General features: G+C 65.6%; 53 protein-coding genes and 1 pseudogene (1 of these 54 cut by a window edge). 21 read left to right on the top strand and 33 right to left on the bottom strand.

The window, feature by feature from the left end; translation table 11 throughout:
* From uvrC to ACX80N_RS04820, 4 genes are all read right to left on the bottom strand, one after another.
* Positions 1–262: the beginning of an excinuclease ABC subunit UvrC gene (gene uvrC, locus ACX80N_RS04835; RefSeq protein WP_459338519.1), read on the bottom strand. It extends 1,790 nt beyond the left edge of the window; 262 of the gene's 2,052 nt are visible here — the first part of the coding sequence; the start codon lies at positions 260–262; its stop codon lies off the left edge, out of view.
* An 86-nt stretch (positions 263–348) separates the two neighbouring features.
* Positions 349–1,017 carry a lysophospholipid acyltransferase family protein gene (locus ACX80N_RS04830; protein WP_459338518.1) on the bottom strand — a complete coding sequence of 223 codons (669 nt, stop codon included), beginning with the start codon at positions 1,015–1,017 and terminating at the stop codon, positions 349–351.
* Positions 1,018–1,165: 148 nt separating this feature from the next.
* Positions 1,166–4,075: an excinuclease ABC subunit UvrA gene (uvrA, locus tag ACX80N_RS04825; protein ID WP_459338517.1), complete on the bottom strand. Its 2,910-nt coding sequence runs from the start codon at positions 4,073–4,075 to the stop codon at positions 1,166–1,168.
* An 85-nt stretch (positions 4,076–4,160) separates the two neighbouring features.
* Entirely contained in the window at positions 4,161–4,538 is a 378-nt protein-coding gene (locus ACX80N_RS04820) for a GntR family transcriptional regulator (RefSeq protein ID WP_459338516.1), read from the bottom strand.
* Between the two features lie 108 nt (positions 4,539–4,646).
* Here ACX80N_RS04820 and ACX80N_RS04815 point away from each other — a divergent pair, with 108 nt between their 5' ends.
* The gene (locus ACX80N_RS04815) at positions 4,647–5,297 is read left to right on the top strand and encodes an MBL fold metallo-hydrolase (protein WP_459338515.1); all 651 of its coding nucleotides are present in this window, start codon (positions 4,647–4,649) and stop codon (positions 5,295–5,297) included.
* An 8-nt stretch (positions 5,298–5,305) separates the two neighbouring features.
* On the opposite strand, the gene ACX80N_RS04810 is transcribed toward ACX80N_RS04815, so the two are convergent.
* Entirely contained in the window at positions 5,306–6,079 is a 774-nt protein-coding gene (locus tag ACX80N_RS04810) for a trans-aconitate 2-methyltransferase (RefSeq protein ID WP_459338514.1), read from the bottom strand.
* A 39-nt stretch (positions 6,080–6,118) separates the two neighbouring features.
* Between ACX80N_RS04810 and ACX80N_RS04805 the strand changes: the two genes are divergently transcribed.
* The 3 genes from ACX80N_RS04805 (at position 6,119) to ACX80N_RS04795 (ending at position 10,513) form a co-directional block, all read left to right on the top strand.
* Positions 6,119–8,662, top strand: a complete 2,544-nt coding sequence (locus ACX80N_RS04805) for a DEAD/DEAH box helicase (protein ID WP_459338513.1) — start codon at positions 6,119–6,121, stop codon at positions 8,660–8,662.
* Between the two features lie 40 nt (positions 8,663–8,702).
* Entirely contained in the window at positions 8,703–9,179 is a 477-nt protein-coding gene (locus tag ACX80N_RS04800) for a GNAT family N-acetyltransferase (protein WP_459338512.1), read from the top strand.
* A gap of 68 nt (positions 9,180–9,247) precedes the next feature.
* Entirely contained in the window at positions 9,248–10,513 is a 1,266-nt protein-coding gene (locus ACX80N_RS04795; protein WP_459338511.1) for an alpha/beta fold hydrolase, read from the top strand.
* A 92-nt stretch (positions 10,514–10,605) separates the two neighbouring features.
* Here the strand turns inward: ACX80N_RS04795 and ACX80N_RS04790 are convergent, their stop codons facing one another.
* From ACX80N_RS04790 to coaE, 3 genes are all read right to left on the bottom strand, one after another.
* Positions 10,606–11,688 carry a TerC family protein gene (locus ACX80N_RS04790; protein ID WP_105030704.1) on the bottom strand — a complete coding sequence of 361 codons (1,083 nt, stop codon included), beginning with the start codon at positions 11,686–11,688 and terminating at the stop codon, positions 10,606–10,608.
* A gap of 270 nt (positions 11,689–11,958) precedes the next feature.
* Positions 11,959–14,034, bottom strand: a complete 2,076-nt coding sequence (gene uvrB / locus ACX80N_RS04785) for an excinuclease ABC subunit UvrB (protein ID WP_459338510.1) — start codon at positions 14,032–14,034, stop codon at positions 11,959–11,961.
* Between the two features lie 82 nt (positions 14,035–14,116).
* Entirely contained in the window at positions 14,117–15,097 is a 981-nt protein-coding gene (coaE, locus tag ACX80N_RS04780) for a dephospho-CoA kinase (RefSeq protein ID WP_459338509.1), read from the bottom strand.
* Between the two features lie 121 nt (positions 15,098–15,218).
* Here coaE and ACX80N_RS04775 point away from each other — a divergent pair, with 121 nt between their 5' ends.
* Both ACX80N_RS04775 and ACX80N_RS04770 read left to right on the top strand, forming a co-directional pair.
* Positions 15,219–16,886, top strand: a complete 1,668-nt coding sequence (locus ACX80N_RS04775; RefSeq protein WP_459338508.1) for a RecQ family ATP-dependent DNA helicase — start codon at positions 15,219–15,221, stop codon at positions 16,884–16,886.
* 342 nt (positions 16,887–17,228) lie between these two features.
* Positions 17,229–18,377, top strand: a complete 1,149-nt coding sequence (locus ACX80N_RS04770) for a class I SAM-dependent methyltransferase (protein WP_459338507.1) — start codon at positions 17,229–17,231, stop codon at positions 18,375–18,377.
* A gap of 132 nt (positions 18,378–18,509) precedes the next feature.
* On the opposite strand, the gene rpsA is transcribed toward ACX80N_RS04770, so the two are convergent.
* The 3 genes from rpsA to polA all read right to left on the bottom strand — a co-directional run bounded on the left by rpsA (position 18,510) and on the right by polA (position 24,242).
* On the bottom strand, positions 18,510–19,982 hold the full coding sequence (gene rpsA, locus ACX80N_RS04765) for a 30S ribosomal protein S1 (protein ID WP_105030710.1): 1,473 nt from the start codon (positions 19,980–19,982) through the stop codon (positions 18,510–18,512).
* A 256-nt stretch (positions 19,983–20,238) separates the two neighbouring features.
* Complete coding sequence (locus ACX80N_RS04760) at positions 20,239–21,537, bottom strand: GNAT family N-acetyltransferase (protein ID WP_459338506.1); 1,299 nt, start codon at positions 21,535–21,537, stop codon at positions 20,239–20,241.
* 56 nt (positions 21,538–21,593) lie between these two features.
* Complete coding sequence (gene polA, locus ACX80N_RS04755) at positions 21,594–24,242, bottom strand: DNA polymerase I (RefSeq protein WP_459338750.1); 2,649 nt, start codon at positions 24,240–24,242, stop codon at positions 21,594–21,596.
* A gap of 154 nt (positions 24,243–24,396) precedes the next feature.
* On the opposite strand from polA, the gene ACX80N_RS04750 reads away from it, so the two are divergent.
* From ACX80N_RS04750 to ACX80N_RS04740, 3 genes are all read left to right on the top strand, one after another.
* Positions 24,397–24,885, top strand: coding sequence for a hotdog fold thioesterase (locus ACX80N_RS04750; protein WP_459338505.1), 489 nt, complete (start codon positions 24,397–24,399; stop codon positions 24,883–24,885).
* A 288-nt stretch (positions 24,886–25,173) separates the two neighbouring features.
* Positions 25,174–25,353: a hypothetical protein gene (locus tag ACX80N_RS04745; RefSeq protein WP_105030714.1), complete on the top strand. Its 180-nt coding sequence runs from the start codon at positions 25,174–25,176 to the stop codon at positions 25,351–25,353.
* On the top strand, positions 25,353–25,844 hold the full coding sequence (locus ACX80N_RS04740) for a hypothetical protein (protein WP_105030715.1): 492 nt from the start codon (positions 25,353–25,355) through the stop codon (positions 25,842–25,844). Before ACX80N_RS04745 ends, ACX80N_RS04740 begins: the two co-directional genes overlap by 1 nt.
* Before the next feature lie 24 nt (positions 25,845–25,868).
* Here the strand turns inward: ACX80N_RS04740 and ACX80N_RS04735 are convergent, their stop codons facing one another.
* From ACX80N_RS04735 to ACX80N_RS04720, 4 genes are all read right to left on the bottom strand, one after another.
* Positions 25,869–26,252: a response regulator gene (locus ACX80N_RS04735; protein ID WP_105030716.1), complete on the bottom strand. Its 384-nt coding sequence runs from the start codon at positions 26,250–26,252 to the stop codon at positions 25,869–25,871.
* Between the two features lie 47 nt (positions 26,253–26,299).
* Positions 26,300–26,920 (bottom strand): hypothetical protein, encoded by a 621-nt coding sequence (locus ACX80N_RS04730; RefSeq protein WP_459338504.1) that lies wholly within the window; start codon positions 26,918–26,920, stop codon positions 26,300–26,302.
* A 179-nt stretch (positions 26,921–27,099) separates the two neighbouring features.
* The gene (gene ligD / locus ACX80N_RS04725; protein ID WP_459338503.1) at positions 27,100–28,122 is read right to left on the bottom strand and encodes a non-homologous end-joining DNA ligase; all 1,023 of its coding nucleotides are present in this window, start codon (positions 28,120–28,122) and stop codon (positions 27,100–27,102) included.
* Positions 28,123–28,448: 326 nt separating this feature from the next.
* Positions 28,449–29,408, bottom strand: coding sequence for a DMT family transporter (locus tag ACX80N_RS04720; protein WP_459338502.1), 960 nt, complete (start codon positions 29,406–29,408; stop codon positions 28,449–28,451).
* A gap of 31 nt (positions 29,409–29,439) precedes the next feature.
* Between ACX80N_RS04720 and ACX80N_RS04715 the strand changes: the two genes are divergently transcribed.
* Positions 29,440–29,991, top strand: a complete 552-nt coding sequence (locus ACX80N_RS04715; protein ID WP_459338501.1) for a helix-turn-helix domain-containing protein — start codon at positions 29,440–29,442, stop codon at positions 29,989–29,991.
* Positions 29,992–30,428: 437 nt separating this feature from the next.
* Positions 30,429–30,818: an iron chaperone gene (locus tag ACX80N_RS04710; RefSeq protein WP_459338500.1), complete on the top strand. Its 390-nt coding sequence runs from the start codon at positions 30,429–30,431 to the stop codon at positions 30,816–30,818.
* A 198-nt stretch (positions 30,819–31,016) separates the two neighbouring features.
* Here the strand turns inward: ACX80N_RS04710 and ACX80N_RS04705 are convergent, their stop codons facing one another.
* Complete coding sequence (locus ACX80N_RS04705; RefSeq protein WP_459338499.1) at positions 31,017–31,943, bottom strand: DMT family transporter; 927 nt, start codon at positions 31,941–31,943, stop codon at positions 31,017–31,019.
* 144 nt (positions 31,944–32,087) lie between these two features.
* On the opposite strand from ACX80N_RS04705, the gene ACX80N_RS04700 reads away from it, so the two are divergent.
* Positions 32,088–32,990: a LysR family transcriptional regulator gene (locus tag ACX80N_RS04700; RefSeq protein WP_459338498.1), complete on the top strand. Its 903-nt coding sequence runs from the start codon at positions 32,088–32,090 to the stop codon at positions 32,988–32,990.
* Positions 32,991–33,139: 149 nt separating this feature from the next.
* Here the strand turns inward: ACX80N_RS04700 and ACX80N_RS04695 are convergent, their stop codons facing one another.
* From ACX80N_RS04695 to ACX80N_RS04685, 3 genes are all read right to left on the bottom strand, one after another.
* Positions 33,140–33,745: a hypothetical protein gene (locus ACX80N_RS04695; RefSeq protein ID WP_459338497.1), complete on the bottom strand. Its 606-nt coding sequence runs from the start codon at positions 33,743–33,745 to the stop codon at positions 33,140–33,142.
* Positions 33,746–34,351: 606 nt separating this feature from the next.
* Positions 34,352–34,789 carry a hypothetical protein gene (locus tag ACX80N_RS04690; protein ID WP_459338496.1) on the bottom strand — a complete coding sequence of 146 codons (438 nt, stop codon included), beginning with the start codon at positions 34,787–34,789 and terminating at the stop codon, positions 34,352–34,354.
* Positions 34,790–34,926: 137 nt separating this feature from the next.
* The gene (locus tag ACX80N_RS04685; protein ID WP_459338495.1) at positions 34,927–35,430 is read right to left on the bottom strand and encodes a hypothetical protein; all 504 of its coding nucleotides are present in this window, start codon (positions 35,428–35,430) and stop codon (positions 34,927–34,929) included.
* A gap of 258 nt (positions 35,431–35,688) precedes the next feature.
* Here ACX80N_RS04685 and ACX80N_RS04680 point away from each other — a divergent pair, with 258 nt between their 5' ends.
* The 3 genes from ACX80N_RS04680 to ACX80N_RS04670 all read left to right on the top strand — a co-directional run bounded on the left by ACX80N_RS04680 (position 35,689) and on the right by ACX80N_RS04670 (position 38,280).
* Positions 35,689–36,852: a glycoside hydrolase family 26 protein gene (locus ACX80N_RS04680; protein WP_459338494.1), complete on the top strand. Its 1,164-nt coding sequence runs from the start codon at positions 35,689–35,691 to the stop codon at positions 36,850–36,852.
* 486 nt (positions 36,853–37,338) lie between these two features.
* Positions 37,339–37,671 (top strand): hypothetical protein, encoded by a 333-nt coding sequence (locus ACX80N_RS04675; protein WP_459338493.1) that lies wholly within the window; start codon positions 37,339–37,341, stop codon positions 37,669–37,671.
* A 228-nt stretch (positions 37,672–37,899) separates the two neighbouring features.
* Positions 37,900–38,280, top strand: a complete 381-nt coding sequence (locus tag ACX80N_RS04670; RefSeq protein WP_459338492.1) for a hypothetical protein — start codon at positions 37,900–37,902, stop codon at positions 38,278–38,280.
* 213 nt (positions 38,281–38,493) lie between these two features.
* On the opposite strand, the gene ACX80N_RS04665 is transcribed toward ACX80N_RS04670, so the two are convergent.
* Positions 38,494–38,652, bottom strand: coding sequence for a hypothetical protein (locus ACX80N_RS04665; RefSeq protein WP_459338491.1), 159 nt, complete (start codon positions 38,650–38,652; stop codon positions 38,494–38,496).
* A gap of 202 nt (positions 38,653–38,854) precedes the next feature.
* Positions 38,855–39,055 carry a hypothetical protein gene (locus tag ACX80N_RS04660; RefSeq protein ID WP_459338490.1) on the bottom strand — a complete coding sequence of 67 codons (201 nt, stop codon included), beginning with the start codon at positions 39,053–39,055 and terminating at the stop codon, positions 38,855–38,857.
* Between the two features lie 100 nt (positions 39,056–39,155).
* Between ACX80N_RS04660 and ACX80N_RS04655 the strand changes: the two genes are divergently transcribed.
* Positions 39,156–39,776, top strand: a complete 621-nt coding sequence (locus ACX80N_RS04655; protein WP_459338489.1) for a hypothetical protein — start codon at positions 39,156–39,158, stop codon at positions 39,774–39,776.
* A gap of 50 nt (positions 39,777–39,826) precedes the next feature.
* Here the strand turns inward: ACX80N_RS04655 and ACX80N_RS04650 are convergent, their stop codons facing one another.
* Positions 39,827–40,096 carry a ribbon-helix-helix protein, CopG family gene (locus ACX80N_RS04650; protein WP_459338488.1) on the bottom strand — a complete coding sequence of 90 codons (270 nt, stop codon included), beginning with the start codon at positions 40,094–40,096 and terminating at the stop codon, positions 39,827–39,829.
* Positions 40,097–40,920: 824 nt separating this feature from the next.
* Here ACX80N_RS04650 and ACX80N_RS04645 point away from each other — a divergent pair.
* Positions 40,921–41,553: a hypothetical protein gene (locus ACX80N_RS04645; protein WP_459338487.1), complete on the top strand. Its 633-nt coding sequence runs from the start codon at positions 40,921–40,923 to the stop codon at positions 41,551–41,553.
* A 5-nt stretch (positions 41,554–41,558) separates the two neighbouring features.
* On the opposite strand, the gene ACX80N_RS04640 is transcribed toward ACX80N_RS04645, so the two are convergent.
* The 6 genes from ACX80N_RS04640 to ACX80N_RS04615 form a co-directional block, all read right to left on the bottom strand.
* Positions 41,559–42,011 carry a DUF488 domain-containing protein gene (locus tag ACX80N_RS04640; protein WP_459338486.1) on the bottom strand — a complete coding sequence of 151 codons (453 nt, stop codon included), beginning with the start codon at positions 42,009–42,011 and terminating at the stop codon, positions 41,559–41,561.
* Positions 42,012–42,064: 53 nt separating this feature from the next.
* Positions 42,065–42,628: a recombinase family protein gene (locus tag ACX80N_RS04635; protein WP_459338749.1), complete on the bottom strand. Its 564-nt coding sequence runs from the start codon at positions 42,626–42,628 to the stop codon at positions 42,065–42,067.
* Between the two features lie 200 nt (positions 42,629–42,828).
* Positions 42,829–43,605, bottom strand: coding sequence for a trehalose-phosphatase (otsB, locus tag ACX80N_RS04630; protein WP_459338485.1), 777 nt, complete (start codon positions 43,603–43,605; stop codon positions 42,829–42,831).
* A gap of 45 nt (positions 43,606–43,650) precedes the next feature.
* A complete protein-coding gene (locus ACX80N_RS04625) occupies positions 43,651–44,655 on the bottom strand; it encodes a M20/M25/M40 family metallo-hydrolase (RefSeq protein WP_459338748.1) in 1,005 nt (334 codons plus the stop codon).
* 146 nt (positions 44,656–44,801) lie between these two features.
* Positions 44,802–46,037 carry a diaminopropionate ammonia-lyase gene (locus tag ACX80N_RS04620; protein ID WP_459338484.1) on the bottom strand — a complete coding sequence of 412 codons (1,236 nt, stop codon included), beginning with the start codon at positions 46,035–46,037 and terminating at the stop codon, positions 44,802–44,804.
* Positions 46,034–47,365: a M20 family metallo-hydrolase gene (locus ACX80N_RS04615; protein WP_459338747.1), complete on the bottom strand. Its 1,332-nt coding sequence runs from the start codon at positions 47,363–47,365 to the stop codon at positions 46,034–46,036. Before ACX80N_RS04615 ends, ACX80N_RS04620 begins: the two co-directional genes overlap by 4 nt.
* A gap of 136 nt (positions 47,366–47,501) precedes the next feature.
* Here ACX80N_RS04615 and ACX80N_RS04610 point away from each other — a divergent pair, with 136 nt between their 5' ends.
* On the top strand, positions 47,502–48,407 hold the full coding sequence (locus tag ACX80N_RS04610; protein ID WP_459338483.1) for a LysR family transcriptional regulator: 906 nt from the start codon (positions 47,502–47,504) through the stop codon (positions 48,405–48,407).
* A 69-nt stretch (positions 48,408–48,476) separates the two neighbouring features.
* Here ACX80N_RS04610 and ACX80N_RS04605 read toward each other — a convergent pair.
* Positions 48,477–49,662 (bottom strand): annotated as a pseudogene (locus ACX80N_RS04605) (IS30 family transposase).
* A gap of 643 nt (positions 49,663–50,305) precedes the next feature.
* Here ACX80N_RS04605 and ACX80N_RS04600 point away from each other — a divergent pair.
* On the top strand, positions 50,306–50,839 hold the full coding sequence (locus ACX80N_RS04600; protein ID WP_459338482.1) for a hypothetical protein: 534 nt from the start codon (positions 50,306–50,308) through the stop codon (positions 50,837–50,839).
* Positions 50,840–50,872: 33 nt separating this feature from the next.
* Here ACX80N_RS04600 and ACX80N_RS04595 read toward each other — a convergent pair whose 3' ends face one another.
* The 3 genes from ACX80N_RS04595 to ACX80N_RS04585 all read right to left on the bottom strand — a co-directional run bounded on the left by ACX80N_RS04595 (position 50,873) and on the right by ACX80N_RS04585 (position 54,342).
* Positions 50,873–51,868 carry a hypothetical protein gene (locus ACX80N_RS04595; RefSeq protein WP_459338481.1) on the bottom strand — a complete coding sequence of 332 codons (996 nt, stop codon included), beginning with the start codon at positions 51,866–51,868 and terminating at the stop codon, positions 50,873–50,875.
* Positions 51,865–52,233, bottom strand: a complete 369-nt coding sequence (locus ACX80N_RS04590) for a GntR family transcriptional regulator (protein WP_459338480.1) — start codon at positions 52,231–52,233, stop codon at positions 51,865–51,867. The genes ACX80N_RS04595 and ACX80N_RS04590 overlap by 4 nt, the downstream gene beginning before the upstream one ends.
* 783 nt (positions 52,234–53,016) lie before the next feature.
* Positions 53,017–54,342, bottom strand: coding sequence for an IS110 family RNA-guided transposase (locus ACX80N_RS04585; RefSeq protein ID WP_459338479.1), 1,326 nt, complete (start codon positions 54,340–54,342; stop codon positions 53,017–53,019).
* Positions 54,343–54,709: 367 nt separating this feature from the next.
* Between ACX80N_RS04585 and ACX80N_RS04580 the strand changes: the two genes are divergently transcribed.
* Both ACX80N_RS04580 and ACX80N_RS04575 read left to right on the top strand, forming a co-directional pair.
* Positions 54,710–55,123: an ASCH domain-containing protein gene (locus tag ACX80N_RS04580; protein WP_459338478.1), complete on the top strand. Its 414-nt coding sequence runs from the start codon at positions 54,710–54,712 to the stop codon at positions 55,121–55,123.
* Positions 55,124–55,162: 39 nt separating this feature from the next.
* Positions 55,163–55,588, top strand: a complete 426-nt coding sequence (locus tag ACX80N_RS04575; protein ID WP_459338477.1) for an HAD family hydrolase — start codon at positions 55,163–55,165, stop codon at positions 55,586–55,588.
* Between the two features lie 482 nt (positions 55,589–56,070).
* Here ACX80N_RS04575 and ACX80N_RS04570 read toward each other — a convergent pair.
* Positions 56,071–56,911: NAD(P)H-binding protein (locus ACX80N_RS04570; protein ID WP_459338476.1), on the bottom strand; the 841-nt coding region annotated here is incomplete at its 5' end.

The raw sequence follows: 56,911 nt of genomic DNA, 5'->3' as shown, positions 1-56,911 counted from the left end.
CCTTGATCCACGTGTACTCGAGCTGCAGCGCCTCGAGCTCGCTGCCCACCACGGTCCATTCGACGCTCGCGGCGGTGAACACCATGCTGCGGGTCTTGGCGAGCAGGCCCTGCGGGTTCGCGAAGTAGGAGTTCAGGCGCGAGCGGAGGTTCTTCGCCTTGCCGACGTAGATCACCCGGCCGTGCTCGTCCCGGAACCGGTAGACCCCCGGGTCGAGCGGGATCTCGCCGGTCTTCGGCCGGTACGTTACTGGGTTCGCCACGCCCTCAATCCTAGGGCTGGGCGGTGACGGAGCCCGACGCCGGGCACCGCTTTCCGCTGACCGCTGACGGCGCCCGTGCGGCGGCGCTACTCGGCGGCGGGGCTCTGGTTGTAGGAGGGCACCCGTTCCTGGCCCGTGAGGGCCGCGATGCCGTCCATGATCGCGTCCGTGGCCTGACGCCGCGCCGGCAGCGGGTGCCCGGGGCCGGTCTTCTCGAAGACGAGGGGTTCGCCGATCCGCACCGTGAAGTGCTGCGGCCGGATGCCCTTCTTCCCCGCCGGCTGCAGTGCGTCGGTGCCGATGAGCCCCACCGGCACCACGGGCGCCCCGGTGGTGAGCGCGAGCCAGCCGACGCCGGTCCTGCCACGGTAGAGCCTGCCGTCGCGCGAGCGGGTGCCCTCCGGGTAGATGCCGACGCCGTCGCCCTGCTCCAGCAGGTCCAGGAGCGTCCGGAGGGCCTGTACGCTCGCGGCCTGCTGGCCCCGCTCCACGGGGATCGAGCCGACGCCCTCGAAGAACTGCTTCATGAGGGCGCCCTTGACGCCGGTGCCCGTGAAGTACTCGGCCTTCGCGAAGAAGGCGACCGGCCGGGGCATAAGGGCCTGCACGAGGACGCTGTCGAGGAAGGAGAGGTGGTTCGGCGCGACGATGAACGGGCCGTCCGCGGGCACGTTGTGCAGCCCCTCCACGGTCGGACGGCAGAGACCCGCGATGAGCCCGCGGGTCGTGCTGCGCGTCAGGTCATAGACGCCCACGGATCACACCTGCGGGGTCGACGCGCGTGCGGTCGGGCTGGAGGAGTATCGGCGAATGCATGGGGGACACCGAGCAAGCTTGCCATAGCACCGCGAGGGCATGCATCATGCATGCCCTCGCGGGTATATCCGGTCCGCTTCCGGCGGGCTACACGGCCTTGTCGAAGATCTCCTTCAGGAACGTGCCCGTGTAGCTCCCCTCGTTGCGGGCCACCTGCTCGGGCGTGCCCGTCGCGATGATCTGCCCGCCACCCGAACCGCCGTCCGGACCGAGGTCGATCACCCAGTCGGCGCTCTTGATGACGTCGAGGTTGTGCTCGATCGTGATCACGGTGTTGCCCTTGTCCACGAGGCCCTGCAGGACGAGCAGGAGCTTGCGGATGTCCTCGAAGTGCAGGCCGGTGGTCGGCTCGTCGAGCACGTAGATGCTGCGCCCGTTCGACCGCTTCTGCAGTTCACTCGCGAGCTTCACGCGCTGTGCCTCGCCGCCGGAGAGCGTGGTGGCGGGCTGCCCGAGGCGGACATAGCCCAGACCCACCTCGACGAGCGTGTTCAGGTGCCGGGCGATCGGGCTGAAGGCCGCGAAGAACTCGGCGCCCTCCTCGATCGGCATGTCCAGCACGTCGGCGATCGTCTTGCCCTTGTAGTGGACCTCCAGGGTCTCGCGGTTATACCGTGCCCCGTGGCACACCTCGCAGGGGACGTAGACGTCCGGCAGGAAGTTCATCTCGATCTTCAGCGTGCCGTCGCCGGAGCACGCCTCGCAGCGGCCGCCCTTGACGTTGAAGGAGAATCGGCCCGGGAGGTAGCCGCGGACCTTCGCCTCGGTGGTCTCCGCGAAGAGCTTGCGGATGTTGTCGAAGACGCCCGTGTAGGTGGCCGGGTTGGACCGCGGCGTGCGACCGATGGGGCTCTGGTCCACGTGGATCACCTTGTCGAGGTGCTCGAGGCCGTCGATCCGCTTGTGCCGTCCGGCGACCTGCTTCGCCCCGTTGAGCTTGTTCGCGAGGACCTTGTACAGGATGTCGTTGACGAGGGTGGACTTGCCGGAGCCGCTCACGCCGGTGACCGCGGTCAGCACCCCGAGGGGGATGGTCGCGTCGACGTTCACGAGGTTGTGTTCCCGCGCGCCGACGACCTTGAGTTGCCGGGACCGGTCGATCTTGCGGCGCTTCGCGGGGATCTCGATCCTGCGGCGCCCCGAGAGGTAGTCACCGGTGAGCGACTCCTCGTTGGTCAGCAGGTCCTCGAGGAGGCCCGAGTGCACCACCTGGCCGCCGTGCTCCCCCGCGCCCGGTCCGATGTCCACGATCCAGTCGGCCTCGGCGATGGTGTCCTCGTCGTGCTCGACGACAATCAGCGTGTTGCCGAGGTTGCGCAGGCGCGTGAGCGTCTCGATCAGGCGGCGGTTGTCGCGCTGGTGCAGTCCGATGGACGGCTCGTCGAGGACGTAGAGCACGCCCACGAGCCCCGAGCCGATCTGCGTGGCCAGGCGGATGCGCTGGGCCTCCCCGCCGGAGAGCGTGCCGGAGGCGCGCTCGAGGTTCAAGTACTCGAGGCCCACGTCGAGGAGGAATGTCAGGCGCGCCTGGATCTCCTTGAGGACCTGGTTGGCGATCTGGGCCTCTCGGCCGGTCAGCACGAGATTGTCGAGGAACTCGGCGCAGTCGCGCATCGGCATCGCGGAGACCTCGGCGATGGAGCGGCCGTTGATGAGCACCGAGAGCGACGCCGGGTTGAGCCGTGCGCCGCCGCAGGTGGGACACGGGATCTCCCGCATGTACTCCTCGTAGCGGTCGCGCGCGTTGTCGGACTCCGTCTCCGCGTGCTTGCGCTGGATGTACTGGATGGCTCCCTCGAAGCCGGTGCTGTACTTGCGCTCGCGACCGAAGCGGTTCTTGTACTGCACCACCACCTTGTGGTCCTTGCCGTACAGCGCGGCCTCGCGGGCACGGTCCGGCAGCTTCCGCCAGGGGGTGGTGATGTCGAACTTCAGCTCGGACGCGAGTCCCTCGAGCAGGCGCGTCCAGTACTCCAGCGTCGCCGTGCCGAGCGACCACGGGGCGATCGCACCCTCAGCGAGGCTCAGGTCCTGGTTGGGGACCACGAGCTCCTCGTCAACCTCGAGCTTGCTGCCGATCCCGGTGCAGGCCGGGCAGGCGCCGAACGGGTTGTTGAAGGAGAAGGACCGCGGCTCGATCTCGTCGATGGCCAGCGGGTGCTCGTTGGGGCAGGCGAGGTGCTCGGAGAAGGCGTGGAGGCGCTTGGCGTCGTCCTCGGGGAGGTCGACGAACTCGGCGAGCACGCGGCCGTCGGCGAGCTTGAGCGCGGTCTCGACGGAGTCGGTGAGGCGCTGCTGGATGCCGCCCTTCACCACGAGGCGGTCGATGATGACCTCGATGGTGTGCTTGTACTGCTTGCCGAGCTTTGGCGGGTCGCTGAGCTGGATGAGCTTACCGTCCACGCGGGCACGCGAGTAGCCCTTGGCCGTGAGTTCCTGGAAGAGGTCTACGAACTCGCCCTTGCGGGCGCGGACCACCGGGGCGAGGATCTGGAAGCGCGTGCCCTCGTCGAGCTCGAGGAGCTGGTCCACGATCTGCTGGGGTGTCTGCTTCGCGACGGGCTCGCCGCAGACGGGGCAGTGGGGGCGGCCCACGCGCGCCCAGAGCAGGCGCATGTAGTCGTAGATTTCGGTGATGGTGCCCACGGTGGAGCGCGGGTTCTTGCTCGTGGACTTCTGGTCGATCGAGACCGCGGGTGAGAGCCCCTCGATGAAGTCGACGTCGGGCTTGTCCACCTGGCCGAGGAACTGCCGGGCATAGGCCGAGAGCGACTCGACGTAGCGGCGCTGGCCCTCCGCGAAGATGGTGTCGAAGGCCAGCGACGACTTCCCCGAGCCCGAGAGGCCCGTGAAGACGATCATGGCGTCGCGCGGCAGGTCCAGGTCGACATTGCGCAGGTTGTGCTCACGCGCGCCCTTGACGATCAGCCGGGACAGGTCCTGGGGAGCCGGCTCCGGATTGTGGGCATGCTGCTCGAGGGAATTTGCTATAGACACTCATCCACTGTAGGGGAAAAGAGCTTCGAAGACATATTCGAATGACGCCTTTTCCGCGTGGTTTCCGCGCCCCGCGGCGCGTCGTTCACGCTCGGCGCAATGCCGCCTGTACGTAGGCCACGGCGTCGCGTTCGGACAGCCCGGAGGACCGGACGACGGCGGCGAACTCGTCGGCTGCGGCGGCGACGCGACGGCGGGCCTCGTCACCCCCGGCGGTGATGACTGTCCCGGCCCGACCCCTCGTCTCCACGACCCCTGCCTGCTCCAGTTCCTTGTAGGCGCGGGCGACCGTGTTGGCCGCGATCCCGAGGTGCGTCGCCAGTCCGCGGACCGGCGGCAGCCGCGTCCCGACGGCGGCCTTCCCCGAGGTCGAGGCCATCAGGACGGCCTGCTTGACCTGCTCGAACGGCGGAGCCGTGCTCTGCGGATCGAGCTTCAACCACCGCGGGATGTCCTGCTCCACGCCCTGTTCCTTCCGAAATCCGACGCCGGGACCGGCGGGTCGCGGCGTACACGAACCCTACCTGCCGGGTCCGAGTCCCCGTCGGGCGCGCACGCCTACACTGTGCTCATGACCAGCCCCCTGCACAGCCTCACCGAGATCACGATCCGCCGTATCTCCGTGTCCGAGATGGACAACAACGTATACGTGCTCACCTCGAAGTCGACCGGCGCGCAGGTCCTCGTCGACGCCGCTGACGACGCCCCGGCGATCCTCGCGCTGCTCGCCGACGCGCAGGAGGACACCGACGCCGAGGCCCGCGTGGCGCTGATCGTCACGACGCACTCGCACTGGGACCACGTGCGGGCGCTGGCCGAGGTGAAGGACGTTACGGGGGCGCGCACGGCCGCCGGGGCCGACGACGTCCCGGACATCGCGGTCGCCACGGACGTGCCGCTGCAGCACGGCGACACGGGCTCCTTCGAGGGCTTCGAGCTCAAGGCGATTCACCTGCGCGGGCACACCCCCGGCTCCGTCGCACTGCTCTACGAGGATCCTCACGGGCCGGCGCACCTGTTCACGGGCGACTCCCTGTTCCCCGGGGGCATCGGTAACACGCAGGGCGATCCGGCGCGTTTCGCCTCCCTGTACGACGACGTCGTGACACGCCTCTTCGATCGCCTGCCGGACGACACCGTGGTCCATCCGGGGCACGGGAAGGGCACGACGCTCGGCGCCGAACGGGGCTCCCTCGAGGAGTGGAAGCAGCGCGGCTGGTAGGGCGCCGGCTACGGTGACCGGTGGCCGACGGCGAAGATGCGCCGGAAGCCGAAGACGGTGCCGTGCCCGCCCCGGGGGTACGCCGTCCGCAGCAGCCCGCCGTACCCGGCCTCGAACTCGTCGGCCTCCTCCGCGGACAGCACCTCCAGGACCGGCCGCAGGGCCGTGCCGCGCACCCAGCCGAGGACGGCGTCCTCCCCCGGCAGCACCTGCTGGTACGTGGTCTCCCAGACGTCGGCCTCGAGCCCGGCGGACAGCAGCAGCTCGGCGTAGTCCGCCGGTTCGGCCACGGCGTCGTCGTGCCGCAGCATGCCGCGGAGCGTCTCCGCCCAGCGGGGGCTCGCCGCGTGCTCGCGCATCAGCGCGTGGGACGGCGCCGGGAAGTTGCCGGGCACCTGCAGGGCGAGCCACCCTCCCGCGGGCAGCGCTCTGGCCCATGCGGCCACGAGGTCCTGGTGCCCGGGGACCCACTGGAGCGCCGCGTTCGTGACGACGACGTCGTCGGAGCCGGGGCGGTAGGCGCGGAGGTCGCCCACCTCGAAGGCCAGGTTCGGCGGTGCGGGACGGCGCCGGGCGGCATCGATCATGTCCGTGCTGGAGTCGATGCCCCGCACCGTCGCCCCTGGCCATCGCAGCGCGAGCGCCTCCGTCAGCTCACCGGGTCCGCACCCGAGGTCGACGACCGTGCGCGGCGCGTCGTGGCCGACGCGTCCCACGAGGTCGAAGAACGGACGGCCGCGGTGACCGGCGTGACGGGCATAGAGTCCAGGGTCCCAGCGCATGATCCACCCTAAGGTCCCCACCGGTACGCTGGAAGGACCATGAGGATCCAAGAACACCTGCCCCGGTACGACGACGGCGAACTCCCCGCGGACGCGGTCTACGAAGCCTTCACGGGATGGGCGACGGCGCGCGGGCTGGCACTCTACCCGGCGCAGGACGAGGCCGCGATGGAGCTCGTCTCGGGCAACAACGTGATCCTCGCGACGCCCACCGGGTCCGGGAAGTCGCTGGTGGCCGTCGCGGCGCACCTGAAGTGCTTCGCCGAGGGCCGGACCAGCTACTACACCGCGCCGATCAAGGCGCTGGTATCCGAGAAGTTCTTCGCCCTGTGCGAGATCTTCGGCGCGGAGAACGTCGGCATGATCACGGGCGACTCCGGCGTGAACCAGGACGCGCCGATCATCTGCTGCACCGCCGAGATCCTCGCGAACCTCGCCCTGCGCGAGGGCGCGCAGGCCGACGTCGACACCGTGGTGATGGACGAGTTCCACTTCTACTCGGACCCGCAGCGCGGCTGGGCCTGGCAGGTGCCCCTGCTCGAACTGCCCCAGGCGCAGTTCCTGCTGATGTCCGCGACGCTCGGCGATGTGACGCGGTTCGAGAAGGACCTCACCGACCGCACCGGTCGCGCGACGGCGACGGTCACGTCCGTGGAACGGCCCATCCCGCTGCACTACTACTACGTCGAGACACCCGTACAGGAATCCCTCGAGGAACTGCTCTCCACCCGCCAGGCGCCCGTGTACGTGGTGCACTTCAGCCAGGCCGAGGCCATCGAACGGGCGCAGAACCTCATGAGCGTCAACGTCTGCACGCGTGAGGAGAAGGACAGGATCGCCGAGCTCATCGCGACGTTCCGGTTCTCCGCGGGCTTCGGCAAGACCCTCAACCGGCTCGTACGCCACGGCATCGGCGTGCACCACGCCGGCATGCTGCCCAAGTACCGCAGGCTCGTCGAGCAGCTCGCCCAGGCCGGCCTGCTGAAGGTCATCTGCGGCACCGACACGCTCGGCGTGGGCATCAACGTGCCCATCCGCACCGTGCTCCTCACCGCGCTGAGCAAGTACGACGGCGTGCGCACGCGGCTGCTCAACGCGCGGGAGTTCCACCAGATCTCCGGGCGCGCCGGGCGCGCCGGATACGACACCGCGGGCACCGTCGTCGTGCAGGCGCCCGACCACGTGGTCGAGAACACCAAGGCCATGGCGAAGGCGGTCTCCAAGTTCGGCGACGACCAGAAGAAACTGCGCCAGGTGGTGCGCAAGAAGCCGCCGCAGGGCTTCGTGTCCTGGGGCAAGCCCACGTACGAGCGGCTCGTCGAGAGCGTTCCGGACCCCCTGACGTCGTCGTTTTCCGTCAGCCACTCGATGCTGCTGAACCTCCTCGAGCGGCCCGGCGACCCGTTCACCGCGGTGAAGCGGCTGCTCACCGAGAACCACGAGACGCGGGCATCCCAGCTGCGGCTCATGCGCCGCGCCATCGGCATCTACCGCGAACTCGTCACGGCCGGGATCGTCGAGCGGCTGCCCGTCCCCGAGCCGGACGGGCGGCAGGTCCGGCTCCGCGTGCATCTGCAGGCCAACTTCGCCCTCAACCAGCCCCTCTCCCCCTTCGCCCTCGCGAGCCTGGAACTGTTGGACCCCGAGGCGCCGGGTTACGCGCTCGACGTCGTCTCGGTCATCGAGGCCACGCTCGAGAAGCCCCGGCAGGTCCTCAACGCGCAGGAGAAGAAGGCGCGCGGCGAGGCCGTGGCCGCCATGAAGGCCGAGGGGATCGACTACGACGCGCGGATGGCACGGCTCGAGGAGGTCACCTACCCGAAGCCGCTCGAGGAGCTGCTGCAGCAGGCCTTCGACGTGTACCGGGCATCAGCGCCATGGCTCGGTGACTTCGAGCTCGCCCCCAAGTCCGTGGTCCGCGACATGTACGAGCGAGCGATGAGCTTCGGCGAGTACGTGGCGTTCTACTCGCTCACGCGCTCCGAGGGCATCCTCCTGCGCTACCTCGCCGACTGCTACAAGGCGCTGCGCCACACGGTGCCGGTCGAGGCCCTCCGCGAAGACCTTAGCGACATCCTCGAATGGCTCGGCGAGCTCGTCCGGCAGGTGGACAGCAGTCTCCTCGACGAGTGGACCCAGCTGACCGCCGGGATCGTTCCGGGGGCGCCCGCGGATACCGTGGAACTCCCGGAGGAGCCGCCGTCCGTCACCTCCAACGAGCGCGCCTTCCGCGTGATGGTGCGCAACGAGATGTTCCAGCGCGTGAAGCTCTTCGCCGACGAGCGCGACGAGGCACTCGGCGCCCTGGACGCGGACTCCGGGTGGACCGCCGACCGCTGGGCGGAGGCCCTCGACGGGTACTTCGCGGACTACGAGGACATCGACGACGGCCCCGAGGCCCGCGGACCGGCGCTGCTGATCATCGTGAAGGTCCCTGGCCTCTGGAAGGTGCGGCAGATCCTGAAGGACCCCGAGGGCAACAACGACTGGGGCATCAACGCGGAGATCGACCTGCCGGCGTCGGACGAGGCGGGCAGCCCCGTGGTGCGGATCCTGGGCGTCGGGGCCCCCGTCGCGGCCTGACCCCGCCGTTCGACGGCGGGAGCTTGGCTACGCTGGGGACATGTCGACTCTTCGCGAAGCACGGCCGGTGGACGTCCCGGTCATCCTCCAGCTCATCCACGACCTGGCCCTCTACGAGCGTGAGCCGGACGCCGTGAAGAACACCGCGGAATCCCTCGAGGCCGCCCTGTTCGGCGACTCCCCCGCGATCTACGCGCACGTCGTCGAGGCCGAGGGGCAGATTCAGGGATTCGCCCTGTGGTTCCTCAACTACTCCACCTGGGAGGGCGTCCACGGCATCTATCTCGAGGACCTGTACGTGCGCCCCGAGGCGCGCGGCGCCGGACACGGCAAGGCCCTGCTCACCAACCTCGCGAGGATCGCCGTCGAGCGCGGCTACGCCCGGGTCGAATGGTCGGTGCTCGACTGGAACGAGCCGTCCATCCGTTTCTACGAGCAGCTCGGCGCCCGACCGCAGTCCGGTTGGAGCACCTTCCGGCTCACGGGGAGCGCCCTCACCGACGCCGCCGCGCTGTGACCGCCGTGTCGCCCGCACTGGTGCCCCTTCCCCACGCCGACCTACATGGAATCGGCCGGACCGTCGTCATGCGCGGAGTGCGCGCCACCGGCCACACCTTCAGCGTGCCCCTCGACCACCGGGACACGACCTCGGAGCGGATCGAGGTGTTCGCCCGCGAGTACTCGTCCCTCGAGCACGACGACGATGCCGTCGCCCGCCTGCCGTGGCTGCTGTTCCTGCAGGGCGGGCCCGGTGGCCGGGGCGTGCGGACCACGCAGCTCTCGGGCTGGATGAAGGCCGCCGCCCGTGACTTCCGTATCCTCATGCTGGACCAGCGCGGCACGGGGCGCTCCACCCCCGCCGACGCCGCCACACTCGCGGCGCTGCCGACGCCGCAGGCCCAGGCGGACTACCTGTCCCACTTCCGCGCGGACGCGATCGTGGCCGACGCCGAGCTGATCCGTGCGCGTCTCGGCAGCGCGCCCTGGACGGTGTTCGGGCAGAGCTACGGAGGCTTCTGCACACTCACCTACCTGTCGAACGCACCCGCGGGCATCGAGCGCGCCCTGATCACCGGTGGCCTCGCCCCCCTCGCGGGAGCGCCGGACGAGGTGTACCGGGCCACGTTCGCCCGGGTGGAGGAACGCAACCGCGAGTACTTCTCCTGGTACCCGGAGGACCGGGAGCTGGTCACGCGCATCGCCCGCCACCTCGGGAAGGTGGAGGAGCACCTGCCCGACGGGGAACGGCTCACGGTGCGGCGCTTCCAGATGGTCGGCTCGTTCCTGGGCGGGAACACCCGGGTCCACGCCCTCCACTACCTCCTCGAGGACGCGTTCACCACCACGCCCGACGGCCCCCGGCTGTCCGCGACGTTCCTCGAGCAGGTCCAGGGGATCGTCAGCAGGGCCTCGCAGCCGCTGTACGCGCTGATGCACGAGTCCATCTACTGCCAGGGCGGCGCGTCCTCGTGGGCCGCCCGGCGCGTGCTCGACGAGTACCCGCAGTTCCGCGACGACGCCGCTGAGATCCTGTTCACGGGCGAGATGGTATACCCCTGGTACTTCGAGGAGGATCCCGCGCTGCGGCCGCTCCGTGCGGTCGCGGACGTGCTCGCGGCGAAGGAGGACTGGGGTCCGCTGTACGACGCGGACGTCCTGGCGACGAACGTCGTGCCGGCCGCCGCAGCCGTCTACCGTCACGACATCTACGTCGACCGGAATCTCTCCCTCACCACGGCCGCCGGCATCAGGAACCTCGCCGTGTGGGAGACGGACGAGTTCCACCACGACGGGATCGCGGACAACGGCGAGGCGATCTTCGAGCGGCTGCTCGGCATGACCCGCCCCTGACCCAGTGCCGCCGGCTCGGCCGGACGACAGAGGGACCCCGCACACTGTGCGGGGTCCCTCTTCTGCTGTCGGTCCTGGCGTGCCGGCGGAGCCTAGTGGCGCGGGTTCTTGGTGCCGGCCTCGTCCGCGGCCTCGTCGAGCCCGTCGGTGACGGCGGGAGAGGACGCCTTGTGGTCGGCGCCGCCCGAGCGCACCGCCGACTTCTCGACGGCCTTCGACTTGATGAGGCTGGCGACGACCGCGATGACGATCGTCGCGACGATCACGGCGAGGGACAGGAACGTCGGGATCTCCGGAGCCCACTCGATGTGCTCGCCGCCGTTGATGAACGGCAGCTCGTTGACGTGCATCGCGTGGAGGATGAGCTTCACGCCGATGAAGGCGAGGATGACGGAGAGGGCGTGCTTCAGGTAGATGAGGCGCGTCATGAGGCCGCCGAGCAGGAAGTAGAGCTGGCGCAGGCCCATCAGGGCGAAAATGTTCGCGGTGAAGACGATGAACGCGCTCTGCGTGAGACCGAAGATTGCGGGGATGGAGTCGACGGCGAAGAGGAGATCGGTGAGCCCGATCGTCACGAAGACGATGAGCATGGGAGTGAACACCTTCTTGCCGTCGACGACGGTCCGCACCTTGTTGCCGTCGTAGGACTCGGACATCGGCAGCACCGAGCGCAGCTTCGCGATCAGCTTGTTGTCGCCGGCGTCCTCCTCGTCCTCACCCGAGTCCTTGGCCTGCTTGTACGCCGTGTACAGGAGGAAGGCACCGAAGATGTAGAAGATCCAGCTGAAGTTCTCGATCACGGCGGCACCGAGCGCGATGAAGATGCCGCGCAGGATCAGCGCGATGATGATGCCCACCATCAGCACCTCCTGCTGGTACTTCCTCGGGACCGAGAAGCGCGCCATGATGATGATGAAGACGAACAGGTTGTCGATGCTCAGGCTGTACTCGGTGATCCAGCCGGCGATGAACTGGCCGCCGTACTCGGGCCCCGTGAACACGAACATCAGCGCTGCGAACGCGAGCGCGAGTCCCACGTAGAAGGCGACCCACAGGCCCGCCTCCTTCATGGACGGCTCGTGTGGCCGCTTGACGACGAGGAGCAGGTCGAAGAGCAGGATGATCCCGAGCACGACGAACGTGCCGATCTCGAACGCCAGGGGCAATGTGGGCATGAAGGGCCTTCCGCAGGGTGGAATGGATCGCCGTAAGTCTCTCCGCCGCGGCATGGTGCCGACCGACCGCTATGCCCGGCGGAGCAACAATGCCCTGCGTGCTGACGTCCATAGCGCTTGGGATACTCCCCTACGTCCGCCCAATGCTACCCGAGCCGCGGAGCACCCGTTGAAGTCACGTTCCCCGGATGCGGAGCGCGGACCTCCTTGACGTGGCGGCCGTCGTCCCTCCCGGAGGTTTCACCGGTCATGGAGGTCATGGCGCGACCCTCAGGCGTGGCCGGCCGACTGCATCTGCCGCAGCTCCTTCTTGAGGTCGCCGACCTCGTCGCGCAGCCGTCCGGCCAGCTCGAACTGCAGCTCGGCGGCCGCCGCGTGCATCTGGTCCGTCAGCTGCTGGATGAGGTCGGTCAGGTCCTCGGCCGGGACGGACGCCAGTCCCTCGTGGCGCCCGGCGCCCTTCTTCGGCTTCCGGCCCTTCGCGGCTTCCTCCAGGAGTGCGCGCGTATCGGCGTCCTCCCGGTTGATGGTGTCCGTGATGTCGGCGATCCGCTTGCGCAGTGGAGTGGGATCGATACCGTGCTCGAGGTTGTGCGCCACCTGGATGGCACGGCGCCGGTTGGTCTCGTCGATCGCGCGTTCCATGGAGTCCGTGATGCGGTCCGCGTACATGTGCACCTCGCCCGAGACGTTGCGGGCCGCACGCCCGATGGTCTGGATCAGCGAGGTGGTGCTCCTGAGGAAGCCCTCCTTGTCGGCGTCCAGAATGCTCACGAGGGACACCTCCGGAAGGTCGAGGCCCTCACGGAGCAGGTTGATGCCCACCAGCACGTCGAACGTGCCCATGCGCAGTTCGCGCAGGAGTTCCACGCGCCGCAGCGTGTCCACGTCCGAGTGGAGGTACTCCACCTTAACCCCGTGCTCGAGGAGGTATCCGGTGAGGTCCTCGGCCATGCGCTTGGTGAGCGTGGTGACGAGGACGCGCTCGTTGATGGCGGTGCGCTTGCGGATCTCACCGAGGAGGTCGTCGATCTGCCCCTTGGTCGGCTTGACCACAACTTCGGGGTCGACGAGTCCGGTGGGCCTGATGATCTGCTGGACGAACCCGTCGGCCTTGCCCAGCTCATACTTGCCCGGCGTCGCCGACAGGTAGACCGTCTGCCCGATGCGGTCCTGGAACTCGTCCCACTTCAGCGGCCGGTTGTCCATCGCTGACGGGAGCCGGAACCCGTGGTCAACGAGGGTCCGCTTCCGCGAGGAGTCGCCCTCGTACATGGCGCCGATCTGCGGGATGGTCACGTGCGATTCGTCGACGACGAGCAGGAAGTCGTCGGGGAAGTAGTCGAGCAGGCAGTGCGGTGCCGAGGCCGGATCGCGTCCGTCGATGTGCCGCGAATAGTTCTCGATGCCGTTGCAGAACCCCATCTGCTGCATCATCTCGAGGTCGTAGGTGACGCGCATGCGCAGGCGCTGCGCCTCGACCAGCTTGTTCTGCGCCTCGAATTCCGCCAGGCGCTGCTGCAGCTCGTCCTCGATGTCCTTGATCGCGCGCGTCATGCGATCCTCGCCGGCGACGTAGTGGGAGGCGGGGAAGACGTACATCTCCTCCTCCTCGCGGATGACGTTCCCCGTGAGCGGGTCGAGCGTGTAGATGTTCTCCACCTCGTCGCCGAAGAACTCGATGCGCAGCGCGTGCTCCTCGTACATGGGGATGATCTCCACGGTGTCACCGCGGACGCGGAACGTCCCCCGGTGGAAGTCCATGTCGTTGCGCGTGTACTGCATCCCCACGAACTGGCGCAGCAGCGCGTCGCGGTTCATCTGGTCGCCCCGGCGCAGCGTGACCATCTTGTTGATGTACTCCTCGGGCGTCCCCAGCCCGTAGATGCAGGACACGGTGGCGACCACGATGACGTCGCGACGCGTGAGGAGCGCATTGGTGGCCGAGTGGCGCAGGCGCTCCACCTCCTCGTTGATGGAGGAGTCCTTCTCGATGAAGGTGTCCGTCTGCGGGACGTAGGCCTCGGGCTGGTAGTAGTCGTAGTACGAGACGAAGTACTCGACGGCGTTGTTGGGCAGCAGCTCCCGGAACTCGTTCGCGAGCTGCGCCGCGAGGGTCTTGTTCTGCACCATCACCAGGGTGGGGCGCTGCACCTGCTCGATGAGCCAGGCCGTGGTGGCGCTCTTGCCCGTACCGGTGGCACCGAGCAGGACGACGTCCTTCTCGCCCGCATTGATCCGCCCGGCCAGCTCCTTGATCGCGGTGGGCTGGTCGCCCGCGGGCGTGTACTCGCTGATGACCTCGAAAGGGGCCACGACACGCTTGATATCCTGCGCAAGACTCATGTCTTAACGGTAGACCCTGCCGCTGACACTCCTGCCCTGATCTGCTGGCGGCTGAACGCCGCGGGAACCGCCCCTGCCGGGCTCAGGACGGTGCCGGCGCGGACGCCACCGTCACCGTGACGTCGAGTGCGGGATCGGCCGCGCGATGCACGGCGGGAAGGCCGGCGTGCGCCTCCCCCCGACCCCTCCCGCTGCCCCGGTCACGGGGGTATCCCGCGGCTGCGAGGGCGCTCGCCACGGGCGCTGGATCCGTGTCCTCCTCGACCGTCACCCGCACGCTCGCGACGACGACGTCGTCCTCGTCCCGAGCGGCGCCCGGGGCGCCCCCCGACCCTACGGAGGCTCCGGGCGGGAGTGCCGCGGCGAGCCTGGCGCGGGTGCGCCGGGCGAGCCCGACCGTGCCCGGCAGTCCTGCCGCCGACGGGCTGGAGAGCAGGCCGCTGCCAGGTGCGCCAGCCACCAGGTTGTCGCGGAACGGGACGATGCGCCGGTCCCACAGGGCGTCGGCCGCCGCGAGGAGGTCCTCGAGGGCCCGGTCGTTGGGGAGTACGGCGTCGGCCTCCCGCAACCGGTCCGCCCGCGGAGCCTGCGCCGCGATGCGCCGTCCGGCCTCCCCGGGATCCATGCCGCGCTGCCGGACCATCCGGTCGACGCGGACCTCGTCCGGCGCGTCGACGACGACGACGAGGTGGAAGCGGGCTGCCTGCCCGCTCTCCACCAGCAGGGGGATGTCCTCGACGACGATGGCGTCCTCGGGGGCACCGTCGACGAGTGCCGCTGCCCGTTCCCGCACACGGGGATGGACGATGGCGTTGAGGCGCTCGCGCGCTGCCGTGTCCGCGAAGACCAGTCGTCCTAGGGCAGGCCGGTCCAGGGCACCGTCGACTCCCACGAGGTCCGCACCGAATGCCGCGACGATCTCGTGCAGCGCCGGCGAGCCGGGCTGGACCACCTCGCGTGCCAGGACGTCGGCATCGACGAGAACGGCGCCGAGTTCGGCGAAGCGGCGGGCCACTGCGGACTTCCCCGCGGCGATGCCCCCTGTCAGTCCTATGCGCAGCATGGGCCAACCCTAACGCGGGCTCGTCCGCCGGCTGTCAAGCGGCACCCCTCCCGGCGGCTGCCTGGAGGAACTGTCAGTGGCCCTGAATACCCTAAGGGGACTTATCGTTGTAAGGAGCACCGTGACCATCACATTGCAGGACCTTCGATCGACTGCCGCGTCGACATTCGGCTGGGACACCCTGCGTCCCGGCCAGGAGCGCGCCATGGAAGCGGTGCTGGAGGGCCGCAGCATCCTCTGCGTCATGCCTACCGGTTCCGGCAAATCGGCGATCTACCAGGTGCCGGCGATGGCACTGCCCGGCGTCGCCGTGGTCATCTCACCGCTGATCGCGCTCCAGCACGACCAGGCCGAGTCGATCAACGAGAGCGCGGGCTCCCCGCGTGCCCACGTCATCAACTCCGGGATGAAGAAGAGCGAGCTCGCTGCGGCGTGGGAGGCGGCAGCGGCTGAGGACGAGTCCACGCGTGCGAAGTTCCTCTTCCTCGCTCCCGAGCAGATCGCGCGCGACGACGTCGCCGCCCACCTGCGGTCCCTCGACGTCTCGCTCGTGGTCGTCGACGAAGCTCACTGCGTCTCCTCCTGGGGCCACGACTTCCGGCCCGACTACCTGCAGCTGGGCCACCTCCTGAAGGACCTCGACGTGCCCGTGATCGCCCTGACAGCGACCGCCTCACACCCTGTGCAGAACGAGATCGTGGAACGGCTGCGCCTGACGGACCCGACCGTCATCGTGGAGGGCTTCGACCGCCCGAACCTGTCCCTCGAGGTCGTCCATCACGTCGAGAGCGCCGACAAGGAACGAGCCATCCGCGATCAGGTCCTCTCCCTGGAGGGTCCGGGACTGGTCTACGTCGCCACGAAGAAGGCAGCGAATGCCCTCGCCTCCGAACTGCAGGAGCGCGGACGCAGCGCCGACGTCTATCACGCCGGCAGGCTCAGGAACGAGCGCCAGGCGGTGCACGACGGTTTCCTCGACGGCACGATCGACGTCGTCATCGCGACCACGGCGTTCGGCATGGGCATCGACAAGCCGGACGTGCGCTTCGTGCTGCACGCGGACATCTCGGACTCCCTCGACAGCTACTACCAGGAGATCGGCCGGGGAGGACGTGACGGGCTCGTGTCGCAGGCAATCCTGCACTACCGGCCCGAGGACCTCTCCCTGCGCCGGTTCTTCGCCGCGAAGTCCGTCAACCGCACGCAGCTGAGGCAGCTGTTCGTGCTCCTCATGGTCGCGGGCAGGCCCGTCAAGACCAAGAAGCTCAGGGAGCTGTCCGGCCTCTCCCCGCGGAAGCTGACGGGGCTCCTCAACCTCCTCGAGGCCTCCGGCAGCGTGGGCGACGGCGTGAAGGGTTACCGGGCCAGGAAGATCTCCCCTGCCGATGCCGTGGAGCGGGCTGTCGAGCAGGCGGAGACCCGCGAGCGCATCGACCAGTCGCGCGTGGAGATGGCCCGGCGCTACGCGGAGACGAGAGGCTGCCGGCGACAGTTCCTGCTCTCGTACTTCGGCGAGGAGCTGCCCGGGGCCTGCGGGAACTGCGACAACTGCAGCCGGGAGGAAGCGACCGCGTCCTTCGAGGACGCCGTCGCGGCAGGCACCCCTGACGCGGACCAGCCCTTTGACGTCGAGACCCTGGTCGAGCATCCGGAGTGGGGACGCGGAACGGTGATGGGCTACGAGGAAGGGATCATCACTGTGCTGTTCGACTCCGTGGGCTACAAGACGCTCTCCACCGAGCTGGTGGAGGCGAAGGAGCTGCTGGCGCCCGTGCCCGCCGTCGGCTGACACGGACGGAACGGACGGCACGGACGGCACGGGCGGCTGTCGCCGGGCAGGGTAGGACCAGCGCGGCATGGCCGGATTCGTCGGATTCCTCGAATCGCCGTGTGACGGCGGATCAAGGGGCGGGCCGGAGGTCGCGGAGGTCACGGAACGGCACGGCCTCGATGCGGACGAGGCCATGCGGCGCATGCTGTCAGCGGCGTCCGGACCCGGACCGCGCGGCACCGGGGGGCGGACCCGTCGCGCACAAACGCCCGGAGGACACCGACGGCCACGACAGCGACGGCATCGGTCCCGACCCCGCGGCGACCTGAGCGCACGGGCGACGCCACCTAGGATGTGCAGATGAGCCCGTTCGACCTCGATCTCCTGCGCCGCCGTCCCGACGTCGAGGCCCAGGAGCTGGTGGCCGTCGATGCCGCCGACCGTCTGCTCCTCGACACGGCCGCCGATCGCCTGCGGTCCTCGGACGCGATCGCCACTGTCAACGACGCCTACGGAGCCCTCACGCTCGGAGCTGCCCACCTGTCCGGCCGGGACGACATCCGCGCCTTCCAGGACGGCATCGTGCACGAGCGGGCCCTCGCGCTGAATGCCGCCGACCAGGGACTGCAGGGGGCCTACCGGTCGTGCCGCCTCGATGCCGATCTCCTGACCGGCGCCACCACCGTCCTGATCCGGCTGCCGCGTTCCCTGGACGAGCTCGATGAGGTCGCGTGGACGATCGCCACCCATGCCCGGCCCGACGTCCAGGTGCTGGCAGCGGGGCGGATCAAGCACATGTCCCTGTCGATGAACGAGGTGTTGAGTCGCTACTTCACGGACGTCACAGCGACCCTGGCCCGGCAGAAGGCCCGCGTCCTCGTGGCGTCGGGACCACGTCCCCCCGCCGCGTCGGCCTTCCCGCGGAGCGCCCGGCACGATGTCGGCCTCGACCGGCCCCTGGAGTTGCGCGCCTACGGTGCGACCTTCGGCGGCGCAGCGCTCGATCCCGGGACCCGACTGCTGCTTCCCCACCTGCGAGGGCTGACCGACCCGCCGGCGGGCCCTGCCCGGCAGCCCCGGGTCATCGACCTGGGGTGCGGGAACGGAGCCATCGCCGCGTACCTGGCGCTCGCGGACCCCCGGCTGGCCGTCCACGCGACGGACCAGTCGGCGTCGGCGGTGGCCTCCACCATGGCGACCGCGACGGCCAACGGCGTCGCCGACCGGATCAGCGCCACCAGGGACGACGCCCTGGCGGCGGTACCCGACGCCTCGGCGGGCGTGATCGTCCTGAACCCTCCGTTCCACATCGGCAGCACCGTGCATGCAGGGATCGCCCACCGGCTCTTCGAGGACTGCGCCCGCGTCCTTGCACCAGGCGGCGAGCTGTGGACGGTGTGGAACAGCCATCTTCGCTACCGCCCGGTACTCGAACGGCTCGTCGGTCCCACGCGTCAGCTCGACCGTTCTCCGCGCTTCACGGTGACGGTCTCGTCGAGGCGGCGGTAGCGCCGCCGTCGCGCGCCCCGGCCGCCCTCCCTCGCCGGCTGCCCGGCGCCCCACCCGGTCAGAGGCCGCACACGCGAAGGACCCCCGCCGAATCGACGGGGGTCCTTCGTGTACCTGCTGGAGTGCTGGAGCCTACGCTCCGGTCAGCTTCTCGCGCAGTGCGGCGAGTGCCTCGTCGGAAGCGAGCGTGCCGGAACCGGAGTCCGTGGCGACGGGCTCGGACGAGTAGCTCGTCGCGTTCGACTCGACAGGCTCGTTCGCTGCAGCGGCGTCGTCGGACGCGTGCTGCACGACCTGCTTCTTGTGCGACTCCCAGCGTGACTGGGCCTCGGCGTACTGGGCCTCCCACGCGGCGCGCTGGGTCTCGTAGCCCTCGAGCCATTCGTTCGACTCGGGGTCGAAGCCCTCGGGGTACTTGTAGTTGCCCTCGTCGTCGTACTCGGCGGCCATGCCGTAGAGCGCGGGATCGAACTCGGTGCTGTCGGCATCGACGCCCTCGTTGGCCTGCTTGAGGCTGAGGGAGATGCGGCGGCGCTCGAGGTCGATGTCGATGACCTTGACGAAGAGCTCGTCACCCACGGAGACGACCTGCTCCGCCAGTTCCACGTGGCGGACTGCGAGCTCCGAGATGTGCACGAGGCCCTCGATGCCGTCCTCGACGCGGACGAACGCACCGAAGGGAACGAGCTTCGTGACCTTGCCGGGGACGACCTGGCCCAGCGCGTGCGTGCGGGCGAAGGTCTGCCAGGGGTCTTCCTGCGTGGCCTTCAGCGAGAGGGAGACGCGCTCGCGGTCGAGATCGACCTCGAGGACCTCCACGGTGACTTCCTGACCGACCTCGACAACCTCGGACGGGTGGTCGATGTGCTTCCAGGAGAGCTCGGAGACGTGCACGAGGCCGTCGACGCCGCCGAGGTCCACGAACGCACCGAAGTTGACGATCGAGGAGACGACGCCCGGACGGACCTGGCCCTTCTCGAGCTTGTTGAGGAACGTGGAACGCACCTCGGACTGGGTCTGCTCGAGCCATGCACGACGCGACAGAACGACGTTGTTGCGATTCTTGTCGAGCTCGATGATCTTCGCTTCGATCTGCTGGCCGATGTACGGAGCCAGGTCGCGGACGCGACGCATCTCGACGAGGGACGCGGGCAGGAAGCCGCGCAGGCCGATGTCCAGGATGAGGCCACCCTTGACGACCTCGATGACGGTGCCGGTGACGACGCCGTCCTCTTCCTTGACCTTCTCGATGTCGCCCCAGGCACGCTCGTACTGAGCACGCTTCTTGGAGAGGATCAGTCGGCCTTCTTTGTCTTCCTTGGTGAGGACCAGAGCCTCGACCTGATCGCCCACGGAGACGACGTCCCCGGGATCGACGTCGTGCTTGATGGAAAGCTCGCGGGAAGGAATGACACCCTCGGTCTTGTAACCGATGTCGAGCAGGACCTCGTCGCGGTCGACCTTGACGACGGTACCCTCGACGAGATCCCCGTCGTTGAAGTACTTGATGGTCGCGTCGATCGCTGCGAGGAAGTCCTCAGCGGTGCCGATGTCGTTGATGGCGACGACGGGGGCACCTTGCTTCTCGGTGGTGGTGATGGTCATGTAGTTGGGGCTCCGTTGTGGATGATGACTTGCTCCGGTCATGACGGACACCACGATTCCAGCTGGGCCGGGAGCGGTTCCGATGTCCGGATGTGGACGAATGGGAAAGAACCTCGAGAGGTTCAGGAGTGGTACGGCTCAGGGGTTGCCGGTTGCACCGGATACCACCAGAGCGCACCACGCGCCCGTTCAGTCTAGCCGCGGGGTCCAACACCGTCAAAGCAGAGCGGCACCTCCGCGACGCAGGAGCCCGGGCCTAGAAGTGCGTGATGCAGTACGGCTCCTGTGCACGCCCGAAGAGCGCATCGAGCACGCCGACGGCGTCGTCGGCGTGGGCGGTCAGGCCTCCGGCCGCAGCGAGCGTGGACGCCTGCACTCCCCCGAGGTACAGGGATCCGAGCGCGTTGACGGTGAGCGTGGCGTCGGGTGCGGCCGTCGCGTCCACCCGGTCGATCTGTGCGGCGCCGTCGACGACGGTGAGGGCGTAACGTCCGCCGCTGATCCCGAGGTCGTCCAGGACCTCCAGCACGATCCTGCCGCTGCCCCGGTACGAGCGCTTCCCGAGGGCCGCCGGCACGTCGAGCAGTCGGACCCAGAGGACGTCGTCGGTGCCCTTGACCTCGTAGCAGCGCCGGTCGCGGAGCGCCCAGGGCAGGGCGTCGTCACGTCGTGCCCCGTCCCACGTGATGCGCTCCACGAGATCGAGGGATCCGAGGTAGCGCCAGAGCTCGAGGTATGCGGACGGTGTGGCGGCGACGAGGTCCACGATCTTCATCGTGTACGGCGTGGTCTCCCAGCCGGCGAACCGGTAGCTGACGTAGCCTGCCGGCTCTCCGGCGGCGTCGTAGTGCACCGCCAGGCGGACGGCGCGGTCGACCACCGGGCGCTCACGGCCCCATTCGCCCGATGCGCGGCGGGGATAGGCGTACTGCCGGCCCACGGAGCCGAAGGTCGACGCCTGGAAGCGCTCGAAGATCGTCTCGGCGAGGGCCACGGCGTGGTCGCGTGCCACGAGCGTCGTCGTCCCCGCCTGCGGAGCCGTGACCTCGAAGCGCTCCCGCACGTCGACCTCGATGCTCTGCGTGAAGGTCGCGCACCCGAACCCGAAGCGGCCGTAGATGGTGGCCTCCGACGCGGTCAGGATGGCCAGCGGACGTCCGCACTGCGCCGCCTCGCGCAGATCCCGCACCATCGTCGCGCGGAGGATGCCCCGACGCCGGTGGCTGGTGCGGACGGTGACCGCGGTGATCTGGTGGGCGTCGATCTGCGCTGCACCGACGTTGAGCGGGTGGACCATGGTGCCGTAGGTGGCTACGGGGTGGTCGGCGCCGAGGGCCTCGGCGGGCTGGGCGCTGTCATGGACGCCCCACAGCACGCGCTCGTCCGCCCGGTAGGCCGCCAGGTAGCGCGGGAGGTCCTCGGGGTCGAACGTGCCCTCATGGAAGCCGATCCCCTCGGCGTCGAGCCATTTCGCGAAGCGGCCCTCGGTCGAGGCGTCCTCGTCGGCGCCCGGGGTGAAAGTCTCGGTACTCAGTTCGGGTGTGTAGTGGCTCACGTCTCACCACCCTAGCGGCGGTGCCCCTGCCCGGCCAGCGGAACAGGGGCCCCGACCTAGTGCGCGGCGTCGTGCCAGCTGATTCCCGTTCCCACCGATACGTCGAGCGGGACGGAGAGATCCGCGGCACTGCCCATCTGCTCGCGGACCAGCGCCTCCACCTCGGCCGACTCGCCCTCGGCGATCTCGAGGACGAGTTCGTCGTGGACCTGCAGCAGCATGCGGGAGGCCAGCCCGCGGCGCGTCAGGGCGTCATCCACCCCGAGCATCGCCTTCTTGATGATGTCGGCGGCCGATCCCTGGATGGGGGCGTTCAGGGCTGCACGCTCGGCCATCTCCCGGAGCTGGCGGTTGTCGCTGGAGAGGTCCGGCAGGTAGCGGCGTCGGCCCTCGATCGTGGAGGTGAAGCCGTCCTTGCGGGCCTGCTCCACGATGCCGCGCAGGTAGTCACGCACCGCGCCGAAGCGCTCGAAGTAGTCGCGCATCAGGGTGCGTGCCTCGTCCACGGAGATGTTCAGCTGCTTCGAGAGACCGAAGGAGCTCAGCCCGTAGACGAGGCCGTAGGACATGGCCTTGACCTTGGATCGCATGGCGTTCGTGACCTCCTCGGGGGCGACCCCGAAGATGTGCGAGCCGACGAAGCGGTGGAGGTCCTCGCCCTCCTGGAACGCGGAGATGAGGCCCTCGTCGCCGGACAGGTGCGCCATGATGCGCATCTCGATCTGCGAGTAGTCGGCCGTCATGAGACTCTCGTACTTCTCGCCGTTGCGGCCCTGCCCGACGACGAACACTTCGCGGATGCGGCGCCCCTCGTCGGAGCGGACGGGGATGTTCTGGAGGTTCGGGTTGGTGGAGGATAGGCGCCCGGTCGCCGCGATGGTCTGCAGGTACGTGGTGTGGATGCGGCCGTCGTCGCCCACGGCCTTGCGGAGCCCCTCGACGGTCTGGCGCAGCTTGGTGGCGTCACGGTACGCGAGAAGCTGCTCGAGGAAGGGGTGGCCCGTCTTGGTGATGAGGTCGGTCAGGGCATCCGCGTCCGTGGAGTAGCCCGTCTTGATCTTCTTGGTCTTCGGCAGCTCGAGCTCGTCGAACAGGACGGTCTGGAGCTGCTTGGGGCTGCCGAGGTTGATCTCCTTGCCGATGATCCGGAACGCCTCGGAGCCGGCGGCGCTGATGGTCTTCGAGAAGTCGTCGTAGAGCCGGTCGAGTCCGTCGAGGTCGACGGCCACCCCCGTGAGCTCCATGCGGGCGAGCACCTCGGCGAGCGGCAGTTCGAGGCCGCCGAGCAGCTGGTTGGCGCCCTTCTCGACGAGCTGGCCCGCGAAGTGCTCGCTGAGCTGCAGCGCGGCGTAGGCGGCCACCACCGCGGGGGACGCGACGTCGTTGCCGCCGAGGTCCAGCGCCTGCTGGCCGGAGGAGTCGTTCGCCGACGCGGTGATGGACAGGCGCAGGTGGTACTGCGCGAGGTCCGCCAGTTCGTAGCTGCGGCGGTCCGGCTGGATGAGATAGCCGGAGATCGCGGTGTCGTCCACCTCGCCCGCGAGCCGGAAACCGCGCGCGGACAGGAGCTTGGACACCGCCTTGAAGTCGTGGACGATCTTCGGTGCATCCGGGGCGGCCAGCCAGTCCCCCAGGACCTTCTCGGCCTCCGCGTCGAGCGGCTCGAGCGGGATGAACGCGGCGTGGAGACTGGTCACGACGGCGATGCCGACGACGTCGGTGGTGCCGGCCGTCGTCTCGGTCGCCAGGGCCACGGAGGCGGAGGCCTGGTTCGTGGAGCGGAACCACTGCGTCAGCCCCTCGGCGTCGTCGAGCAGCACGTGTGCGGGCGCGCTCTGCTCGTCGCCCTCGTCCTCGATCTCCTCCTCGCCGAACAGGTCGAACAGGCGCTTGCGGAGTGTGTTGAACTGCAGCGAGTCGAAGAGGTCCTCCACGGCCGGGCGGTCCGGGTGCTGGGACACCATCGCTTCGAGGTCCACCGGCAGGTCCAGATCGGTCAGGAGGCGGTTGAGGCGGCGGTTCCGCTTCACGTCGTCGATGTTGGCGCGCAGCGAGTCCCCGACCTTGCCGCCGATCTTGTCGAGGTTCTCGAGAATGCCCTCGAGGCCGCCGTACTGCTTGATCCACTTGGCCGCGGTCTTCGGACCCACGCCGGGCACGCCGGGCAGGTTGTCGGCGCTCTCGCCCACCAGCGCGGCGAGGTCGGAGTACTGGTGCGGGGGCACGAAGTACTTCTCCTCGATGGCTTGGGCGTCCATCTGCGGGATATTGGTCACGCCCTGCTTCGGGTAGAGGACAGTCACGCGGTCGTTGACGAGCTGGAACGCGTCGCGGTCACCGCTGACCACCTGCACGTCCCAGTCGGCCGCGGCGGCCTGGTGCGCGAGGGTCGCCAGGATGTCGTCGGCCTCGTAGCCGTCGAGGGAGATCGTCGGGATCCGCATCGCCTCCATGACCTTGATGATCAGGTCCACCTGGCCGTGGAACTCCTCGGGCGTCTTGTTACGGCCGCCCTTGTACTCCGTGTACTCCTCCGAGCGGAACGTCGGGGTGTCGAGGTCGAAGGCCACGGCGACGTGGCTGGGCTTCTGGTCCTTGATGAGGTTGATCAGCATGGCCGTGAAGCCGTACACCGCGTTGGTGTGCTGCCCGGTGTCGGTGGAGAAGTTCTCGGCCGGCAGGGCGTAGAAGGCACGGAACGCCATGGAATGCCCGTCGATCACGAGGAGCCTGTTGCGGGAGCCGTCGCTGCGCCGCGCCGGTGCCGGGGACGCCTCGGAGCCGGCATCGGTCGGAGGGGTCATGGTCAGGGTGGCGGCTGGCTTGGCTGATTCACTCACAGGTGCCAGCCTAGTTCCCATGACAGACGACCGCACCCGCTCCGACGCCCCCTCCGCCCCATCCGAGGAGCGGCTCGCCGAACTCGTGGCGGCCGGCGTCCCCGCCGAGATGCACGTCTGGCTGGGACGCTACGGCGTGGGTGCGCTGGCCGTGAAGATGGGCATCGTGTTCTCCGAGATGAGCGCCGAGCGCATGGTCGCGACCATGCCGGTGGAGGGCAACCAGCAGGTCGCGGGGATCCTCCACGGCGGCGCGCACGTGGTGCTCGCGGAGACCCTCGGTTCGTTCGCGGCCGGCATCCACGCCGGGCCCGGACGGCAGGCCGTGGGGATCGAGGTGGGAGCCACCCATCACCGCAGTGCGGACGCGGGCCTGGTGACCGGCACCGCCACGGCCATCCACCTCGGACGCACGCTGACCACGCACGAGGTGGTGATGACCGATGATCAGGGCCGTCGGCTCTCGACGGCGCGGATCACGAACATGATCCGGGACGTCCGCGGCTGAACGGTCGGCCGACGGATCCCACGAGCCCTGGGCGCGTCGGTGGATTCCGCGGACATCCCGGATCGCGGGCCTGCGCGCGCAGGCCGCCGCGGTGGGACGCCGCGCTCCTGTGCCCAGGAGGGGTGGCACCGACCCGATCCGCGCTGGACCGGGCGAGAACCGACGGGGCGGGGATTGCAAGCCCTGGCGCCGATCCGCGCACCGGTTGCCCGCGCCCGAGCCCCCTGCCTACCGTGAGAATGGACGCCGGCACCGGCGTGCGCATGCTCTCCACCGGACGGAACCGCCTTGGCCGACAAGAAACTGAAGATCATCGCCTCCCTCGCTGCCGCCAGCGCCCTCTTCCTCGGCGGCTGCGACCTCGGCAACAAGGACAGCGACAACTCCGGAACCGACACCGGGAACTACGACGACAACAACGGGATCGACACCGACCTCGACGACGACGCACGAGGGGACGACGACTGATGGCAGGTCGTGGGTCCGGTCTCGCACGGGCAGCCCTGCGTGGCATGGCCGCAGGTCTTCTGGGGACGGCCGCCATGACGGTCGGCGAACTCGTGGAGCAGCGGCTCACGCATCGGCCCGACTCGCACATCCCCGGACGGACGCTGCGGACCCTTTTCGGCCGGCCCACCAGCAACACCGCCCTGTATCCCGGCTGGAACCATGCAATGCACTGGGCCACCGGCGCGAGCCTCGGTGCACTCCGCGGCATCTGGTCCGTGACGGGTATCCGCGGCCCCTCCGCAACGGCCGCGCACGGTGTGGTCCGCCTCGCCTTCGACCAGACCCTCGAGAACGCGACCGGGGCCGGCGCCGCGCCGGCTCTATGGCCGGCGAGTGAGAAGGCGATCGACTACCTGCATAAAGGCACCTACGCCGTCGTGACGGGGCTGGTGTCCGATGCCTTCAACCCGCCGGTGCTCACGACCCGCGCAGGAGCGCGCTCGCACTGAGGTCCTGGCCCGACCGACCCGACGTCAGGCGTCCGCCGTCGCCGTCCCCTCCAGGATGAAGCGGCGTAGCTCGGCAGGCCGGAAGGGCTTGCGCAGGTAGCGGTCCGCCCCGGCAGCGAGTCCCCGCTGCTCGTCGGACAGGTCGGCCCGCGCTGTCAGCATCACGATGAACGTGGTCGAGAAGCGGCGGATCCGCTCCGCCACCTCGAAACCGTCGATATCGGGGAGACCGACGTCGAGGGTGACGACGTCGGGCATCAGGCGCCGGACCATCTCCACACCCGCGAGTCCTGCCGGCGCCGTGTGCACCCGGAACCCGGTACCGGTCAGCACGGCGTGCAGCAGATCCCGCACATCGTCATCGTCCTCGATGACCACCGCGGTGCGGGTGTGCTGGGTGCTCGGCATGCGCCCAAGTTTACTCCGCGGCAGGGGCCCGAGCGCCGGGCCGGAGACTACGACTCGGGCCTGACCGTGGCCTCCACCGGCTCGCCGCCGCCGGCCGGCTGCACCATGACCCGCTGCACCGTCTCGGGCACCTGGGGGAAGGCCCCGATCATCAGCAGCTCGCTCGTCTGCCCCGGCAGCGCACTCCCGCTGTACTGCTCGACGAGCCCGACGACCTCGGGTGAGGACTGCCCGCCGTTCGCGGCGACTCCCCACTCCTCGATCACGCTCGATGCGGGCCGGAACTCGATGTCCTGGCCCTCGGGCGTCGAGACGGTGACGGTCTCGAGTTCGAGGGGCCTACTCCCTTCCGGGTTCTGGACGGTGACGAGCGCGTAGGTCACCGTGTCCTGGCCCAGCTGGGTGCGCAGACCCTCGACGTCCTCCGGAGCCTCGGCCGGCAGGAGGATGTCACCCCTCGCGGAGTCGATCAGGAACGCGAAGGACCCGCTGTTCGCATCCCGGAGGCCTTCCACGGACGGCGCGCCCGACGGCGCGGCAGCCTGCCCGGTGCCGGTCTGAGCGGGATCCGGGGTAGGACCCGCCGACTCCGGGCCGGTGGCAGGATTGCCTCCGCAGCCCGTCACGAACAGCAGCACGAGGGTGGCGGACAGGACGGTCTTCTTCATAGGTCTCCCGGGGGCCGGCAGCTGGGCCGACCCGGAGTCAGGACCGGCGTCGGCCGGATCGTGGCGAGGTTCCCTCCTGTTGTACCAGTGCGGACAGGAGCACCGGCAGGATGCTTCCCCCGCAGCCGACGGATTGACAGGGCGGGCCCTGAACGGTCCCGGTTCGTCGTCGGTGCGCCTCAGGCGCGGTTGCGCGCGCGGCTCGGCTGCACCCTCATCGGTTCGCCGGGCATCTTCGGGAAGTCCGGCGGGAAGGGCAGCTCCCCGAGACCGTTCTGGACGTCGCGGTCCCACCACTCGCGCAGCACCTCGATGGTCCCGGGCTTCGCGTGGAGGTCCTCCCATGGATCGGCCACCGTCCGCAGCCGCTCCGGCACCGTGACGATGGTGAAGGCGGCCGGGTCCACGCCGTCGAGCTCCTCCCACGTGACGGGGCAGGACACCGGGGCGTGCGGCAGCGCCCTCGGGCTGTAGGCGCCGGCCATCGTACGGTCGCGGTTCGCCTGGTTGTAGTCCACGAAGATGCGCGCCCCGCGTTCCTCCTTCCACCACGCCGTCGTCACCCGCTCCGGCATGCGGCGTTCGAGCTCACGGGCGGCGGCGATGACGGCGCGGCGGACCTCGAGGAACTCGTGGGCCGGCTCGATGGGTGCGAAGACGTGCAGGCCGCGGTTGCCGGACGTCTTCACGAAGCACTCCAGACCGGCCTCGTCCAGGACGGCTCGAAGCTCGTGCGCGGCTGCGACGACGTCGGCGAAGGTGGTGCCCGGCTGGGGGTCGAGGTCGATCCGCAGTTCGTCGGGCAGGTCGTGCGCTTCCGCCCGGGACGCCCAGGGGTGGAAGACGACGGTGTTCATCTGGATCGCCCAGACGGCCGCGGCGGGGTCGTCCAGCACGAGCTGGGGGTGCGAGCGACCGCTGGGATAGGTGACGGGCACACTGCGCAGGTAGTCCGGCGCCCCCTTGGGCGGATTCTTGCTGAAGAAGAACTCGCCGTCCACGTCCCCGCCGAAGCGCTGCAGCGACACCGGCCGGTCGCCGTTGGCGCGCAGGAATGCGGGGGCGACGTCGAGCAGGTACCTGGCGAGGTCCAGTTTCGTCAGGCCCACCTGGGGCCAGAGGACGCGGGACGGGCTGGAGAGGCGGACCGCCCGGGGTCCGTCCGGTCCGTCGACATCGAGGATCATCGCTTCGCTGGCCATGGGCTCAATGTACCCCGGCGGTGCGGGACCGCGACGGGGCGGCGGCCACACGCACCCAGTGGGTGATGGACCTGCCTCGGTACGGTGTTACTCCGCGGGGCGTGCTGCTCGAACATCGCTGCTGCGAGGTATATCGACAAGCTGTAGTTTTCTGAGACATCCATAACAGGTAGGCAATCAGGATCGACGGTTCACTTGTGGCACCCGTGAGCGCACTTTCACCATCTACGGTCAGCGCCCCTCCCGCGATTTGACGCGGTTGGCAGTTCCGTAGCTCCTGCACAGGGTCGGTGGACGACCGTCTTACGGGACCTGCCTGCGCTTCGCTAGTCCGTTCGCTCAAACTGAAGGGTCAAGGCCGCTGTGTCGCCGGCGTCGCGTGTGCGGTCGTCGGGTGCGATGGCGTCGGTGCCTTTGCGGGGGTTCAGTTCGCTGATCAGGGCACCGGCGACGATGAACCCGGCGCCGACGATCGCGATCGGGGGGAGGCGTTCACCGGCGACGCGGCCGATGAGGGCGGCCCACACGGGTTCCGCGGCGTAGATGATCGTGGCTCGGGTCGGCGAGACCGACTTCTGCGCCCAGTTCATGGTGAGCTGAATGAGGCAACTCGCCGCACCGAGGGCGACGGCTGCAGCCACCCACACCCAGGAGAACGCCGGCGGCTGCTCTCCTACGACAGGCATCGTCAGGAAACCGAGGAGCCCGGCGACGAGAAGCTGCACGACGGTGACCCGGCCGAGGTTGACCTTGCCGGCGAACCAGCCGATGAGGATGATCTCCGCAGCGATCGGGAGGGTGCTGACGACCGTCGCGATCTCCCCCGACCCGAAGGAGAAACTGGCGCTACGAGGATCAGCGAGCAGCATGAGTCCGATGAAAGCGAGCACAACACCGCCCCACGTGAGAAGTCTGGGTGGCTTCTTGAACACGATCCACTGCAGCACGGGGACGAGGGGGACATAGAGCGCGGTGATGAACGCGGAAGTGCTGCTGGTGATCGTCTGCAACCCGACGGTCTGCAACCCGTAACCGAGGAAGATCATCACCCCGATCGCAGCTCCGGCCACCATCTCCTTCCGGGTGATGCCGCGCAGGACGCGCGCGAAGATCACCGCGCTGATGAGGCCCGCGGTGATGAAGCGCATGCCGACGAAGAACCAGGGACCGCTGTACTGCACGGCGATATGCACAACCAGGAACGTCGCCCCCCACACTGCGGTGACGAGGACGAGGGCAAGTTCTTGACGGGAGAGCAAACGTCCCCCGGACTGCATGTGCAACATGATGCACACCTTATGGTGCAGAATAATGCACATGCAAACGGGAGAACCTCCGCAGGTCCTGACTCATGTGGGGGCGAATGTGCACCGTTTCCGGACTGCGGCGAACCTCAGCCAGGTCGCCCTCGCGAATCGGGCCGGTGTCAGCCGAAGGACGATCATCAAGCTCGAATCCGGTGAGGCGAATATCAGCCTGACGGGCTTGGACCACCTGGCCGACGCGCTGGGCGTCACCTTCGTCGACCTGGTCGCTGCCCCGGCCGCGGCCCACGCCGACATCCGCGAGCTCGCGTGGAGGGGCCGGCCCGGCAGCTCCGCGGTGCTGCTGGCCTCAGTCCCTGCGGCGAAGGACGCCCAGCTGTGGGCGTGGGTGCTGGAACCCGGGGACCGCTACGACGCTGAACCCGACCCCGAAGGCTGGTCCGAACTGCTCATGGTCTCCGAAGGATCCATCCGTGTGGAACAGGAACGCGGTGACGTCGTACTGAATGCGGGTGAGCACCTCGCCTTCGGGACTGCGCAGCACTACTCCTACGTCAACAACGGCGACGGCCGCGCCCGTTTCACACGGGTTGTCGTCAGCTGAGCGCACACAAACGCTCCGGCACATATCCTGCACATCCCCGACGGCACATCACCTCTGGGGGTGGGCGTCGTCGAGGGTGAGTTGTTACCTGTAGCGGAACCCGTCCCTGGCACACAGAAGTAAGGCATCGACAATGGCACGGACTAGCGCTGCCTGGACCGGAGTGACGAAGACGTCCCAGACTGGTGAAGCCTGTCCCAGTGAGGGCATTGTCACCGGGCATTTTCTCGGGCGAGTCCTAGGGGACTCGACCTCGTCCGCACCTGAATGGGCTGTCCCTCCTCGCTCATGCGAGCGAAAGGTGCCCCAACGGAGGACCGACTTGCGGGCGCGTGACACGAGTTGGGGTATGCGAGAAGGCGCCGATGGATTGGCCGTCGAGCCGTACCCGAGCGCTGCCATCACCGAACCGGCGCTCACCCCACGAGACTCCGCTCTTGAGAGGCGAATCCGCATTGCTGAAGAATGGCGGGATGACGGTTTCCGACCACGACGCGTACATCGCTGCGGCTCCGGAACGGTTCCGCCCCTTGCTGGCCACGTTGCGCACACAACTCGCTCGCACCCTGCCGAACGCGGAGGAAGTTATCGAGTACAACATGCCGGGGTTCCGGATCGGACGATCGATCATTGCCAGTTACGCCGCGTTCAGCAGGCAGTGCGGCCTCTACCTCTCCCCCGGCACCATCACCGCTCATGCCGATGACATCGCCGCCGCCGGGCTGAAGGCCACCAAGACCGGCATCACATTTCCTGCGAACAACCCCATCCCTGACCACCTTGTCAAACAGCTCGCGCTCACCTCGCGGAAGGACGTCGGGGTGTAACCGGGGTCGGCGTTGCCACAAGCACTGCATCGCTCGACGTCGCCCTGTGCAGGCCCTGGACTCCGGGAGCGTGATCCTGGCGGAAACTCACGAAACGCTGCGGTGGGCCAGGATCAACGGGACGGAAGAGTGCGGAGGCAGTGCGCAGTCTGCTCCCCTACATCTCGTAACCGCCTCATGGACCGACCCGCTGCACATCTAAGCCCCAACAGTCCGTTGATCGATGGTAGTTGGTTCTTTCGGTGTGGATGGTGTTCGGTGGAGGGTTTCGGCGCGGAGTCCGAGGTAGGTGCCGATGATGATCAGGCCCGCTCCGATGATGCCGATGAGGTGCAGTATTTCCTGGCCGATGCTGAGTCCGATGAGGATCGCCCAGATGGGTTCGGTGCCCATGAGGAGGCTTGCCCTGGATGCTGAGGTTTGTTGGATGGCCCAGGTTTGGACGAGGAACGCGAAGACGCTGCACGCGAGTCCGAGGTAGAGGACGCCGATCCATTCACCCGTGTTGAAGTGCTGGACGGCGTGGAGTACGCCTTGGTAGTCGGCGAGGGTATAGATGATGGCGCAGACTGCGCTTTGGGTCAGGGTCAGCGTGAGCGCGCTGAATCCGCGGCCTCGGGTGAGGGCTGAGACTGCGGTGACGTGGACGGCGCGCACGAGTGCGGCGGCGAGGACGAGCATGTCCCCGATGGTCGGGGCCACGAATCCGTTTCCGGAAACGAGGAGGCACACGCCGACGACCGCAACGATCCCGGCGATGAGCACCATGCGCGGCAGCGGGACGCGGAAGGCAATGCTCTCGGTCACGGGGGTGAACACGATGACGAGACTGATGATCAGTCCTGCGTTCGTGGCACTGGTACCGGCGATCCCGTGGGTTTCCAGGATGAGCACGGCGGCCTGGGTGGAACCCAGGACAACCCCGACCAGTGTTTCGCGGCGTGTGGTCCGGCGGCGGTTCCAGATCAGCCAGATGACCACCAAGGCCACCGTAGTAATCAGGAACCGCAAGGAAAGGAGGACCGTCACCCCGACGGTGTCGGTGAGGGTTTTCGCCGCCAGATAGCTGCTGCCCCACACGAGCGCGACCAGCAGCAGGAGCAGATCCACCCTACGCGCAGCCACGAACTCGCCAAGGGCGCTGAGGTATCGGACGGAAGAGGACCCGGGTGTCCGGGACGGTGAAGGGGAAGTCACTCCTCGAGTCTGCGGGTGATTCACTGGTAAGACGAGAGGGCACTTGGTGAACTGGTGGTTTAGGGTTCGCTTATGGATCTTCACCAGTTACACCTACTCCGCGAGTTGGGTGAACGGGGTAGTCTCGCCGCAGTGGCACGATCTCACTACGTTTCGGCGTCAGCGGTTTCGCAGCAACTCACGGCGTTGCAGCGCACGGTCGAAGTCCCCCTGACGGAACGCCGGGGGCGGAATCTCGTTCTCACCGGCGCCGGCCAGGCCCTGGCATCAGCTGCGGTCGATATCAGTGTCGCGATGAGCTCCGCGGAGCAGGCCGTCAGCCGGTACGTGCAGGACCCCACCGCGACGGTGAGTATCTCTGCGTTCACCAGTGCCGGTCTGACCTGGTTCGGGCCTCTCCTCCACGCCCTCTCCAGCGGAGGGAATCCGCGGCTGGTCCTCCACGACCGGGACGTGGGACAGGACGCTTTTCCCGCCCTGACCGCCGACTACGACCTTGTTATCGCACACCGCCTTGAGCACAGCCGCCTGTGGCCGGACACGATCACTGCCCTTCCGCTGGTGCGTGAGCCCCTGGACATCGCCATGTCGGACCGGCACCGGCTCGCCGAGGCCCCGAGCGTCGGTGTCACCGACCTTCTCGAGGAGGAATGGGTGTCCGTCCAGGACGGCTTCCCGCTCGAATCAGCACTGCAAGCCATCGCCGTTCACGCCGGAAAACCCCTCGACGTCACACACCGCATCAACGAGTTCTTCATCGCAGCTGCGATCGTCTCCGCCGGTTCTGCCATCGCACTGATGCCCCGCCACACCGCACCCCCACGATCCGGCAGTGGAATCATCCTCAAACCCATTCATGACCTACCACTAGCAAGGCACGTCGACATCCTCTGCCGACCCGAAGCCCTCCACCGCACCGCCGTCCAAAAAGTAGTCACCACCCTCCAACACCACGCAAGCAGCGATGAACGCTGAGGGATCGCCTTACATGCGGCCCATGCTGCCCAGGGTGTACCCGTACGCAACGCTTCCGACGCAGGCTGGATGGAACAATAGGGCACCTCGAGGTCTTCGGCCGGTATCTGCCAGCAGTCGGGTCTTTCCCAAATCGTGGGACCGGACAGCTAGGGCTTGCGGCCACGCTCGGGAACATCGTCGTGGAAGCGCTTGCCACCTCGGGAGAATTCTCCGAGCCTGAGCATGAGCGCCCGGAACCACTGCTCCAGGTACTCGTCCACTTTGCCGTGGTGTTGCACGTAGGCGTCGTTGAGGCTCCCGGCTCCACTTCGCAGAGTAGGTCCGACCCATTCGCGCGCCGCCTCGACGTCAGCGTCGGTGGGGTCCGCCCTCAGGTCCAGCGCCATGTCCTCGTACCGCTGCGCCAGGGTCGGCCGACGAATCACCCTCAGTATTGATGCGAAGGCCAGCATGTCGAGGGTTACGGCGTGCAGGTTCGTCGCAAGCGGGTCTTCCACCTCGGAGCCTGACTGATATCCGATCCAGCTCTTGCTACCGGTGAGGAACGCCGCGTTGGCCCGACCCAGGCAGAGGAACGCATCGTTGCCGGGATGGTTCGTGCCGGGTACCAACTCGTTGAGCAGCTCCCTCACACCCATCCGACGTTCCGTGCCCGGTCCGTCCATGAGCGCGTACGTCCATCCGTGCCCCCTGCCGAACAGCCCCTTGGGCTTCCGTGCGATCGCCCTGATCCATCGTTCCCGGTACGTCATACCGAACTCGTGTCTCCTCCGTCGCTCCTCACTTCACTTTGACCTCTCCCCGCGCCGGAAGCACCTGTGATTCTCGTGGTGTTTCTCGCGGTGTGCTTCACCCTGGGCACCGCTGGATATGCCTGGTTCGGCGGATTCCTCGCTTGAGTCTTGCTCGGCGTGGCTTGGGGTCTCGCCAGTAAGGCACGGGTCATCGCCGGCCGCTCCGTCGAATAAGGATCGCCCTGGGTGCGGCCAGCGTTGCGCAGCGTGTACCCAGATGCAACATCGTGCCGTCCTTTGGTGGTCGAGGTTCGATCGAGAACGAAGGGCCGTCCAATACGTGCATCCCTCATTGATCTCTCTGAGATATGCGAGACGTCATGCGTTACCTCGTGCGATTCGCTCCTGCCACCATGCAGGTACTGACGGTATAGCGCGCGGAAAGCGCCGCAGCTCGAGCTCGTAGTCGTCGGTGCTTACATCGATGTCGAGTTCTGGTCTGGAGTCGAAGTTGTAGTCGACGTCGAGCTTCCCCGACGACGTGATGTGCATGGTCAGGGAAAGCCATGCCTGACTCCGGCGCATAACAAGCGGTCTTCAGGACATCGAGCGGCTCGTAGGTGGCTATACCGGGAGGCTCCTGTCCTCTTCGCCGTCTCGGACGGTGAAGAGCTCATACGACATGACGTCACCGATGGACCAGACCTCGAATCGAAGGAATTGCCACCCTGATGCGACACCACCAGCCAATGCGTGAGCGATGGAAGGTAGGAGGTTGGTCTGGTCCTCAACGACTTCTGGTTCCCGGCTCGGTAACGGGATGCCGTCCGCGATGCCCGCGATCCGGGCCTGCACCTGCACTGGGTCCACCTGAATGTCAGGGAAGCCCGACTGCTTCTGGTGGCCGACCTCATCCTCGAGCTGCCGAATCGGGGCCGTCAGCCGGAAGTCGCCGGAGTGTGCGGCGTGCATTCCTCGCTGGTAGATCAACGAACTGAGTTCACGGGCGAGGGTCTTCGAGAGCTGGCGAGTATCACGCAGGCGGAGAATCTCGCCGGCCACCAGTTCCGCTTCTGGGGCAAAAGGACCCCTGTCCTCCAGTACCCGTTCGACCACTCGCCACAGGTGAGCAGCCGGTAGTCCGACAAGCCTACTATCAGGCGCGAGCTCAGCGCTTATGTTCGAATCCACGGGGCCGATTACGCTGTGCCGGTTCGCAGACGCGGCGGACTCATCGACAGGGCGCCGTAGCGGTCCAACTCGGGGCCGAGCTCGAAGCGCATGGAAGCGATGTTTTGCGCTACCTGATAGACGGTCTCGAATTGCCACAGGTCGCTCAGATCCCCCATGGGGGTGTCTGCGAACGCCGTCGAGCAGAGGTAGACCTCCGCGCCCAAGCCGGGCCGTGTAGCAGGATCATCAAGGTAGGGGTCGGCAAGACCGTCGGACGCCACAATCGCGAGGCCGTCTGCACGTGTGATCTTCCGAAAGGCCTGCCGGAGCCCAGGCCACTGCGCGCCACCTGTGAACGCGGGATTGATCAGGTGGGGCACGACATACGGATCGACCGTCCCCACCGACGACCACGCAGCGTCCCTGGCCGCAGTCACTGCCGCCAACTCAAGACCCGGCTCGTCACCATGCAGATCGTTGACGCCGACCTGGGCCGCCACGTCCTTCTTATTCCGACCAAACCCGAACATCCGGGATCCCCCTCGACTGAAACCGTCACGGATCGACCACTCTATAGACAGGGCGGCAACCACACGTGAACGTCATAGCGGGTAGGTCATCCACCTGCGGTTGATGGAGCACGGAGAGTAGAGCTCGAAGCCGCCTACCTGTGGGTGAACGACCTGGGCGTGGGTGAAGGCAGACCGTTGCCGGCGGTAATCGCAGGAGTGTGTGAAGTTCGGGTCCTGTCTCGTCCTTGGGAGGAGTGCCGCCTGTAGGTTGGGGTGGTGGTCTCAACCTTCGTGCGCCTGGTCATGGCGTTATTGCTTCTGTCCCTGTGTGCCTGCAACATCAACCCTGAAGCTGTCCCCTGTGAGCCTGTCGATGGCCGGAACCTGGCTCCGGCGGACGGCACGCTCATGGGGGTCAACCTGGAATGGGGCCGGGAAACCCTCGCCGAGTACTCCGACAAGTTGGGCGAGCGTCCTGCAGTCGCGGTGTCCTTCGCCGACTTCCCGTTCAACGAGGAGGATCCGGGTCTGATCGCCTCGGCCGCAGAGCAGTTGCGGCAGAACGGTGGGATGCTGCTGCTCACTCTCGAGCCGATGGAGGGCCTCGAGGCGGTGACCGAGCAACATGCGGGCGATCTCGCAGGAATGCTCGCCGGTTTCAACACCAACGGTGTGCCGGTCATCGTGCGGTTCGCGCATGAGATGAACGGCTCCTGGTATCCGTGGGGGCAGCAGCCGGCCGAGTACATCTCCGCCTTCCGTCGCGTCGCGGACGCCGTGCACGAACACGCGCCTGGGTCGGCGATGATGTGGGCCCCGAACTACGCCGGCGGGTACCCCTTTGCGGGTGGCGAGTACGAGTCCTTGCCGGCAACACCCGGGTTCGTGGATCTGGACACGACCGGCAACGGGACCCTGACAGCCTTCGATGACCCGTATGCGCCCTACTACCCGGGCGACGACGTCGTCGACTGGGTTGGTATGTCTCTCTACCACTGGGGCAATACGTACCCGTGGTCCGAGAGCGAGATGCCGGAGGAGGGCAAGTTCATCGACCAGCTCACCGGCACCTATAACGGCACCAACGGCAACGACTCGATGCTGCCTGACTTCTACGCCGCGTACGGAGTGGGGCACGGCAAGCCCGTGGCCATCCCGGAAACGGCGTCCCTGGTCCAGGATGACATCGGCGAGCTCCGGAGTCTGAACATCAAGCGTGCCTGGTGGGAGCAGGTCTTCGACCCGACCGTGCACGAGCGGTTCCCGCAACTGCAGATGGTCAACTGGTTCGAGTGGAACAAGATGGAACCGGAGGTCGGCGCAGCCGTCGACTGGACAGTCCTGAAGGACCCCGCCATCCGCTCCGAGTTCACAGCCGCCGTCCCGGACTGGTACCACTTTGCCCCGGAACCGGAGGCCTGCGGAGAGCCCCTCGCCTGACCGAGACACACACCAGCGACTGGCGAGGAACGTGCGCCGGCTCCGCGACGACCCCTACCCTGTACCGAGACTCGCTATCCGGCCCTCACCGTGGTCTTGGTGCGGAAGCCGCGGGCGCCGATCCTGCCACTGCCTTAGCAGTGAGTCATGATTCATGCTCGAGGTGCACTTACTGGCTGGTTACTGGTCTGCAGCGTGTACTTCACTAGGCTACTCGGAATGCGCTGCCATACGGCCTTCGCCCGCTCGTTGCGGCGTCCGATGAAGGATTCTCTATGGGACGCGCCTGTGAGCCGAATCCAACTTGATACTTCCCCTAGTGACCGGACTCTGGCAAAGTGCTTTCACTAGCCACTGGGGGTAAGGACTATGGAACATCGACATTTCCTATGCACAGCATTAGTCGCCGTTCTCACGATGGGGTCACTCGCTGGCTGCGGCACTCCTGAACAAGCGGAGACCGAAGCTTTACCGGCGTTTACCTCGATGGACGAGGCGTACGCCGCAGTCGACGGGGTGTTGGGGTGCGATGCCGATCCGGTAGGTGAGCCCATCGTCCCGGCCGACGGCAGCGCACTAACATCCGAACAGAAGCTGTGTTCGGAGAACGTGCAGATTGATCTGTACTCCGACGAGGACGCCCTTCGGAAGGCCCTCGAGATTTGTACAGGTTCGGATCAGGGCGAGGTGCAACTCGCCCGCGGCAGCAACTGGATGGTGGTCGACCTGACTGATGTGGCCACCGGTGAGTCCACGACCTGGGATATCGAAGGACTAGCCGACGAACTCAACGCGGAGTACTCGGCAACCGACGCGTGAGTTCGTTCGACGGGCGTGTAGGGACCGGCTTGCGGGCGCCTTCTGACTTGCGTAGAGGAGGATCGCCGGTGAGTTGCTTTGATCAGAACCGCCCTTACCGTTGGTTCGCAAGGATGCGGTTTCAGTTAGGTTGGCTGGTAAGCAACTCGTCGTGTGGGCGTGTGAAGGTTTGCCTGTCAATCCTGTCTACATCTGGTCCAGTAGCAGTCTGTCCCGTAGGTTCATTGCATGACTGCGCCCGCCGTGTTGGATCAAGCACCGGCCGTGAAGCGGCCTTATCGCGTCAGTAACACCACAATCCTCATACTTGGAGTTGTCGTAATTCCGTTTGTGCTGTCTGCCGCTTTTAGTAGCTACGGGCCCGTCACCGTCGACAGTGCGCTCCGGATGGCGGCTGCGACAGTTGCCGGTCAAACAATCGCCATCTTGAGTGTCATTACAGCCACTGTCATAGCAATCGAACGACGTTATAGCGTTAAGAAGGTTCTTGCGACTGTCGTGATAGCTGTTTTGGTCACCTCCTCTGCGGTCTCGACCATGGCTACGGCTGGCGATGAACTCCTCACACGTATTGACCTTGTTACTGAGGTCGATGCGAGCAATCGGTAGGAACTCGTCGAGCGGTCAAGCCGTTCGCTGATGGATCGGTCTACGGAAACCTATCTCATAACGATTCATCGGCTGTGATCGTGGTGCCTGGGACCAAGTGTTTAGCTGAAATACCCGTACGTAACAGCGACTCCTGGAGAACCGATGACTGTGTCTAATTTGCCAAAGATGTGCATGCGAGCAGGGATGATCCTCGGTCTTTTCGCCCTCCTACTACCCGTCTTCCCGATCTTGAACCGAAACTTCGGGACTGAATTCGTCGTCGAGGGAGCGCCGATCGCGATGATGTTCACGATCCTCTACGTTTTTCTCGCCGCAGCCTGCTTGCTGTTCTCCGCAGTTCTCATCGGTGCGTCGCTCATCATGCGCCACGCAGAATCGCTAGTCTCCAGAGACAATTCAATCCGCTAGTTCCCTAGGCGAGAACCAGCAGCTGAATACCTCGCCAGCTCCTTTGACACGCGCGCTGGCAGTGGGTCCGCGTCTCGAGGTTTGACAGCATGAGTCAAAGAGTCCGCTGGGGGATGGGCTTGTGGCACAGACCCGCAAGCATCTGGGTCACCACTGCTTTAGCTCACGACTGCGAGGCCGGTCTTGATCCGTAGGTTCTCCTGTAGTTGATCGTTAAAAGTGTTGCCACGATGCTACAGACGATTCCGGTGATCATGGCACCCCATTCCGAACGCTCAGGAAGGGAAAGAAGGAAGAAGCCGAGACCACCGATAGCGTTGATGAGAAGAAGAGCGATGGCCGCTAACCACGTATTTTTCGGCATGCAGACCACCGTAGTACTGCGGTGAGGTAACGCCCGTAGGCCGGTGAATAATCGGATATTTCGAAGGGCGGGAACCGGCGGAGCACGTTATTCTTCGGCCATGGGGAATTGGGGTTTCAAGGGCATTCCGGTCGCCGTCGTTCTGAGCGTTGCCGTTATAACAGGTGGTTGTGCTGCGCCTCCTGCCGCGCACCAACCTACTGGCGGACCAACGCAGGCCGCGCCAACCAGTGAGTCAACACAGGCCGCGCAAAGCATGTTGCCGGGTTTCGTCGGTACGAGCGAGATGTCGGGATTGACGCGCAAAGCGATCGACGAGTTCCCGGAGTCTCTCCCCAAGGGCGCTTCCTGGTCGAACGCGCCACTTCACCAGTGGAAGGATGACGACGCCGCCATCGAGGACGGCGTGCCGGAGGTGGCTATCGCCGAGTACTGGTCGTGCGCCTGGATGGGGGACTACATCGGCGCGGTGGACGCGGACGATCAACCGCGTGCAGAACACGCGATGTCTCAACTCGAGAAGTACCCTTCCCTGCCGGCCATCCTTGCTCACCATCAAGACCCAGAGGTCTTCACCTCTTCTGTCCTTCAACCGGCCAAGAAGGGCGACACGCGGCTCCTCCGTGAATTCTTCACGACGTGCAGAAACCTGACCGTCGCAGCCGACGGCAAGCCGACACTGACAAAGATGATTCCGACGTCGCCCGCTTCTGCAGGGTGAGCAATCGTTCACAGTCCCGCTACGGGATCCTCCTGCGGGTACCCAGTGGGCTAAGGGCTGAGCTTCGGGTCTTCCATGAGACACGTCGTGATCTGCGCGAAATCACGATCGAAGCCGTCCCGCTCGTAGCGAACCGTCTTTTGGTTCCAGTGATCTTCCTCGAGCTGCGTCAAGAACGCGCTCAGCGCCAGCCGGATATAGAATCCCCGGCTGCGTCCCGTGTGCTCGGCCAGGGCATCAATCCGCTTGATGACGTCCGGTGGCAGTCGCACGGAAACGACCTGCCCGGACGGATGTGGCTGCTGACTCTTCGTTGCCATGTCGACCTCTCCCCCATCGCTAGGTAAACAAGGTGTGCAACCGACCACTGACCTTCGACGTAGCGCTACTCAGACTGGTAGCCCCGGACGGTCCCACCCCCCCGTTGTCGTTGCACGACGTCTAGACCCTTGAACACTTCTGTTGCAGAAGCCGCAGAAGGACCCTAGATCAACACAATCCGAACCGATCTGCGCTGTGGCGTTGGGGTGTACCCCAACGCCACAGTTCAAAGAGTGGCAAAACTCGTCTGAACGGCGCGAAAGGTCGTAATACTTCCGCACATGGGTTTTGCCATCACTGCAGAACCGCTGTGTGCCCTCCTCAGCGTTGCAAAACCTTCTGGTGCACAAACGGTGGCAGTCTCAACCGGTCAACGCACTGCGGAACGAATCGAGCCTAGATTGAACCGGGCTACGCCCACTGCTCGCGCCATCTCCGAAGACCCAACTTGCTGATCAGCCAGTGTGCCAGCCGATGTCTTAGTCGATGCTGTCAGTCGGTGTTATCTGTGACACGAGAGCTTCAATCCGTTGGAGAGCCACCGCCGCGGAAGGTTGTTCGGTAGGTTCTGAACTTAGATGGTCTCAGTAGCACCAAAACGGGGGAATCACGAATGTTCGACATGCTGCCGCTCGATGGGGACGGTCGTAGTTGCTACCCGAAGGAACACGGGAGTCAATGGGAATCAGCCAAGATTCTCATCACGGTGAAGGCTGCCCCGCAGCCCTCTGCTGCGCACGGGGACACCGTGTGCGTGGCCGGCATACGTATGCGCCCTGGCGGACCCGAGTGGGTGCGTTTGTACCCCATCCCCTTCAGATCGATGGAGGAGTATCTGCGGTTTAGCAAGTACGACCTCATCACGGTGCAGGTGAAACCTTCGGGTAAGGATCCGCGAAGTGAGAGTTACATCCCCAATCGTTCGACCATCACCACGGTGGAGCACCTCGACGGGTGGAAGACCCGCCACCCGTACCTGTCACCCTTGGCATCTCAATGGACGATGTGCGGGATCCTCGGTGCTCAAAGGGAGGCACGACCCTATCCGTCTCTTGCTGTAATTAGGCCGCGAAAGGTCTTAGACCTGAAAGTGGTGCGACATCCTGGCTGGACAGCGGAACAGGCCGAAAAGCTGAGGGTCAATCTTGGGCAGGAGGATCTTTTTGGATCGGCTCCAAAGGTGCAGCTGCTACAAGCTCCACGTTTTGAGGCTAAGTACTCCTACTACTGCGAGGACACCAACTGCAGGGGCCATAACCAGGGTCTACTCGACTGGGAATTGGTCGCTCTCGAGAGGCGGCTGAAGCATCTAGACGACGTGGCTGCCATCGGTGAGCTGCGGAAGCGGTTTTTCGAGGAGATGTGCGCACCGAGTCGAGGGCCGATGTTCTTCGTGGGCAACCAGCTCAAGCATCCTCTGGCCTTCAGCGTACTCGGGGTCTACCGATCTCGATGACGGTGCTACCGGTGAGAGCCGGCCAGCTGAAAGCTATCCAGTTCATCAAGAATCAGGTGGCGGTGACAGGTCTCCTCGCGAGCTTCGAAGCAAAGCAGAGCCACTGATGCCGTAGCGGCCTTCTCCACGAGCTCCCGCATCGCGGCTACCGCTTTCTCTGACTGAAGGACCCGTCGGTACCCTGCATGAGCCTGAGCCGCGAGGTCGGTCCCAGGCTTCCAAAAACCGTCCCGATTCTCCTTCGGGTTACCGAGGGTCGGGAGGTGAAGGTACTCAATTCCCGCCTCGGCCAACGAAGCTGTCAAGAGGCGCTTAGAGAAGCCCCTCTTCCGCGAGATTGCGTTCAACCGGACATCGACGACGCATTCGACTTTCTCAACGCTGAGGGCAGCAAGAAACGACGGGAGGGTGTGCCCCTCGTATCCGACCCCTATGATCCGTCGAGTCACTTGTTCCATTCCTTGATGATGTCACGGTCAGCTCGCCTAGCTCTTGTCGCTCCGCTGCAGCCTCAAGCCCTGATGTCTTCGCCGAGGTGGCGGTAGATCGTGCCCCGGGACACCCCGAAGGTCTCGGCGATCTGCTGCACGGTGTATGTCTTTTCGTCGTACATCGCCCGTGCCTGCCGGATCTTCGTCGGGCTCATCTTGATCCGGCCGCCGCCCTTGCGGCCGCGGGCTCGGGCCGCCGCCAAGCCGTCTTTCGTTCGTTCGACGATGAGGTCATGTTCGAATTCTGCGATCGCCGCGAGCATGTGAAAGAACAACCGACCGCCAGGCGTCGTCGTGTCGATGCCCTGAGAGAGGGCCTTGAGTCCGACGTTCCGCTTCTCGAGGCCGTCGACGACTTCCTTGAGGTTCCGCACGGACCGACCGAGGCGGTCGAGCTTCGTCACGACGAGGGTGTCGCCTGCTCGTAAGTAGTCGAGTGCGTCCTCCAGTGCGGGCCGCTTCGCCAGGACTCCTGATGCGTGTTCGACGAAGACCTTTTCACACCCGGCTGCCTCGAGTGCGTCGGTCTGACCATCGAGATTCTGGTCCCGGGTCGAAACACGTGCATATCCAACTGCTGCCATGCCCAAACTGTATCGTCAACGTACCTCACAGTACGTAGCTCTCGGACACGGCCCATGGAACACGACGCGCCGTTTCTGACATTCTCGCGTTCGAGTGTCCTATGGACGGTCGTACGTGAGAACGACCGGACACCTCCGGATGCGAAGGCTGTGAGATTGCAGAAGGACGCCGTGAGCGGTGAGGGAACCGTGGCTAGTGTCTAGTGCAGGGCGTTGTCGAGCTGCCGTAGCCAGGACTGGAAGTCTTCTGGGCCGTCGAAGTGGGCGCCGGCGATCTCGCTAACTTCTGGGGCCATGTCGGGACCGTCGACAACGAGCGTGTACCCGTCTGCTGCGATCGATGCTTCAAAAGCCGGTAGGTCCCCACGGTCATCGCCTGCGTATGCGACGGTGTGAAGGTTCTTTGTTCCGATGATGCGCTGGAGGGCAGTGCCTTTGTCCTGGTCCAGAGGCATCCGGAGTTCCTCCACGAACTTGCCCGGTTCGTGGCGTAGCCCGTACGTCCTCATGACGTCCTCGATGATCGGGGTGATCCGATTCAGGGCACCGGCCTGGTCCGGGGCGAGCCGCCAGTGAACGGCGACTGCGAGGGACTTGTCCTCAACATGGATGCCTTCCACCCCGTCCAACTGCTGGTGCACCGTCTGTGTGGCTTCCTCGACAGCCTTCATCCAATGCCGGGCTTCCGGCACGACCTCGACGCCGTCGTCGGTGAGGCGTTCGAGACCGTAGGAGCCATGGAGTTCCACCCCGGGAATGGTGGCTCGTGCAGCAAGGAAGGCGATCGGTCGTCCGGAGAGGAGTGCGACGACCGAAAGCTTGGTGGCCAGGCCCGCGAGGATCTCCTCGGTACCGGGCAAGAGCTCACTGGCAGCCGGATCGTCGGTGATGTGCGAGAGAACGCCATCGAAATCCATCACCAAACCTGCGTTGTCGCTGGTGGTCAGGGCGTGCATCACTGCGGTCGCTGCATCCATTCCTTCACCCTAGCCCGGCAAGCATTACGGACCGGGCTGGAGGTTTCAGGCGGTTGCCATGGATCGGGCGACGTCGGTGAGGATCCGGGTGCAGTCGATGGTGTCGGTGATGCTGACCCATTCGACGTCGGCGTGCGCTCCTTCACCGCCGGGACCGAACAGCACGGTGGGGATCCCGCGGGAGGCGATGAACGCCGAGTCGGCCCAGTAGCTCATCCCGACGATGTCCGATGGCTTGCCCCGCAGGTTGTCGCACGCACCAGCAAGGTCGGTGACGAGCTGATGGTCCGCGGGGGTTTCAAGGGGTGGGCGATGCATGGTGGTGCGTGCTGTGGCGGTGAAGTCCTTGTCCGCGGCCGAGCATTCAGCCAGAAGTTCCTGCACTCCCCGTTCGACGTCGTGGACGCTCTGCCCGGGCAGGGTGCGGTGTTCGATGGTGACCACGCAGCGCTCAGGGATGGTCGAGGCTTCCTGGCCGCCGTGGATGAGTGAGGCATGGACGATCGAGGGGCCGAGCAACGGATGAGGGTTTGTCGCGAGGTCGGCGTTCATGCGCTCGAGGCCGGTCAGCAATAACCCTGTCTTGGCAATGGCGTCGATACCGAGGTGCGGGCGGGACCCGTGCGCGGCGATTCCCTGGACCTCGATCTCGGTCCACACGAAACCCCTGTGCCCGATACCGATGGTGAGTTCGGTCGGTTCGGTGACGATCGCCGCATCTGCATCCAGTCGTTCAAGGACGCGTTGGATACCGAGGCTCCCATGTTCCTCATCGGCGACCGCGGCGACGACCACGTTCACGGCGATGCCCTCCCGCGCAACGTCCCTGCAGGCGATGAGAGCCGCGGCCAGTCCGGCTTTCATGTCGTACGCGCCCCGACCGTATAAACGGTCACCCTCGATCCTCGGGTCAAGCGGTGCCGTCATACTCCCAAGACCCACGGTGTCCAAATGCCCACACAGCAACAGCGTAGGGGCATCGGGGTAGGCAGGTTCGCTGCGTATCAGGACACTGGGTCGTCCGTCTCCGTCATCAATGAGTTCACCCATCAGGTCCTGCGCCGCGGCCCAACTCATGAGGTGTGCCGCGATGGCTGTTTCCCCGTTGCCGTCCGAGGCCATGGAAGGGTTGATCGAGGGAATACGCACAAAATCCCGCAGGAGTCCGATGACTTCAGCTTCCAACGATTCCACTGTCACTCCTGTCCCTGTGCTTGATTGGCTGCGATGCCTTCGGTGCTGAGCAGAACCACGACCGCTTCAGGACCTAGACCGAGAACTGCAGAGCCGTCAGGGGAGGTTCGGGCGGCTTCGAGTCCTGCCAGGGCGGCGGCGCCGCAGGGTCCGACGAGGATGCCACGCTCATGCAGGTACTCGAGGGCGTATCCGGTCTCGGTGTCGGTGACTCCGACGGCTGCGTCCAGGCTCGCGCGGATCGCCGGCCACGCCGTTGAGGACACGGTCCCGCAATTGAGGCCGGCCATGAATGTCGGAGCGGACGTGTCCACACTCACCAGGTGACCGGCGGCGAGGGAAGCAGTAACGCAGGCAGCGGTCGCAGGCTCCACCGCAAGGACGCTCGGCCGTGTCTGCCGGCCTGATGCCCGGTAGTGCTGCAGCGCTGACTGCAGGAGCGAACCGACTCCGGTAGGCACAGCAACCAGGCTGGCGGCATCTGGCAGCTGGGAATCGATTTCCGCGAACAAGGTGGCGTATCCGTCGATGATCCAGCCCGGCACCTGCTCGTAGCCCTCCCACGCGGTGTCCTGAATCAGTAGTTCACCGTCTGTGGTTTCGGCGGCGGCACGTGCCACCGCGTCATCGTAGACCGCACCGGTTTCCACGACGACCGCGCCTTCACCACGGATCGCGGCGAGGGTGCTCTCGGGTAGCCCTGCCGGTACGTAGATCCGGGCGGGCAGGCCCAGGAGCCGGGCCATGTACGCCAGGGCGCGCCCGTGGTTTCCGTCGGTCGCTGTCACCAGCGCCACATCGGTCTCGGACTCTGTGTCGGTGCTGAGCCCGTTCGTTGTGTTCTGCAGTTCCTGCAGTGATGTGGCCGCAGGTAGACCCGCGGCGGCGCTGATGGCCTGGTTGACAGCCCAGGACGCGCCGAGGACCTTGAACGCCGGCAGTCCCAGTCGGTCGGATTCGTCCTTGACCCAGACCGACTGCACGCGCCACTGCGTTGCGAGGTCCGGGACAGGAATCAGGGGTGTCGCCGCGTACCCGGGCATGCTGCGGTGAAACTCCCATCCCGGTGCCGATTCGGTGTCGATGGTCCACGGCACGGTGTGCCGGGCGGTGGACCACGGACGAGCACTCTCCTTGCCCAAGGTGCCGGCGACGCCAACCGTGACGGCAGTCCCGGGTACAGCGTCCGTGTCGTCAATGTCTGCTGTGTCAGCGGGGGTGATCTGGGTGGGGTTCATGAGCTCAGTTCCAGGATGGTGGCGGCGAGGACGGTGATCCCGGTGGCGCAGTCCTCGGGGGTGGAGTACTCGCGGGGGTTGTGGCTGATGCCGTCGTACTGGCCGCGGACGAAGATCATCGCGGTCGGGGTGATCGGCGCCATTTCCTGTGCGTCGTGTCCGGCACCGGACATCAAGCGCATGGTGTCCTGGCCCAGAGCGTGTGCCGCTGCTTCGATCGTGTCCTGAACCTCGGGGCTGAACGGGACAGCCCGGGTCTTGGCCATCCTCTTGGTCTCCACCCGCAGTCCCGGCTGGGTCTGCGGCAAGGCCTCCAGGAACGCCTCGAGGTCAGCTTCGGCAGCGGACATGAAGTCATCATCAGGGTTGCGCAGGTCGACGGTGATCTCTGCGAGGTCCGGAACGACGCTGGGAAGGCCCGGGGACGTGCGGATATGTCCGACGGTTGCGCGGAGTCGCCCGTATTGGCCGGAATCGACCATGCGGCGGACCTCCACGATGATTTGCGCTGCGGCAAGGCCGGCGTCGATGCGCAGCTCCGTGGGGGTGGTTCCGGCGTGAGCGGCCCGCCCGTGGAGGGTGACCTTCTGCCACGAAATGGCTTGCACCCCCGTGACCACACCCACCGCGTAACCCTCCCTGGCGAGGACGGGGCCCTGCTCGATGTGGCACTCCACGTAGGCGTGCGGCGGGTCGAGCCTGACCGGACAGGTGCCCTTGAACCCGATGCGCTGGAGTTCATCGCCGAACCGCAGCCCGTTCTCATCGGTGAGGTCGTAGGCGTAGTCCAGGCTCAAACGTCCCGCGGCGACGGCCGAGCCGAGCATGTCCGTGCCGAACCGGACGCCTTCCTCCTCGGTCCATGCGGCAATGATCAGGGGGCGCCGGGTCGTGATTCCGGCCCCGTTGAGGGAGCGCACCACTTCCAGGGCACCGAGGACGCCGAGGCATCCGTCGAAAGCGCCGGCTGTGCCTACCGTATCGATGTGGGATCCGGCCATCAGCGGTGCTGCATCAGGGTCAGTTCCTTCACGTCGACCGAAAATCGTGCCCATCTCGTCGATACTTACTTCAAGGCCGGCCTCTTCCATCCAGGAGATGAGCAGCCGTCGGCCCTGGCCGTCCTCGTCCGTGAGAGACTGCCGATTGACCCCGACCAGGCCGGACGCCGGATCCTCATACGCACCGATCCGGGCCAGTTCCATCAGTGACTCCCACAACCGCTCACCATTGATCCGCAGCGGCCCCGCAGCAGCACTTACACCAACACTCGCGTCAGGTGTCGGGACGGGGGCAATCGTTGGAGTGGTGCTGGGAACGGTCGTCATGCTCTGCTCCTGAGGCGTCGTGGTCATGCGGTCACCTTCGACGGTACGGACCACCATTCATGTGGTCGATAAGATGTCTTTCACGATTAACCATGAATTTCTTACATGAATGCAGCACGTCGGGAAAGGCGTTCAGATGTACAGCGTGAACAGGCTTCGACTGTTGCGTGAGGTGAGCATCCGGGGGACCCTCGCGGCGGCGGCGCAGGCGCTGGGATACAACCCGTCGTCAGTGTCGCACCAGCTGCGGCTGCTCGAGGAGGAAGCCGGTGTGCAGCTCCTTGAACCGGTCGGTAGAAAGGTCAGGCTCACAGAAGAGGCCCGTATCCTCGTCCGGCATACCGAGGGCATCCTGCAACACCTTGAGAGCGCCGAAGCGGAAATCGCCGCAGCGCACAGCACGGTACGCGGGACAGTGCGTGTCGCGTCCTTCCAGACCGCCAGCCACACGATCATCCCTCCCGCGCTGATGAGCCTGACCGCTGAACACCCCGATCTACGGGTTACGGTCGCGCATATCTCCGCGGAGCTGGCCTTACCGGCGCTTCTGGCAGGGGACTTCGACATCGTGCTGCAGGAGGAATACCCAGGTCACCCAAGGCCCGCCGTCGCGGGAGCAGAGCTCACCACGGTCGGCATGGACCCCCTGATGCTGCTCACCCCCTCGCATGAGCAATCCACACGTCCGGAAGATCTTGCGGAGCGGCAGTGGGTCATGGAACCACGAGGCACCCAGGCCAGGAGCTGGACCGACGCCTGGTGCCGACGGATCGGATTTGAGCCCCGAGTCGCCTACGAATCGTCGGACGTGCTGCTCCATGTCCGGCTCGTAGCTGCCGGTCTTGCCGTCGGACTCGTTCCCGGCCTCGCACTTTCTGCATCCGACACCCGCAACGTTCATGCCCGCCCGTTGAATGACGATCCAGCACGCCGCATCGCGGTCGCCATCCGACAAGGCAGCGGTCCTTCACCCTCCGTAACTGCAGTGCGTAAGCGCATCAGCCAGGAAATAGCCGAGCAACTAACTGCCTCGAACGTGTGAGGTACCGTCCGCGCTAGCCCGAAAACTACTGCGGAGCGGTATGAGTCCTTGCGCGCCATCCGTTCGGGTTCACATTCGCCTGTCTTCTCGTGAAGTGCTGCTAGCACTGGTGGCCGACGGAAACACAGCAACGGATGTTGCCCAGTCCAGAACTCGTCGTGGTCTGGTGTTGATCTTGTCCGCGATCTCGTCAAGGTCATGCTGGCTGAACTGACGCAGATCACCGTTTTTGGGTAGGTACTGGCGCAACAGCCGGTTGGTGTTCTCGTTCGTGCCTCGCTGCCAAGGGGTGCGCCTGTCGCAGAAGTAGACCGGTAGATCCAGCTCTGCGGTGAGTTCCTGATGCTCAGCGAGTTCCCTACCCCGATCCCAGGTCAGAGAGCGGCGTTGCTCGGCCGGCAGCCCACTGAAACTCAATGTCAGTGCTTGTCGGACGACATCGGCCTTGATCCCATGGGGCAGGTGTACCAAGCGAACATACCGGGTCTTCCGGTCGACCAGCGTCGCGACAGCCGATGGACGTGAACCCATAACAAGGTCGCCCTCCCAGTGACCTACCTCGGTTCGCTCCTCGATGTGGGCCGGCCGGTGATGAATGGACACCATGTTCTTCAAGCGCCCGCGCTTACTCACTCGTGGTGCTCTTGGCACGCGCATCGTGCGTCCCGACCGCAGATGACGCGATGGACGGCCTAGGCACCGCACGAGGGCTTTACGCTCGGCGATATAGATAGATCGGTAAATCGCCTCGTGCGACAACCGCATCGACGTGTCCTCCGGATAAGTACGACGCAGCCACTGAGAGATCTGCTCCGGAGACCAGTCCTGGCCCAGCTTGAACGCAACGACGATGAGCAGCATCAAATTCGTATCCAGGCGCTGTAGCTTCGGTCGCTTGGCCAGCGTCACTGCCCGCTGATCGGCGGTTACGGCTCGGTAGTGCTCACGCCCGCCGTTCCGGCGAATCTCCCGTGACACCGTCGACGCAGCACGGCCCAAGCCCGCGGCGATGGCCGTAGCCGAATCGCCGGCGGCAAGACCCCGGGAAATTTCCTCCCTGTCGGCCATCGATAGGTGGCGATCATTACGCCTCGACGCTGGCAGTCGAATACCGCCAGACTGCAGAAGAAAGCGACGTACCGACTGATTACTGCTGCCCAGATCACGGGGCGACTGTCCGCAGGGAGTCGCCCCGTCGCCACTGCACCCACAGCTGATCCTGTTGCTCTGCGGTGAACCCAAAGTCACGCGACATCTCAATCACCCATCCATCCGATCATGAGCGGTGCGTTGACCGGTTGAGACCACCGTCGGACATGACCCACCGCGATCGGATCCGTGCGCCTCCTGACCAGATGGGCACGGCACAAGCTCCCCACGCTCCGCTGCTTGTCCCGCACACACCTGGACAGCAGGAACCAGTGGCCCACCTGCACACACCACCTCCAGTCACTGACATTGGAAAGCTCACCTCGAGCGGACGGTGGATGTGCACAGCCTCCTACCAGCGTTGTCGCGAACAGCATGAACTGGTCCGCCTGAGGACTAAGAGGACTATAGGGACCAGTTGAGCTGAGGTTAGCTGTAGCCGCGGTAACCCCGGTTCTGGTCATCCACCTGTGGGCGGGTGGAGCCCGAAGGGTGGAGCTCAAAGCCCGTCCACCTGTGGGTGAGCTCCGGCACCCCCTTGGCGACCGTGCAGGCGCTGACCCCTCTACATATGTTGATTTGTAGATATGTAGATTTATCGGAATCCGAGCCACGTGCCTGGAGATGGACGGCGTGTAGCCAATGAGGATCGGTTTACGAACGGATATCCCAGACTGGTCCAAGCACCGCAGGTACAGTCGTCCCAACTTTGAAGTTGGGGGACTGTAATGACCAGTGTTGGAAACCGTGTGACTGCCATCGTGTTCATCGGAGTGGGGCTGCTCGCCGTCGCGGTGGTTCCGTTCCTGGTCATACCTGCGATCGTTGCCGGCTCCTGGGTCCTCGCAGCGAAACTTAAAACCACTCACCCGAGTTTTTCCCGGGCATGGCTTGTTGCCGGCGTCGCGGCCGGCCTTCTTACTGCAGCAGTGAGCGCCAGCATCTTTCTGGCGCCTCAGATCGTCGTGTCAGTCCTCCTACTTCTGGGATTCATCGTTTACGCGGTGACTGTAGTTCTCTTTGGCAAGGCCTGGAGTCAAGGAAGCGATCGTCCGGCGGCTGCTTGGGTCACTACAGTGTCGTTTGGTCTGGTGGGCTTACTCGGTGTGGTGCTGATGGTGACCTTCGGTCGAGGGATTGCCCTGGCTGATGCAGGGCAATCCACCTGGGTAGTTGACACCCTGCTCCTGCTCAGTGTCGTCGGCATACCCACTTGCCTTCTGACAGGCCTCATCGCCCTCGTGAGAGTGCGCACACACCGGAAGCCGTCGCTCGTTCGCTGAACGATCCTTTTGTGGGACAGAAGCTTCGCGGCGCTAGTGCGTGGCGTGGTGTCGTGTTGTTTGGGCGTTGAAGAGGGCTGCTGCTGTTGTGGCGTCGTTGGTGGTGACGGTGAGACTGTAGCCGTCGGGTCGGTGGACGCGGAGGGCTTCACCGTTGCGGAAGATCAGGCCGATGGAGCGTGATCCTCCTATACGGATGCCCCAGCCGAGGAATTCGGACAGTCCTCGGACGGTGACTACTTCTGCGGTCGCGCCCGGTGTGGCCGGAGCTGTGAACCGGCCGAAGCCAAAGAGTGTGGTGCAGGTCAGGCCTTTGTGGTCGACAGTGATGGTCCATCGGCCGGTGATGATGCCAAGCGCGAGGAGCATTCCGCCGGCGATGGTCAGCCCCCATATCGGTGTGGTGATGCCCAGCACGATGAGGACCAGCCCCGGTAGGCTCCCGCCGAGCAGACATACCCATGCAGTTGTCGTGGTGGTCCAGACGGCTATCTCGTTCGGTTCCAGGTCAAGAGCCGTAGTCGGCGTGGTCCCTGGGATTGGGCTTGCGAGTGGGCGTCCGCCGGCGATGAGGGCCGCAAGGATCCCATAGACGAGGCTCAGGGCCGCGGTGATGCCCATCATGATGCGAGGGTCGGGGGCGAGCAGCGGATCCTCGAGTCCGACCTGGCCGCTGAGCATGACAGGCAGCGACGCGGCGGTGAAGGCGACGATGCTTGCAAGGACAGCGATGGAGAGGCTGCGCCCCCATCCGGTGAGTCTGCCTGACCACTTCAGGAACACCAGCAGGATCAACACCGCAGCAGAAGGGATGGCGAGGGAGATGACTCCCAACCACAGTGGTGCGACGGTGATGACTTCCTGCGTGGACCAGTCCCACTTTTGTGCAACAGAGGATGGCAGTCGGGTGCTCCACCCGAGGCAGAGGGTAAGTGCCCCGAGGAGCACTCCGGCTGTCGGGAGGAACACTCCGAGCCAGAACCGGGGGTCGGGTTCGGTTGCCGGGTCGTGCGTGGTGTCCGTCGTCATGATGCTCTTCCCCTGTCGAGTCGTTGGCGGAACAGTGCAAGTGTCGTCTCGGTCGACAATCCCAGGCCCGCGAGTTGTCGGGCTGTTTCATCGAGGATCCGGGCCGCCTGCTCACGGGTGGCTGTGTCTGGTGCGATGACGACGGCGCCGCGTCCCCGGCGTAGCTCGATCAACCCCTGATCGCGCAGGTCCTGGTAGGCGTGCAGGACGGTATGCAGACTCACACCCAGCGACTCACCAAGTGCTTTCGCCGCCGGCAGGCGTTCCCCATTCGCCAGAGAGCCCTCGATGATTCCCTGACGGACCGCGCCCGCGATCTGCTCGTGGAGAGGAGACGCATCATCGGGCGTCAAACGGATCAACATCAACTCATTCTATTATTATGCTTGCACCATAACAATGGGTAGTACTCCGCTGATTCGTAGGTCGTCGCTTGCCGCCCGCAAGCCAGTCGCCCTACGCCCGTGCAGGCTTCCTTGCGCGTCCCTGCAGACGACAATGAGAACCGCCGAACCTGTCGACCGCGTCAGACCACGCGAGGGACGTTTACCCGGGACGATGAGAACGGGCGCACGGGCACCACAAGTGAAACTGCGCTCCTGGCTGCCTTCTCACCGATGGTGTCTCGGAAACCTAAAGCTTTATAAGACACCTCATTGGGTAGCACGAGCAGCATCCACTCCCCCGGATCTACAGGGCCGCCCGTGTCTCGTGAAATCGTCCTACCGTGTGTCATCGTCTTCGGTGCAGCTGACCGTCCTCCTGACTACCCGTGCACGGCACAAGCTCCCCCACGCTTCGCTGCTTGTCCCGCACACACCTGGACAGCAGGAACCGAGGGCCCGCCTGCACACACCCACCACCATCACCGACAGTAGAAAGGTGACCTCGGGTGAGTGGTGGGCGCGCACAGCCTCCGAAATGCGCGGGCCAGCTTGCAACTATCAAACGTTCGAAGTCTGGCAAGCTACTACCGGGTCATCCATCTGTGGGCGGGGTGGAGCCCGAAGGGTGGAGCTCAAAGCCGTCCACCTGACGCTCCTATAAGTGTCAAGAGCGCGGAATCGGTATCTGTTTTCCCGGTAGGCACTGCGAACATTGCGCTGTAGCCGCCCACGGGAGCTGTCCATGGCGGGGGTCAGTTCGGGTTATCCACGGCTCAATTCAGGGAGCCATGCAGGTAGTTCCCCAGCCGTCGTAGCGGTGGATAACCCATCAGAACTGTCCCTAGGTGTGGGCAGAGGCGTCGCTGTCGTTCTCTGATCGTGGAGCCAGGTCCGGTAGCGCAGGAGGAGGTGGTCGTTGCGGGTTCGGCGCCGCTCGAGGCGGGATAGCGTCGCCGGCCACTCACCTAGGCTGCTGGCAGCTTCTTGCAGCGTGATGCCCAGCTCGTGCCGGAGAGGTCGTAAGTCCGCGATAGCCGGGGCGGGAACAGGGTTGGTGAGTTGCCGATAGATCTCGCGGGCGACGTAGCGTTTCAGGCACCGCATGATCTCCCGTTTACTCTTGCCTTCCTCGGTGCGTTTGGTGACGTAATCCTTTGTCCTGGGGTCGGTGTTCATGCGCACCAGGACAATGTGGTGCAGCGCGCAGTTAGCTTGTCTGTCCCCGCCACGGCTGAGCCTGTGACGACTGGTCTTGCCCGATGATGCAGGAACAGGGGCAACACCTGTCAGTGCTGCGAACTGGGCTTCATTGCTCACCCGTTCCCGGTTGTCTCCCAACGTGACGAGCAGTTGGGATGCGACGTCGGTACCAACACCAGGCAGGTCCTGCAGCATCGGCGCGTAGGAATCCAGGATGAGCTGCAATTGAGCGGTGGCTTCTTCGATTTCGACCGTGAGGTGCTGATACCGGGTGGCCAAGGTTTTCAGCACCCGTGCTGTCACGTAATAGGGGTCAGCGGGGTGCCCTGAAGGCCTGGCACGAACCATCGCCCCGATCATGGCGGTCGTGGCCATGCCTTGGTACTTAGCTCGTAGCGTCTCCGGCGCGGATACAAGTAAGCCCTTGATCTGGTTGATCGTCGCGCTCCTGGCCTTCATCGCCGATGCCCGTGAAGCCCGCAGGACACGTAGGCACTCGACAGGTCCGTCCTTCGCTTTCGGAACCGCGGTACTGATCCCTGAAAGCACGGACTGAGCAGCGCGATAAGCATCCAGAGAATCTGTCTTGCCTTTGAGTCGGCGCTGTTGACGATCTGGTCTGTTGACCTCAACGACGGGCATTCCCACAGCTTGCAGGACTTTCGTGAGTGCGGCCCCGTAGGTTCCAGTACCTTCCATACCGACTTGCAGGACATCGCCAAAGCCAGCGATAAAGCCGACGATCTCTCGATAGCCCGAGATTGTTGTGGGGAACTCGCGATCAGCCAGCGGTCTCCCGTACTCGCTCAGAACAGCGACGTAGTGAGTGTCAGCATGAGTATCAACTCCCACGACGACACGGCTTGTTTCCAGTTCCGAATCCGACATATCTTCTCCTCCCGTTGGTGGTGGAACATCACGGGGTCAGGACGGGCAGACAATACGGTGAGGGGATCTGGTCAGGCGCCTATGAGGCCATGCCCGCCGCCACGTGAAGTGACCGCGGCCGGTGGACAGGTCAGGTGAAGGACAGAAACTCCAAGAGTCACGTCATGTGGGTGAAGAGCCACACCGGGACCGCGATCCCTATCACTATCACCGTGGGTGAGCTGCTGCCTCATCCGAATACGCGACCGTTGTCCCGTAGGAAGATCCTCGAGCGTTTCCGCTCGCGAGTTTTCTCAGGGGCGGCCCGGGTTGCAGAGCAGTTCAATGCACCAGCAGGGGCACCTGGGCCGAGGTGAAACATTGGAGCATGACCAACCTATCTTTGCCCCATGCTGAGTTCGCTTTCCCGGGTCCCTTACGGGACTCGCTCGTCGCCGCGATCCTTACCGGCAGGAAGACCACGACCACTTCCCTGCTGGTCGAGTACACCGTCGAGGGTGAAGACTTACCCGTAGTGGGCCGGCGGCAAGCAGTGGTCGATTCGCAGGGCGAGCTGGTGGCCGTTATCGAGACGGTGCAGGTCGAGCAGGTGCGCCTCGATCAGGTTCCCTTAGTTCACGCGATCGAAGAGGGAGAAGGACACACTTCTGTTGCCCGGTGGAGGGCAGACCATGAGCAGTTCTGGCAGAGCGAGGACATGCGGTCATACCTTCAGGACCCTGCTTTCGTGGTGACGGATGAGACTGTGGTGGTTCTCGAACGCTTTCGCCTCACCGACTAGGAACACGGGATTGAAGCACCCCTAGAAATTTCTTGACGGATGTTTCGAGCTGGGCGAATGACGAGTAGGACCGGGAGTTGTTCGGGTACTGGTTATGGTCGGTTCCATGACTGCTGGTGCTTTACCGTCGGGATAGCTGGAAACCAGCCGATCGGTGTCGAAGCCCAGCTCCATGAACTCGGGTTCGATGCGGATTTCATCGCTTCCTCTGCTGCCTGGGGCGTAGCGAAGCCCTCAGCAAAGTTCTTCTCCCGCGTCGTTCAGGCCGCACGCCTTGATGCCAGCGCGATCCTGTACGTCGGTGACCGCCTAGACAATGACGTCCTGCCGGCCCGGGAGGTTGGCATGCGGACCGCTTTCATCCGTCGTGGCCCGTGGGGATACCTCCACGCCCAACGCCCAGAAGTCGGCTTGGCCGACATCCGCCTTGAGTCCCTCGCCGATCTGACAATGGCACTCACATAACCCTGAACAGGGGTGGTGCATTGACCGCTTGAGTTCGCCGTCAGAACTAACCGGCTGATATTAGAAAGGTCGCGCGCCTCCTGACCAGCTGTGCACGGCACGAGCTCCCCACGCTCCGCTGCTTGTCCCGCGCACACCTGGACAGCAGTAACCGCCAGCCCGTCTGCACACAACCACCTCACGTCACCGATACGGGGAAGCTCACCTCGAGCGGACGGTGGACGTGCACAGCCTCCTAGCAGCGTGGTCGCGAACAGCATGATTTATCCCGGACCTAGACCTAATAGGACTAGTTGGGTTAGTAGGGCTAATAGTGGCAAGAGGGACAAAACCGGTGAGGGCAGCTGTGTGGCCACGATGCTGGTCATCCACTTGTGGGCGGGTGGAGCCCGAAGGGTGGAGCTCAAAGCCGCCCATCTGTGGGTGAGCTGCCGTTGTCAGTGCAACAAAACTGCAGCGATGCTCGTCGCATAAATGCCGGGTCAAGGCGAGGAAGGAAACTCCAGACAGCGGCTGTTGTGCGTGATCTGGTGGACGGCTTCGCTGATGGGTGTGCTGCCTGCGGTGACTTCGAGGATCTGGCAGGAGATGTGTCGTTCGTGCAGCACCTCTGCCAGTGTCTTTGCGACGTCGGTTCGTGTAATGACGTCGTAGATTTGTGCCACTCCGAGGGCAATGGTTCCGGCGCCTGGTTCATTCTGCAGGGCAGAGGGGCGCACGATCACCCAGTCCAGGTCGCTCTTGGTGAGCGCGACATCGGCTTCTTTCTTGACCGCGATGTAGTGATCGAACGATGGGCCGAGGCCGCGTTCGCGTTCGCGTCCGCGCCAGGCTTCCGGGAAGACCGACACGAGGATGAAACGGGGAGTCGAGGGCAGCAGTGCCGCGGCAGCGATGGCGAGGTTGACGCCGTCCCCGTCGATGGCTGTTGTTGCCTGGTCGCTGCCACCGGCGCCGGCGGTGAACATGATGCTGTCGGCGGAGCCGATGCGTTCGGCGAGTTCCGTTGGGGACAGGCTGGTGAGGTCTCCGACTTCGGCGTTGATTCCTGCCTGACGCAGGGCCTTTTGCTTTTCTTCGGTTCGGACGAGACCGGAAACGGTATCGCCGCGGCGGAGGAGTTCCTGGGCGAGCAGCGTACCGACGCCACCGGTGATACCGATGATGAAACGTTCATGAGGTCTCCTTTGAATGCTGTGAAGTCGCGTGGCGCGAGGTCGCGTTGGGGGTGTGCCGGGGGCTGGGGGGAGGCCCTCCAAAAAGAGACTAGAGAGAAGGGGAGACAGCGGGCGGGGGAGGGGAAACAAAAGGGCGGACCCCTCC

Source organism: Arthrobacter sp. MDT2-16 (assembly GCF_054510925.1).
Note: the sequence above shows the minus strand (reverse complement) of the source record. Positions and strands in the feature narration are given on the sequence as shown.

Coding starts and splice junctions, on each gene's coding strand:
- ACX80N_RS04750 (WP_459338505.1), top strand. CDS start 24,397: ATGACAGACGACCGCACCCGCTCCGACGCCCCCTCCGCCCCATCCGAG.
- ACX80N_RS04790 (WP_105030704.1), bottom strand. CDS start 11,688: ATGCCCACATTGCCCCTGGCGTTCGAGATCGGCACGTTCGTCGTGCTC.
- polA (WP_459338750.1), bottom strand. CDS start 24,242: ATGGCGTTCCGTGCCTTCTACGCCCTGCCGGCCGAGAACTTCTCCACC.
- ACX80N_RS04685 (WP_459338495.1), bottom strand. CDS start 35,430: ATGTTCGGGTTTGGTCGGAATAAGAAGGACGTGGCGGCCCAGGTCGGC.
- ACX80N_RS04585 (WP_459338479.1), bottom strand. CDS start 54,342: ATGTCGGATTCGGAACTGGAAACAAGCCGTGTCGTCGTGGGAGTTGAT.
- rpsA (WP_105030710.1), bottom strand. CDS start 19,982: ATGACCATCACCACCACCGAGAAGCAAGGTGCCCCCGTCGTCGCCATC.
- ACX80N_RS04795 (WP_459338511.1), top strand. CDS start 9,248: ATGCGCGGAGTGCGCGCCACCGGCCACACCTTCAGCGTGCCCCTCGAC.
- ACX80N_RS04730 (WP_459338504.1), bottom strand. CDS start 26,920: ATGAAGAAGACCGTCCTGTCCGCCACCCTCGTGCTGCTGTTCGTGACG.
- ACX80N_RS04735 (WP_105030716.1), bottom strand. CDS start 26,252: ATGCCGAGCACCCAGCACACCCGCACCGCGGTGGTCATCGAGGACGAT.
- ACX80N_RS04625 (WP_459338748.1), bottom strand. CDS start 44,655: ATGGGTGAACTCATTGATGACGGAGACGGACGACCCAGTGTCCTGATA.
- ACX80N_RS04580 (WP_459338478.1), top strand. CDS start 54,710: ATGACCAACCTATCTTTGCCCCATGCTGAGTTCGCTTTCCCGGGTCCC.
- coaE (WP_459338509.1), bottom strand. CDS start 15,097: ATGCTGCGCATAGGACTGACAGGGGGCATCGCCGCGGGGAAGTCCGCA.
- ACX80N_RS04715 (WP_459338501.1), top strand. CDS start 29,440: ATGCAAACGGGAGAACCTCCGCAGGTCCTGACTCATGTGGGGGCGAAT.
- ACX80N_RS04695 (WP_459338497.1), bottom strand. CDS start 33,745: ATGACGTACCGGGAACGATGGATCAGGGCGATCGCACGGAAGCCCAAG.
- ACX80N_RS04590 (WP_459338480.1), bottom strand. CDS start 52,233: ATGTTGATCCGTTTGACGCCCGATGATGCGTCTCCTCTCCACGAGCAG.
- ACX80N_RS04595 (WP_459338481.1), bottom strand. CDS start 51,868: ATGACGACGGACACCACGCACGACCCGGCAACCGAACCCGACCCCCGG.
- ACX80N_RS04655 (WP_459338489.1), top strand. CDS start 39,156: ATGGGGAATTGGGGTTTCAAGGGCATTCCGGTCGCCGTCGTTCTGAGC.
- ACX80N_RS04670 (WP_459338492.1), top strand. CDS start 37,900: ATGACTGCGCCCGCCGTGTTGGATCAAGCACCGGCCGTGAAGCGGCCT.
- uvrB (WP_459338510.1), bottom strand. CDS start 14,034: ATGAGTCTTGCGCAGGATATCAAGCGTGTCGTGGCCCCTTTCGAGGTC.
- ACX80N_RS04815 (WP_459338515.1), top strand. CDS start 4,647: ATGACCAGCCCCCTGCACAGCCTCACCGAGATCACGATCCGCCGTATC.
- otsB (WP_459338485.1), bottom strand. CDS start 43,605: ATGGATGCAGCGACCGCAGTGATGCACGCCCTGACCACCAGCGACAAC.
- ACX80N_RS04800 (WP_459338512.1), top strand. CDS start 8,703: ATGTCGACTCTTCGCGAAGCACGGCCGGTGGACGTCCCGGTCATCCTC.
- ligD (WP_459338503.1), bottom strand. CDS start 28,122: ATGGCCAGCGAAGCGATGATCCTCGATGTCGACGGACCGGACGGACCC.
- ACX80N_RS04645 (WP_459338487.1), top strand. CDS start 40,921: ATGGAGGAGTATCTGCGGTTTAGCAAGTACGACCTCATCACGGTGCAG.
- ACX80N_RS04810 (WP_459338514.1), bottom strand. CDS start 6,079: ATGCGCTGGGACCCTGGACTCTATGCCCGTCACGCCGGTCACCGCGGC.
- ACX80N_RS04650 (WP_459338488.1), bottom strand. CDS start 40,096: ATGGCAACGAAGAGTCAGCAGCCACATCCGTCCGGGCAGGTCGTTTCC.
- ACX80N_RS04620 (WP_459338484.1), bottom strand. CDS start 46,037: ATGAACCCCACCCAGATCACCCCCGCTGACACAGCAGACATTGACGAC.
- ACX80N_RS04740 (WP_105030715.1), top strand. CDS start 25,353: ATGGCAGGTCGTGGGTCCGGTCTCGCACGGGCAGCCCTGCGTGGCATG.
- ACX80N_RS04700 (WP_459338498.1), top strand. CDS start 32,088: ATGGATCTTCACCAGTTACACCTACTCCGCGAGTTGGGTGAACGGGGT.
- ACX80N_RS04640 (WP_459338486.1), bottom strand. CDS start 42,011: ATGGAACAAGTGACTCGACGGATCATAGGGGTCGGATACGAGGGGCAC.
- ACX80N_RS04660 (WP_459338490.1), bottom strand. CDS start 39,055: ATGCCGAAAAATACGTGGTTAGCGGCCATCGCTCTTCTTCTCATCAAC.
- ACX80N_RS04635 (WP_459338749.1), bottom strand. CDS start 42,628: ATGGCAGCAGTTGGATATGCACGTGTTTCGACCCGGGACCAGAATCTC.
- ACX80N_RS04805 (WP_459338513.1), top strand. CDS start 6,119: ATGAGGATCCAAGAACACCTGCCCCGGTACGACGACGGCGAACTCCCC.
- ACX80N_RS04575 (WP_459338477.1), top strand. CDS start 55,163: ATGTTTCGAGCTGGGCGAATGACGAGTAGGACCGGGAGTTGTTCGGGT.
- ACX80N_RS04610 (WP_459338483.1), top strand. CDS start 47,502: ATGTACAGCGTGAACAGGCTTCGACTGTTGCGTGAGGTGAGCATCCGG.
- ACX80N_RS04675 (WP_459338493.1), top strand. CDS start 37,339: ATGGACGAGGCGTACGCCGCAGTCGACGGGGTGTTGGGGTGCGATGCC.
- ACX80N_RS04770 (WP_459338507.1), top strand. CDS start 17,229: ATGAGCCCGTTCGACCTCGATCTCCTGCGCCGCCGTCCCGACGTCGAG.
- ACX80N_RS04720 (WP_459338502.1), bottom strand. CDS start 29,408: ATGTTGCACATGCAGTCCGGGGGACGTTTGCTCTCCCGTCAAGAACTT.
- ACX80N_RS04615 (WP_459338747.1), bottom strand. CDS start 47,365: ATGACGACCGTTCCCAGCACCACTCCAACGATTGCCCCCGTCCCGACA.